Origin of the sequence: Methanimicrococcus blatticola, assembly GCF_004363215.1 — an archaeon.
Taxonomy (GTDB): Archaea; Halobacteriota; Methanosarcinia; order Methanosarcinales; family Methanosarcinaceae; genus Methanimicrococcus; species Methanimicrococcus blatticola.
Genome location: NZ_SNYS01000005.1, coordinates 230,687 through 288,357, shown reverse-complemented (window position 1 = coordinate 288,357; position 57,671 = coordinate 230,687). Strand labels below are relative to the sequence as shown.

The window sequence follows — 57,671 nt, the reverse complement described above, 5'->3', positions numbered from 1 at the left end:
TGAGACGACGGAATTGTCGCAATCATGGAACAAAAAGAAAGTTCATCGTTTGTAAAGCCGATGTCTTCGCGGCCGAAAAGAATTGCAAACTTCGTGTCGGGGTGAAATTCCTCCATTTTTTCGCGCAAAACGCCGGGTGTCAAAGCAGGCGTTCGAATATGGTCGCATCCTTTCTGCGCGCGCATTCCGGTCGTGCCGATGATGACATCACAACCCGCAACCGCTTCTTCAATGCTTTCACAGATTTTCGCATTCCGAAGCACGTCAATTGCGTGAGATGACATAGCGCGTGCTTCACCTTCTAGCGGGCAGGGGTTGACCAAATAAAGTTCTAAAAATCCGAAATTTTTCATGATTCGGCAAACAGATCCGACATTTCCCTGATAAAGCGGTTCCACTAAGACGATTCGAAGATTCGGGATGAATTTCTCAATACCGCCGATTTCTTCATTTTCTGTCATCATTTCGGTTCCTATCGTCGCTTCATCTTTTTTTGTTTCTATTTCTTTATTCAGTTCTGTCGGGCTGCCGGACATACAGCCAAAACAATGATGATGCTATTTTATTATTTTGTTTCAATCAAGTCAATCTTGTTTGGAGTATGAAATTTTCGTGTCCTTCTCGAAATTTCTTCATTATTGTTCATCAACAAAATATGAATCTGATTCGTCCTTTTCAATATATTCCGCCGAGTTTCGACGAACTTTTGAGTGATAATATTTAAATATAATCGGTACAAAGTGCCTATATCTTCTACCGACTTTGTCGATTCGGGTCATTTTCTTCTTTAAATGGGGGAGGGGTGACTTGGTAGAACATAACAATCGTCTGACTGTTTGTGTTTACGGAATTCTTTTTACCGGGCCGGCAGTTAAACTGAACGCTATCGTTCACTATCATTATTATTGTTTAGTTTGGTTGATGTCGATTCTTATTGTCATCATTAATCATTTTTGAATGGTTAAGGCGGCAACAAACCGGCATCAAAAAGTCATTTGCTTTCAAAAAATAAAATGGAGAATTAATAATGGATTATTTTTCAGGCATTTCCGGCGTTTCGATTACGTTCGTCGTTATGATGACCACTTCCATCCTTGCTATCCTCCTTCTTGTTCTCGGACTTTACTTTAACGTCCGCAAGTGGGGTCAGGGTTCCCTCGCGTGGGGTCTTGATCCGGAAGAGGGTAAACACGGATTTATCGGCAGTATCGTCGTTTTCTTAAAAGCGTATTGGAAACAACTCAGAGCGCATTCTGTTCACCACGGACAGAACATTTTAGTTACATTGGTTTTTGATGTTCTGCTTTTACGCAGAACCGCACGCGCAGACCCGCTCCGCTGGTTTATGCACATGTGTATTTTCATCGGCTGGATGGGCCTCTTTTCACTTTCCGGTTTGATGTTCTCAGTTGAACTTATTCACATGGTCGGCATTCACTTTATCGACCCTGAAATCTTCAGAGAATTCTTGCAGCTTCCGAACCAATTGCTCGGTTACCTGCTTTTCCTCGGTGTGATTATCGCAGTCGCACGCAGACTCTTTATCCCCAAAGTCAGAGAAAACACCAACTCTTACGACGCAATTTTGCTCGTCACATTGGTTGTCGTCATCGTGACCGGTTTTGTCGCTCACGCAGGCAGATACATTGCAATCGGCATCACTGACTTTACAGGATACGACTTCATTTTCTACGATTATCTCATTTGGACGCTCGGCGGTTTATCTCCGTTCTTGACCTATGTTCAGGAAATCGCATTAACCCACAGCGTTCTTGCACTCTTCGTCGGTTTCGCATTCATCCCGTACAGCAAGTACATCCACATGATTACGGCACCGCTTACAATGATCGTTAACAAAGGAGGCGAACATTAATGGCAAGAAGAGAACCGTCACTTAAGATGACACGTTTAACCGCTGTCCAGCTCATGGAACTTGACGGCTGTATGCGCTGCGGTGAGTGTGCCGAATGGTGTCCGACCTACGAAGGTTCCGGATTCAAACCTGGTCTTTCCCCGCGCGACAAAGTCTACCGCTGGAAGCGCTTCGTTGACAAATCCTACGGTCTTCGGGCAACCCTTTTCGGTCCCAAAGAAATTCCGGAAGAAGAATTTGTTGAATTCAAAGACGATGTTCACGGCTGTACAACCTGCGGTATTTGCGCAACGGTTTGTGAAGCCGGTATCAACACTGTCGAACTCTGGGAAGCCATGCGCGCAAACCTTGTGATGAGAGGCACAGGACCGTACGGCAAACAGGGCACAATGCCCAAAATCATCAGCGAAACTTTCAACTCTTACAATGAGCCGAAAGAAAACCGCTTGAGCTGGATTCCCGATGATGTTAAAATCGCTGACAAAGCAGACATTCTCTACTTCATGGGCTGTACAGCCGGTATGAAGCAGACAAATCTCGCCGTTTCAACAGCACGTGTTTTAAACAAACTCGGTGTTGAATTCTGTACACTCGGCGAAGAAGAAGCCTGCTGCGGTTCCGTTTTGATCAGAACCGGTCAGTACTTTAAAGAAGACAATCTCCCGAAGAGACTTGCACAGTCCAATGTTGAGAAAATTAAAGCAAAGGGCGCAAAAATCGTTCTTTACGCTTGCTCCGGCTGTTTCAGAGCCTCTCTCGTTGACTGGCCCAGACTTCTCGGCGAAGAAACTCCCTTTAAAGTGATGCACGTTTCCCAATTCCTTGCAGAAAAGATTGAAGCAGGCGAAGTTAAATGGGAGCAGAAGCCCTACGGTGAAGATAAGATTGTCACCTACCACGACCCGTGCCACCTCGGCCGCCACGTCGGTGTTTATGAAGAGCCCAGAAAAGTTCTTCAGAGCATGCCCGGCATGGAATATGCTGAAATGGACCGCAACAGATCTTATCAGAGATGCTGTGGTGCCGGCGGCGGTGTCAAAGCAGGTATGCCCGAACTCGCGCTTTCTATCGCGAAAGCACGTGTCGGCGATGCAATGGAAGTTCTCTACCCTGAAGGCGAACAAAAAACACAAACCAACGTTTTCGCTCAGGCCTGCCCGTTCTGTAAGAGAAACCTCTCTGACGGACGCGACGCCCTTTTGGCCGAAGAAAACCCGCGTGCTGACATTATCATTGAAGATATTGTTGAAATCAGTGCCCGCGCACTCGGTTTGAGTAACGTTAAAGATTAAATCTATTGAATTAATCTAATCTATTGATTCAATTTTGTGAAACGGTTTAAAAACCGTTTTACTCTTTCTTTTTTAGTAAATTGAATAGCTTTTGCTGTCGCATCCGGATTCATTTATTTTATGTTAACAAAAACTGCAAATGTTATAAACATATTATCTAAAAATGCATATTTTCTATTGTAATTATGTATTATCTCTTCTATACGAATTTATATTCAGACTAATATAAATATCTGTAAAATTATTATTTAATTGGATAATTCATTGGATAAAATTACTCCTCACATTTCTGCAGGCGGAGTCAGTGGGTCTCCAATATTTGTGATTAGAAGTGATGGAAAAGCTTACTTGGTAGGAATTCTTCATGGTGGAACTGGTGAATTCAATGAAGATGGTTTCACTCTTTTTACACCAAATGGAGCTGTAATGGATAAACTTGGGGTTACTCCACTTATGTTATAATATTATTCAAAAAGTTAAAATTTTGTGACTTTATTAGTCATAAAATTTAAACTTTTTTATTTATTGCAATTAAATCATATTCATTCTTATAATGCAAATTGGGGTGGTAAAATATGCAAAAAAAATTAAACTTATTTTTTATGATAATAATTATTACAACATCGTTTTTTGCAGGTTGCTTAACGAATGAACAAAATTCGGAAGAAGAACAAGAAAATCCATCCAGATTATATAGGTGGGTTCAAGTTGTAGGTCCGACAGCATCTATGAGATTTGGTCTCACGGAAGATACTGCAATAGAATATTGGACATATGAAGAAAAACCTAAAGGAATCGTATTTTGTGAAGATTTATACGCAGTTGTACCGGAATCAACAGACTATGTGACAACTGTCGGTTCGCATCAATGGGAATTTTATGGCCGAAAAAATGGGACGGTTGAAGTAGATTTTAAGCTTCTGAGTTTGTCGGATAATTCTATCAAAGAACAATTTGTTGCTCAATTGGATGTTGATGAAAATGATAACGATGTGAAAATAATTTCAGTTCATCAGTTGAAAGCTCCTGATACTCCTTTAGAAACAGAATTAACAATTAAAGAAAACAAAACTATTGATATTATGTTTCAAGAGTATTCCAATCCGAATAATAAATGGGTAGTAGAAGAAGGAGCGCCGCCATCGGGGTACACTCCTGAAGGAATACTGAAAATGGTAGGCGAAGAAATCAACTCTTCACAAAATAGTGATCTTAATATTCATAAATGGGAATTTGAAGGGGAAAAAACAGGTTATGTGAGATTAATTTATAAGGCGGAAGCATCTGATGGGACGAGAGCTGATGAAGTAATTTATGATCTATATGTAAACGAAGACATGACCGTTGAACTTGCTTGGGCCAGATATAATCTATACATATATGATGTAAATTTAAACTCTTGAAGACTATACAATAATCTCTGTTCGGTCATGTTTTATTTAATTGAACTGAAACAAATGACTTAACTTTGAATGTGTATGAACGAAGAATGCTTCATTTATTTTTTGAATTCGGGAGAATAGAATAAGAAAGAAGAATTATTTTTTCAATTCTTCTTTGACGGAATTTTTAACATCCTTTTTTGTATCATCAATTTTTTTGTCAACCGCGTTGTCAACCTTTCTTTCAGCTTTGTATTTTGCGCTGCTTACTTCACGGTCAACTTTCTGGTCAATTTTCTTTTCAAGTTTATCGAATAAGCCCATGTTTGATTCACCGAATGTCTAAACATTCTAAAGTTATTTGAGTCTTCTGTTGTTAGCGAATGGGGATATTTTTCTTAAAAAAGACGCAGAGGCGGTATATGGTCTGAAACAATTTGATGATGACTTCAGAAGAAGTTGAAAAAAGATAAAAATAATAACGAGGATAAAATGAAAATCAAAAATGAAGAAATTTAAAAAAAAGGAATAAAAAGACAATTATGAATTGTCTTTGTTATATTCCTGAATTGATTTGATTGTCATTTCTTTTTCTTTTGCCGCCATGATCGCTTTTCCTGAAATCTTGGCGCTTTGAAGCGTTGTGATGTACGGGACACCGTAATCAACGGCTGAGCGGCGGATTCTGGAGCCGTCACGGCGCGCTTTTGTTTTCTCGGTCGGCGTGTTGATGACCAAACTGACTTCATTCTTTCTGACGCGGTCAATGACGTTGGGCGTGCCTTCATGGACTTTTAAAACGATGTCCATTGAAATGCCGTTCTTTTCCATGAATTCGGCGGTTCCTTTGGTTCCAAGCATTTTCAAACCGGCCGCGGTCATTTCTTTGGCCACTTCAAGCATTTCTTCTTTGTCTTTGTCGCGAATGGACATAAAGACGGTTCCTTCAAGCGGTAAAGTATTGTCTGCCGCCATTTCTGCTTTGTAGAATGCCAAATCGTAGCTGTAGTCAATACCCATGACTTCACCCGTACTCTTCATTTCAGGGCTTAAAAGCGGGTCTGCGCCGGGCAACTTGTCAAAGGGAAGGATTACCTCTTTGACAGCCACATGTTTGATTTGCGGCTCTTTTTCGGCGATATAGCCCTGATCTTTCAAAGACTTGCCGATCATAACTTTTGCGGCGATTTTTGCCAGCGGAATGCCGATGGCTTTGGAGACGAACGGAACGGTTCGGCTGGAGCGCGGATTGGCTTCCAAAACGAACACTTTGCCGTTCTGCTCGGCCATTTGGATGTTAACCATACCTTTGACGTTCAAAGCAAGCGCAATCTTTCTGGTGTAGTCTCTGACGATTTCTAAGATCTCTTCGGACAAAGTCTGCGGGGGAATCACACAAGCAGAATCGCCTGAGTGAATGCCTGCTTCTTCAATGTGTTCCATAATTGCGCCGATGAAAACATCTTTTCCGTCACAAACGGCATCAACATCAATTTCGCGGGCGCCTTCCAAGAAGTCGTCAATTAAAATCGGGTGGTCATGGGTCACGCGTACTGCTTCTTTGATGTATTTTTCAAGTTCGTCGCGGTCATAAACAATTTCCATTGCGCGGCCGCCGAGAACATATGACGGGCGAACCAAAACCGGATATCCGATTTTTTCGGCGATTTCAAAGGCTTGGCTTTCGGAGGTTGCATATCCGGCTTCCGGCTGTAAAATGCCGAGATCACTCATTAAAACATTGAATCTTTCACGGTCTTCGGCCATATCCATATTTTCAGGCGTTGTTCCCAAAATTTTGGTGTTTAAGCCGCGTCTTTTAATTTCCTGTTCCAAAGGCATTGCAAGGTTGACGGATGTTTGACCGCCGAACTGAATCAACACGCCGGAAGGATTCTCTTTTTCAATAACGTTCATGACATCTTCTAAAGTGACCGGCTCAAAGAAGAGTTTGTCAGATGTGTCATAGTCTGTTGAAACCGTTTCAGGGTTGTTGTTGATGATATGCGTTTCAATGCCTTCTTCGCGGAGCGCTTTGACGGCGTGAACGGTACAGTAGTCGAATTCAATGCCCTGGCCGATACGAATCGGACCTGCGCCGAGAATTAAAATCTTGTCTTTGTCATTGACTTTAGACAAGTTTTCAACGCCGTATTCTGTGTAATAATACGGTGTAAATGATTCAAGTGCTTCGGCACAGGAATCAACCATGCGGTAAGAGGCATTCATGTTTTCTTTGAGACGCATGTCTGTGATTTCAGAACGGCTTTTGCCGGTGAGTTCGCTGATTCTTTCATCCGTGAAACCGAGCTTTTTAGCTTCAAACAATATTTCTTTTGTCAGCTTCTCTTCTTTTAATGTGTTTTCAAAGAGCACAAAGTTGCTGATTTTTTCAATGAAATACGGGTTAATTTTTGTCCAGTCTGATATCGTTTTGACAGAGTATCCTTTTTTCAGCGCGTAAATGATGACGAAAATGCGTTCATCGGTCGGAACTCTCAGAAGGTTTTCTATTTCTTCATCTGTCCAGGAATATTCGTCAATATGTTTGCCGACATCAAGGCCGCGAATCGCTTTTTGAAGTGTGTCTTCAACACAACCGCCGATGGCCATTACTTCTCCGGTGCTTTTCATTGCGGTTGTCAATGTGCGGTCTGCCGATGTAAATTTATCAAAAGGCCAGCGAGCAACTTTTGTGACAACATAGTTAACGGTCGGCTCCCAATTGTCGGATCCGACTTCAACACCTTTGACAATTTCATCAAGTGTTTTGCCGATCGCAATTTTTGCGGTTGCGCGGGCAATCGGAAATCCGGTTGCTTTAGATGCCAAAGCGGAAGATCTGGAAACACGCGGATTGACTTCAATAATTCTGTAATCGCTGTTTTCGGGGTTGTAAGCCAATTGAATGTTACAGCCGCCCTCAATATTGAGCGCTCTTAAAATTCGCATAGATGCTTCACGAAGCATTTTGACATCTTCTTTGGGCATCGTTAAAATCGGGGCGACAACCATTGATTCACCGGTGTGGATTCCCATCGGATCAATGTTTTCCATTGTACAGATGACAATGCAGGTATCGTTTTTATCGCGCATCACTTCAAATTCAATTTCTTCCCATCCGAGAACGCTTTCTTCAATTAAAAGCTGGTGAATACGGCTTTTCTTAAATCCCTTTTCGGCAATTTCATAGAGTTCTTCACGAGTGTGGGCGATGCCGCCGCCTGCGCCGCCAAGGGTGTATGCCGGTCGAACAATTAATGGAAGGCCGAATTCTTTAATTGTTTCTTCGACTTCTTCCATTGTTGTCACAGCTTTGCTGCGCGGGACGCGTTCGCCGATACTCATCATAAGTTCTTTGAAAAGTTCGCGGTCTTCGGTGTTTTTGATTGATTCAACTTGCGTTCCGAGAAGTTTCACGCCGTATTTTTCAAGAATTCCTTTTTCGGCGAGTTCGGTTGTCATATTCAAACCGGTCTGACCGCCAATGCCTGCAATAATACTGTCCGGTTTCTCTTTTGCGATGATTTTTTCCAATATTTCAGCATTAATCGGCTCAACATACACGACATCCGCTGTTTCGGGATCTGTCATGATTGTTGCCGGGTTTGAATTGACTAAAACGACTTCGAGTCCTTCTTCTTTCAGGGCGCGGCATGCCTGGGTTCCCGAGAAGTCGAATTCTGCTGCCTGGCCGATTACAATCGGGCCGGATCCAATTAATAATACTCTTTTTACGTCATTTCGTTTCGGCATTTGTGTCACCAATTTAGTTGATAAATATTAAACGGATTTTTGCTGCTGCATTTTTCTAGCACCTTAACTGCTGATGAATTTGAATGATATGTCATCTCTTCCAAAGTTAAACAACAGGTTGGGAATAAGCGGGTAAAAAATGAAAATAAATCGAAGAAAAAGAGAGTGCCAAAAAAAGAAACAAAAGCAGAAAATGAGAATAATGAAATAAAAGTCGATAATGTCAAAAACGTTTTATGAAAAACAGGTGTTTCCAACGCTTTTTTATGAATTAAAAAAAGCATTTTGTGTTTTTTCGATACTTTCCCCTCAAATGAATCAGGCATCGTCAAACACGGCGGTTTGATGGGATACCCGTAACCGATTTCCTTATCAGTATTTATCTTACGGGTCATAGCTCTTGTCAATCTCGTTTCTTTTGATTTTTTAAGACTTCACAGCAAAAATGTGTCAAAATAAGTCTCTAAAACTTGATTGAATATCGTTCCAATATATAACTTCTGTGATTGAAAATGTCATGATTGTCTGTGAAAATGAATCGTTTATTTCTAAAAGGAATACAGTCGGATTTTCAAAATTATGCCGGAATATTAAAAAAGATGAATTATTAAAGAAAAAAAGATTAAGATTATAATTCTTATTTTTCTGTCATCCGTTTCTTCTTCAGTTCGATTGATGATTTCTTATTCTTTCTTCTATAAAAATACATAGAGAACGAATCGACCGCAAAAGGTATATACGATATTGTTATTGTCAGTAATATCGGTTTTTCAGGCAGAAACTTTCTGCTGAAAACTTTTTTTAATTCAGTTTTTCGTTTTTTAAAAGAACTGAACCGGAATAGAAGTCAGAAAAGGATAATTCGCCACAAATCATCCTTTTCTCTTTTCACACATTTCTTCCAATTCAAAGATTTTTCGAGTCCGGTTGAGTTAATGAGTGTTAATAACCCAACGCTGACAAATCCTACTATGCTTCAATCAGATATATACTTATCGCAAAATCTAGCCAAAAATAGCAAAAATCTTTCAAATTGCTATCTTTTCAAACTTGTCTTTTTTGAAATATATTAAATCATATCATTTTGCAACAAAAATGCATCAAAATTTATTATTTCTCTTCTATCTCTCATTCTTGGGCTCATCTGGCTGTGTTTTTGTTTCTAGCATGGCTTGTCGGGTCAAATATAGCAAATGTCTTCAAAAATCTATTTTTTTGCTATATTTCGGCTAGTCTTTTGTTTTGATGCACTTCTTAATTGTCTCATCTGTCGTTGATTTTCTTTGCTGTCCTATGTGCTATCTCTTGCTATCTTCAATTTCAATCCATTTGATACACTTTTGGATTCCAAAAACTGATTTCATATTTTTGTATATTTCTAATCTCTCTTCGTTCTATTCTCAACTTCAAACGTTTATAGAACAATATAGAAAAATCTATTACAAACCGGTTCGAATTCTATCTGTTAAATATGCGTCTATCAAATGCTTCCATTTTTGTTGCATTTTGCATTATTTTGATATTCAGCTATATTTTGACGAAATTTCGGGTTTCATGCAAATAACAATTAAATATAAAGATGTAGTATTTTGATAGACTCAGATACAACGGATTTGTAATTATGACTGATACTCCCAATTCAAACGACAACGGTAAACTTGATGAATCAAATGCTACCGAAAAAAACGCCAAATCTGATGATAGCACGAAATCAGATGACAAAAAACAATTGAATGTCCGGATATCTACAGATCTCTATAATAAATTGGATTCTATCAACGAACCCAAAGGCGTCGTCGTTACAAAAGCTCTTGAAAAATATTTGGAAGAAGACAGCAATGATGTCGTTTCTCAAGAATATGTCTCTGCACTTTTAAAACAGCTGGAAATCAAGGACAGTCAAATCAATGCATTGAACCGTCAGCTGGAAACAAAAGACGAACAGATTATGGAACGCGATAACACGACAAAAATGCATATCGCACAAGTTCAAACACTTATCAATCAGGTTGAAAAAAAGACACTTGAGCTGGAAGATGCTACAAAGAAGAAATGGTACCAGTTTTGGTAAATTTTCTTCTGATTCTTATTAATTCATTTTCATTTTTCTATTTTTTTGATATATGTCCTATTGGTATTATTTTTTGCTATCATTTTTTGCTATCATTTTTTGTTGTCTGTTGATCTAATTCTTATTTCTTCTCGGCTCTCCTCTCTGTTTTGATTTGCCGGCATAGTTCTTTTTGAATAAATCTTATAAAAAATGAACGAAGTAAAATTAGAAAAAGACGAATTATAACTTAAATTTAAAAGACAAAATAAATTTAAAAAAGTAAAGATTTCAAAATGATTTTCATCATTTTGTTATCTTATCAATTTTCTCTTTTAACATTGCGCTGACTTCTTTGCCTTCAATCTTGCCGCGGTATTTTTCCATGACGATTCCCATGAGGGGACCGACTGCCGCCGGGCCTTTTTCGGCAACGAAGTCTTTCTTTTCAGCAACAATGCTGTCAATATATTCCTCGATTTCTTTTCTGTCAACCGCGCCGATGCCGAGCTGTTCGGCAACTTCGGCGATGCAGCATTTTGAATCCTTGCAGATAATTACCAAGATGTTGCGGGATGCATCCTTCGGGAGTGAGCCGTCTGCAATTAAATCAAACATTTCTTCAAACTTGGAATCGGTGATTGAATCAATATCTAAGCCTTCTCTTTTCAGCTCCGGTAAAACGCCGGTAAATGTTCTGGCAAGCAAAGTCGGTGTGACGGATTCGTTTCCTTTGTATTTATCAGCTAGTTTTTCAAAAAGCTGCATATGTTTGGAAAAAGCAACCATTTCCGAAAATTCTTTGTTAATGCCGTATTCTTTCCCGTAACGTTCAGCTTTGGAAATCAAAAGCTCGGGAACCGTTAAATCAATGTATTCCTGACGGTTGATTGTAAAGGTTGGCAAATCAGTTTCCGGATACATTCTGGCGGCTCCCGGGAGTGGTCTCATGTATGAATTATTGCCGTCCGGAAGCGCATAGCGCGTTTCTTGTGGAATTGTAATTAAAACCTGCTCCGCTCTGTCAAGAACCGATTCCATGGCTCTTTTAACAATTTCCGAGCGGCCCGAAATCATAATCACAGCATCGTCCTGATCTGCGCCAACTGCTTTTCTAAGGTTTTCAACTTCTTCGGCAGTGATGCCGTAATTCGGCAATTCGTCCGTGTGAAACAAACCGGAAACACCAACCGCTTTGGCTTTTTCGGATAGTTCTGTTCCGAGTCTTCTGCCGGGCTGGACTTCTCTGCCGATATAGCCGTCAAATCCTTTTAAGCGGATGGCCAAAATCTTTCTGTTTTTAGCGCTGTTGATGATGACTTTAGATTTTGTTTCTGCAAAAATATCTGTCACATCATAAAGCGTTGTATCAACGGATGCGCCTTTTGCGTTCAATTCATCTTTAATTTCGGCGAGTGCCAGCTGTCTGAAAATTTCACGCTTGATGATTTCGCCAATCATTGATAAAGCCTGAACGCCTTTCATTTCAACACGCGTCCCGTTTTTAATTGAAACATTCACATCCTGGCGGATTGTTCCGATGCCGCGTTTCACACCAAGTGTTGAACGGAGGGACATGCCGATGTAGGATGCCACTTCATACGCCTGCTCCGGCGTTCTGATATCCGGCTCGGTTGCAATTTCAATCAGCGGAATGCCGAGGCGGTCTAATGAAAACATAACGTATTCATCGGTTTCTTCCATCTTCGGCGCAGATTCTTCTTCCAGACATAAACTGGCAATGCGGCATTTTCCGGATTCCGTTTCAATCCAACCGTTGCCGGCAATGAAAGTTGTTCTCTGAAAACCGCCGGGGCCTGATCCGTCAGCAATAATTTTTCTCATCACATGCGCGCGGTCTACGGGAATTGTATGAAGCAGTTTTGACACTTCCAGTGTCGTTTTTAAAGCTTCGGGGCTGACCGGCGCCGGTCCTGCCTCATCAATGTCGCCGAGACAAGTTGTGTCAAAAACTTTGTATCTGTTTTGACGGTTGGCCTGTGTCTGTTCGACAACGGCGCGGTCCATCATACCCAAATTATTGGCTTTCGGGCGCAAGTATCTTCTGATTTCATGTGTCGATTCTTCAGGCTCCCTGTAAATATTCGGGCAGCGGCAGTGAAGTTTTGTCGGTGAATCCACCTGCTGGTGAATTTCTAAACCGACCATCAAGCCGAGTGCTTCATAATCGTAATCAGGAATCGTTTTAGCTTCATGACTCATTTTAAATATCCTTGCTTAGTTTTATTTGATATTAATTGAAAATTCGAAAAATAAAATTGAAAAACAATACTCATTGATTGATGAATCCAACGGGTTAATAAATTTTCCCATTGATTATGCTTAAAAAGTTATATTTTTTGATTTCGTTCGCAGTTCTTTTACTGTCTTTCTCTGCCTTCCGTTTTTTAGCCATTTTTTGTTTTTTAAAATTCAAATTTATACTGATTTTTTGTTAAAAACTCGAAATATGGAAAAAATAAATGTAAAAAATGTATCTTAAAAGAGAATAAAAAGAGAGTAAAAGATCGTAAGGGACGTTAAAACGGAATGAAAAAGAAAAATAGATTGAAAGCCGAATCAAGCTTCCAATTCTTTCATAAATCTTTCAAATGATTTTTCAATCATTGATTGCGATCCGTCGTATTCAATTACATTCAAATTGAACCTGCTTGCGAAATCATCCACAATCCCGTCAAATTCATTTTCATACGGCAATCCGGTTTTCACCTTTCCGACATTTTTATAATTGGAATACTCAAAAACCATTTTCAGCATTTCATCATCATTCGGATCGGGCGTAAGCGCACTGGCATATGCAATCTCTCTCCAGTGAGCGGCTTGCATTGGGGTCAGGAAGTAAGTTCCCTGGCGACCGTCGGTTCGAAGGATACTCAGATATTTTTTTCGGCTGCCGAGTGAAATACAAATGCAGTCGTCACCCATGTCGCCGTCTTCATCGCGCAGAATACGGACCGGACAATCCGGACGGCTGAGATCTCCTTCAATGGAGCCGAGAACGTTGCCGCAAAGACCGTAAAAAACCATGATGCCGTCAGTGATTTCTTGAAGAGGTTTGATTTTTTCATAAACAGTGTCTTTAATTTCAGAGGGGCGTGCTTCCATCGAAAATTCAATCAATCGCAGGAGGATTGTATTTTGTGAATCTGTCGGCTCTTTGAGTTTTTCTTCAATTCGGTTGTTTTGAATTTTTTCATAAATGACATTGTCTGAATTGAATTTTTTTTCAATCGTATCGGTAAATTCAGTTTCAATCAAAAACAAACGTACTTTTTTTTCTTGCTGCTCTTTTTTCATCAAATGCGTCAATTCATCTTCAAAAATCCGGCAGGAAACAATTGCAATGGTTGTCATGGTTTTCCTCTTGCTCGCTTTTATAAATCCCGATTGTCTTTTTTATACTTAAAAATAGATTCTATGCCAAGTCTTTTTCTATAACTTAAAAATGGTTTCTTCTCTATATGATACAATTGGATATTGAATTTACGAGGATATGGGAAATAATTACGCCCATATGAAATTCATTTTTTAAATTTTATTCTGACGGACGCTTAATTATCCCGACGGAACGCTTAATTATCTTTAATGAAATTTATTTATCAACTCTATTGAATTAATTATTGATTGATCGATTAATTGATCGATTCACTTCAAAAAATAAATAAAATTAAAAATGGAAAAACACATAACTTATAATGAAAACGTTAATCGGGTGGTCAAATGACATTTGAAGAAACAAAAGAAAAAGTCCGTCAATATGCTGAAAAATATGCTGCTAAAAAAGGTTACCGTCTGAATCCGAATCCGGAAGAATTGGATTTGGTTTATGAAGGTTTGGCAAAACGCCGTGAACAATACGGTGCCCAATATTGCCCGTGCCGCATCGTTCTTGGTGATAAAGAAGAAGACCGCAAAATCATTTGTCCCTGTATCTATCATGCTGACGAAATTGAACAGGACGGAATGTGTCATTGCGCTTTATTCTTTAAAGCCGAATGATTTTAATTAATTCTACAGGGTGAGTCTAATTCATTCTATTCAGAGTGCTTTACGCCTCTGTCTCTTCTTTTTTATTCGATGGCAGGCTTTAAATAATTCGCAGACCATTAATCATTCTTTTCAAATCATGAATCACGGGAGAATTAATTATGGATGATATTGCAAAACATTTGCTTGCGCTTCAAGACAAAATGGAAAAAATGACGGATGACGAACTCGTTAACTTTGTCAATGAAAACTATCCGGAAGCCGGCTGGTGCGGTAAACGCAAATTGGTTACGCGTAAAATCCTGACGTTTGAAAGAATGCGCGTTTGCGGCGACAAAGATTTGTCCATGTCTGATGAAGAATGGGCGGAGAAAATGAAGCAATCACAGGATTAATTTTTTTCTTTCGTTCAGATTCGTTTTTTCGTTGTTCGAAAGATTTATATTAAAAAAAAGGTTTTATGGAGTGCTTTCCTAAAAAGCGCTTTCTATTCTTCTTCCCGTTATTAAAAATGTAATGTGGCCGGGGTGGGGTAAAGGTTATCCTGAAGCCCTGTGGAGGCTTTGACCCGAGTTCGATTCTCGGTCCCGGCCCTCTAATTTTTTAATTCAATTTTTAACTCTTTTATTGATGATTTTATGCTCGTATGACAGAAACTTTGCTTTTTGCGGATTATGCCGTTATTTCTTTTTGTTCGCTTCTTGTTGTGTAAAGTGCCAATGCGAAACCGAAAATCAAAACAACAACGCCGCCGAGAACAACGCCGATTTCAGATGTAATCGGAGCAGCCCACTTAAAAATGCCGATACAAAGGCCTGCAAGGAAAAGAATTGCGCCGATTGCAATGAGTAATTCAAAAAGCAAAATCAAACTTTTATTTATTTCTGCCATTCATAACACCTCTTTATCAAAATATTATTAAAGCATTTAAATTTATTTTAATTTATATTTAAATTTATCCTTTTTCAACCGGGTTTTTAACTTTTATTTTCTTTTCCTGAAATGGCGGAATGTATGCATAATCTATACGGCATTATTTTTCAATTACATTTATATATTCTCATTTTTAAATATATATTTGCAGGTATAAAACCTGCGGAGGTTATCATTATGGAAAATAAAGAAATCGTAACATATGTCTCAGCGATTGTAGCTGTCATCGGAGCGATCGTTTTGATCCTCGGCGCCCTTGCTTACTTTGGTATTTGGGCACTTTCCTATGTTGTCGGCTACGAAGTCACGGCAATGATCGGCGGTCTTATCCTCTTGATCATCGGCGCCGTCGGCGTATGGTACGCAAAAGAAAAAATGTAATTCGTCTGTTCTTACTGAATTATATTCATAAAACAGATTGAATTAATGGCGGATGAAATACAAATTGTTTGTATTTTATCCGTTTTTAATTTCCTGTTCTCTTTTTATTGACACTGTTCGCTATTTAATTTATATTTTTGAAAAAAGTAAAAAGCCTCAAGCGGGATTTGAACCCGCGACCTCTTCCTTACCAAGGAAGTGCTATACCCCTAAGCCATTGAGGCGCTTGTGTTTATTTATATATAAAAATCGGTTTGCCTGTTCCGTAAAAAGATGGAAATAAGCAGACTCCAAAAAGGAATACCTCTCATATTAATCTTTTGGTATTTCTTTGGAGTCTTTTCTTCCCCTTTTTACATATAATCTTGAAAATTTATTCGCCGCCGACTTCCTTTTTCGCATTTTTGATGCGATCTTTGGAAGAATAGCCGGTTCCTTTGTCCAAAAAGGTTCTGAAGCGTTTGTTTGAGTCCAAAATAACAGCGTCGTCAGTGACAGTGCTGTCGGCAACCGTGTCGACACAGAGCTTTTTTGCGTTCATCCAGACATTGATTTCTTTTAAAACACCGTAAGACGTGGTTAATTTTCCGTCCGCTTCTTTAATTTCTGTTCCGAAACATTCGGTCAGCAAATCTCTCATTCTTTCAATGTCGGGCGTGTAGCCGCGCTTTAATTTATATTCCTGCATTATCTCACCTTTTTTATTCCAATACTGCTTCATACTTTTTGAATCTTTCTCATTTTTTAGATTTTCTGTAGGGGCTCTGAACCCCTGGGTAAAAGCTTCAAGCGGGATTTGATTCGTGGGTTCAAATCCCTTTGATTCGAATCTTTATTTATCCTTTTTACTTTGTATTGAATCCGAATCGTTATGATTTTAATAGGTGAAGAATGTATTAAGTGTCAAATCAAATCCAAACGGAAATAATTAAAGAAAAACTAAAAAAACAAAAAGGATTCGGGATATTTATGACAAAAGTCTTATCACTTCATGATTTAATCAACAGAAAACGCTTTGAATTGGCAGAAATGTCTGGTGAAAACGCCGAGCTGGAAGACCTTTATGATTTGGTTATTCCGATGGGCGTTCCGATGTCAATCATTATGGATATGGTTGAAATGTTTGAACTGGAAGCCGTTGACCGTCTGATTTCAATTACGGAACCTGAAATCGCGCAAACGCCGGTTATCGCCCTTCGCGGTCCGCTCGAAAACGTTTTGGAAGCCGAGAAATTCATGAAACAAGAAATGAAAATTTGGCTGGAAAGCTGATTTTTATTCGTTTTTAAAAAATACTGCAAAGGCGAATCAATCGCCTCTGCTTTTTATTCGTTTGTTTTTATTTATTTGTCTTTTTTATTTATTATTTGTCTTTTTTATTTATTATTTGTCTTTTTTATTTATTATTTGTCTTTTTGTTTGTCTTTTCATTTGTTTTTTTGTTTGTCCTTTCTATTATTACTCCTTCTTTCAAATTCGAAGAGTGAAGATTTTAATTAAATTCCTCTTCTTCTGAAACCGAAGAATACAGCGCCGACAACCAGAATCACAAAAGCAATTGCAATGAGGCTGGATGATGAAAATGTCGGGTTGGCAATGAAATCCTTTACAGAATTTGTAACCGATTCAAGCATTGTCATCTGATATCCGGTCACTTCCGGCGCGGTGTTTCCTGCCTGACCGCCGTCCGTTCCATATCCTTCGCCTGATTCGGGCTGATTCGATTCTGCAGGCTCACCTGCGTCACCCAAAGTTGCCGATCCGAAGCCGCTTCCGCCAGATCCTGTAGATTTCGGCGGCAAAACAGGTTCTTCACGATACGTGGCGCCGGTTACTTTATCCCAATAAAGCTGTTCTTTATCAGGATCAACGCCAAGCACAGACAATTGCCCTTTCATAAATTCATCAAACATGACATTGCCGCAAGTGTGGTGACAGCAGGAAACTCCCTGATCAATGACAGACTGCATATATTCATTCACAAGCGTTTTTTCCATCTCTGACAATTTTTCCATTTGGCGTTCATATTCCGCAGGATTCTGAGTCGGATCGGCCGTTAAGTAATCTTTGCGGATACTCTCAAGCATTCTGGCAGTAATTGATTGATACGCGTACGGATTTTCTTTGAAATATTCATCCAATCCGAGGTCAAATCTATCATTGACATAAATATCGTAAATCGCTTCCCAGTTCTTAAAACTGACAAGATCGCCGTCAGAAGTGACCGCCCATCCGAACAAATTGTCAACAAATTCGGCATACATTGTCGATCCCGAATATCCGGATTCCATCATTCCTTTAATCCACTCTTCATTAAGATAACGTGACTCCAGGTCGATGTTCAAATATTCTTTCATGCCGTAAATCTGACCGCTACTGAATCTTGCATTTCGGCCAACATTCTTTGTGTCAGCGACATACATTTCCGGCATTTTATTGTCGTCACGGAGATATTTAGAAGCCATATTCAAAGCGCCGAAATATTGGAAGAAGTCATCATTGTCCAACGTATCGTAAAGGTTTGACGAATCCGCATGAACAGAAGCATCCACATTTTTCAGCAAAGCTTTCAGCAATTCCTGAGCGCTGACACCCCACGAACTGTCATCGCCGTAAGCGTAACCCATATTTTTCAAATAAGTGTCCACAATTGACTGCGGATCATCCCATGAACCGCTGGCACTGATCTGATTGCCCGTTCCGATTTCATAGTTCCCGAGTTCATTTGCGAAACATCTGACATATGCCAAATCCTTCGTTGCCGGATTTTTCAAAAGCTTTTGCGTGTTCTTCCTGACATAATTCCATTCATCAGACTCATCCAAATCAGAAACAGCTTTAACACCGACATTAATCAGTTTCAGCTTGTCACCAAAAGCATCTCTCATGCCGGCTGTTGTGTAAAGGATGTCAATTCTCGGTCTCCTCTCTGTTTGCAGTTTGCCGTTTTTATCCGTGTATGTAAATTCCAACTCTTCCAAAGGAATCACTTTGACACTTTTCGGATCAACATTGCCGTTTGCATCCCAGACCGGCTCAACGCCGAGGAGATACAGCGCGCAAGCTTCCAAAGCACCTTCATCTCGAATAAATTCAACGCCGAAGCGGGAGAACGCAACCGTGTCCGGGAATTCTCCGTATTTTAGATAATAATCCGCAATCATTTGGTCCGCGAGAGATTTGCCGACTTCCCATGCTGATTTTGTCGGGAACTTTGTCGGGTCAATACCATAGAAGTTCTTTCCGGTCGGAATCGCGCTCGGATTTTGAATCGGATCATTTCCCGCATTCGGCGTAATATATCCGCCGGACATTGCTTTCAATATACTTTTCATTTCCGAGTCGCCGCAATCTCTCAAATTCTGAGCGTAGTCCAAACGGGCGTAGCCTGTCAAATACGAAACAACAGCTTTGTTTTGATGAGATTGTGTTTTAAATGTCGCTGATAACGCTTCGTTAATCAGTTCCGCATCAACTTTTCCGCCGTTTTCGGCTTTATGGTCAATGCAGTATGTTACCACTTCTGTAATTTTTCCTTCCAATTCTGTTTTTTCAGGGGCGGCAGGTGCATAGAAATAATATGCAAAGATAACTTCGTCAATTAATTCATCCCATGCGCCTGTTTCTTTCCATTTGTTAATGACATCCGCTGCATTATCCTTTCCTTCAAAATACATAACCGGGCCGAAAATGAATTGGACGACTGATTCATGCTTTGCGGCTTCCGCGTCCGGATAGGCAGCTTCCAGCAAATCAATCATTTCCGACGGGGTTGTTTTTGTTGACATGTCTGAAACAAGGCTGTGAATTTTGCCGTTGTCTTCATACGGGATGCCGACATACTTTTTCTCTTCATAATATGCTTTGTAAAGAGCGTCATCAAACTGAAGACCCCACATGGCGCGAAGCATTGCGGAAATCTGGTCTTCTGTCGGGCTTTTTCCGTAAACATGCATACCGTACGGCAAGGTTGATTCTTTTATTGTTTCAATATAGTCATACAAATCATCTTTTAAGAAAATCGAGAAATCGTCGTATGTCATCTCTTTCAGATACGTTTTAATATCTGCTTCCGTCACCTTTTCAGGATTGGCGGAATTAATCGCTTTTTTGTATTTTTCCGTGCCGATGACATCATGAATGCCCGCTTCAAACATCCTGTCAACAATTGCTGCCTGACGCTGTTTGTTTGTTCCGGCATCCTGCCCGATGAAATAAGCCTGAATCTCTTCTTCCAAATATTTTAAATCAGCATTTGAATCCAGATTCGAGCGAATCATCGGCGGTGTCATGTGGTCAATGATAAGCGCGTTTCCGCGGTATTCCGCTGTCAATCCTTCGCCGACATTCGCGACGATGTACGGATAAATATTCGGAATGTCCTGCAGCAGAAGCGGTGATAAATCGTCTTTTGCGCTCAATCCGTATGCTGCGCCCGGGAGCCATTCATGTGTTCCGTGCGTTCCGAAATTGATAATCGCGTCGGGCTTGAATTCATTGTTCAGCCACAAATAATATGCAATATATTGGTGTGTCGGCGGAATGTCGCCGCTGTGGTATGAAAATGCTTTGTCGGTTGCAAGCGCTCTGTCCGGCTGCGGCATCAGCCATACGTTTCCGAAACGAACGGCGGGCAGTACAAAGAAGCGTTTTCCGTATTCGTCTTCCCAAATCATGCCGCTTTGATCCGCATCCAGGGGGGTCGTATAATCCCAGGGTTCACCCCAAGAATCAATCACGTTCTTTCGGATGGATTCATTTTGAATGGTTTCATCAAACCATTCTTTATATTCTTCTACAGGGACTAATGTCGCGCCCCACCAGTCTTCATCAGCCGTGTCGCCTCTGCCTGCAACCATTTCATCTAAAACGCCGGGGGCATATGCGCCGACATTAATGCCTTGTTGGTAAACCAAATTTAAAAGAGTCGTGTCATTCAATTCTTCCTTCTCAATCGGCAAATCATTGAATGAAACTGTATATTTTTCTTTATCCATCTCTCTTAAAAGACCGCCGACATTGGTGTATGTCTCCGACGCGTCAATATCGGTTCCGGCAAAACTTTTCATCACGTTCAAATAATTCGCGCCGATGTCTGCTTTACCCGGCGGATAATTGTAGTACATGATGACGATTTTTTTGTTTTCATTTTCGATGGATTTTAAATAAGCCCACTTTATGGCGCGGTTTGCCAGCCAATCTTTCTGTTCATCAAACGTTTCGGGTCCGTCTTTGCCAAGATTTCCGAGAATAATGAAATCGCTCATGCCATCTCTGTTTGGCGAAACGGTTGAATAAATGAGCATATCTTTGGGAATGCCTTCGATTGAATCGCCGGTTGAAGCAATCACCGCTTTCAGAACGGTTACGTTTAATTCTTCCAACCATTCAATGCCCGCATCATAATCATTGTAACTCAACGCGAAATCTTTAATTGAAATCGCGGAATCAATCATCACTTTATCGTTTTTAGCGTAATATTTCATCATCGGGTTTATCGGATCGCCGTCTCCATCAATTGTTTCCTGAAATATGTCGTAACCTGCGATGACATTGATGCCTTTTCCTTCCAAATCATGAATTAAATCATCAATAATTTTGTAGCGCTGATCCGAAAAATAAGATTTATGGAACCAAATGCCGACTGTTAAATTCGATTCGCTGTATTGATACCTCGGTGTATCCCACGGACCGGGGGCTGTTTCGTATTCTTTAAGGTAATCATCTAAGTTTTCGTAATAGACATATTTTAAATCCGGGTGGTATATGCCGTATTTTGGTGTTCCTTCTTTCAAAACCCAATTTGTTGTCAGTGCAGATTCGGTGAATTCTATTGCACAGTAAATCAGAGATTGTTGATTGATTTCTCCTTTCGCATCCGATTCATCGTATCCGTCAAACCAAGATTCATTTCCGAATCCGGATCCTCCGAATGTGTATATTTTTTCAAGGTCCGGCTGTTTATCCGAATCAATTTCATTATACACTGCTTCAAAATTGCTCCAAGGCGTCATGTATACGACAATTAAATCCTGTTTTTTGAGATCGCCGGAATTTCCCATTTCTATGAGTTTCTCTTTTCCCGCATCATTCCAGAAATTGATAAATGTAAAATTCATAAATGAAGAGTATTGGTTCACCGATCCCCAATAAGAGTGAGCGTTAAAGCTGATGTACGTAATATCTATTTTTTCCCAATCGTTTGTTATGTCATCATGTTCACTTCTTAACGAGGCTAAATACATGAGAATATTTTCTGTGTAGACTTGTTTCAGCTTTTTTTCTTTTTCGGAATCAATTGACATGTAATCTTTCATGTCTTTATACATGTCAAAGAAAATTTTAATTTGATTTTCAGTGTATTTTTTTGAAACCGTCAATTCAGCTGTGTCTCTGAAATCAAAAAACTCGGGTGTCACTGTTCCGGAAGAACCGTCGTTTGCAAAAGCGATGAGCATGACACCTGCATCATGCGCTTCTTTGAACATATTTTCTGTTTCAGAATCCACTGTTCCAAAGAAAATCATATCGCAAATCACAATATCATATAACTTCAGTTGTTCTGCTGTTAATGAATCCATTGCAAAATAATCTAAAATTGTGATTGTAAAGTCGTCTTTATAATACATTTCCATCTCTTCGGCAATGGGCATGTTAAGCATACTCACATCGGCCCATCCGATATACAAAACATCAATCTTATCCGGATTATTTCCACCACCGGCGATTGTTGTCGGAATCATTGAAAAAAGTAATAGTGTTAAAACAAAAAGAATCTTTACTTTCCTTGTTGAAATCATTCATAAACTCCCCAATTTTATATTGTCTATTTAATAACTCAAACCCGATTGCCTTTTTAATTTCTTATTTCGGCATGAATATTTTCGAAACGAGTTGACTTTATTATTCAAGGTGTTCATTGAATATAAACTCAAATTTTTAGATAATAATTGTAATCTTTGTGGGTAATACATTCTCTCTATTTTGTTAATTGTTTTGGGGTGACGCCTGCGCGCGCGAGCCGCACAAATTTTGAAAAAATCGCAAAGTTCCCTTCGGGTTTTATGAATCTTAAATATCAATAAAAACAGAATCGAAAAAATAAAAAAAGGAGCTAATCGAAATGATTAACTCAATGTTTCATTACTTGCAGCCGCGTTTGAGTCGCCGATCGTTTCATTTCCTTCCGGAACATATATGACGCGCCCGTCTTCTAAACGATATGCTGTTCCGAGAACGTCGCCGATACCGCCGCCGATCTGCTCTTCCGCGTTGATTTCCATAATCTCGATGCCTTCTTCGGTTTTTTGAATAATTTGCATATTCTCTTGACCCGGATTTTTAACGATTGTAATGTCCTGATCTGTTAACAGTTCGGTCAATCCGGCTGACATGACAATTGCAACAAGTAAAGCAACGGAGAAAACCATCGCCACGTCAAAAACGTTTCCGACGCTGCTCATCGGATTCTCAACAGTATTCTGTGAAAATAGTGAACCGCGTCTCGTCTTTCTGGAGCGGCGGCTCATTTCTTTTCCTCCAATGCGTCAATGATGTAATCAATATCAATCATATCTTGCCAGTACCAGCGGTTGCGAATCGTGGTCAAGCAGAAACTGATGCCCGCAACAAACAAACCGATGACGGTCGTAGCAAAAGCAATCACAAGGTTTGTTGCCAATTCATCAATATTGCCGTCGGTCAAGCCGATTAAAGCAGGGCCGAGCGGAATCAATGTTCCCATCAAACCGAGCATCGGGCCGACCGTTGTAATAATTCTGGTCTTTTCCGTTCTTTTCATCATGCGGACTTCATAATCGTCCGCAATCTTTTCAACGTGCTTCAAGTCGCCTTCTTCTACCGAAACGGCGGCATCTTTCGCAAAAGCGGCAACCATTTGCGTTTGATTTCCGTCAAAACTTCTGAGAACGGATGCCGTTTCTTTGTATTTGGATTCTGCCGAAGCCGATGATTCCATAATGTTGCTGATTTTGTGCGTTTCCTTTTCCAAAATTCTTTGGTCTCTGTGTCGGCGTGTGTATTCCGTAATAAATTCGCCGGCCAAAATCAGTGATAAAATCACGAATAAAATCAATAAAAGCATGACCGGATACAAAAGCGAATTTGAAAAAATGTACGTAATGTATGATACGGTCGACCCGAAATCAGATAATAATGCAATCTCTGCCATATTTTCCCCTGTTCCTATTTTGTTTATATTTTAATCCTCATAACATCTTTTTGTTATTCTTTTCATTGTCCTTTGGCACTTTTTTCCCGGCTTCTGTCAGCGGCGACCGTTAAAGCGGCACCAAAAACAACCAGCAGACAAACACAGATTAAAACCGTGAGTTCGGCTGTTCCGAATACAATCGGAATCGTTGAACGTGCAGCGCTTGCGCCGATGTAAGCCGGAATCATAATGGCCGCAATCAAATAGAAAAGGCCGATAAAGACCATAATTGCGCCAAGCGTGTCAGGTGTTCCCGCGAAGTTGATATGCAGTTTTTGCGTCATTTTGCTCAAATTTTTCATGACAAAAGTTGTCAGCAAAATCGAAAGCACAAAAACAATACCGACCAATGCGCCGATAACGATGCCGTCCAATTCAACAACGGTTGAAAGCGCGACACATGAAACAAGAAGCGCGGCCATACAAACCGGACACGGTAAAACCATAATCAAAAAAGTTTTATTCGATACATCACAGCCGGCATGCCACTTTTTCATTGTGACAATGCCACCGCCCAATAAGAATAAAGCAAGCGTAATATGAATCGCGGAAGCTAACGGTGAACTCATAAAGGATGTGACATCAATCGCATCCATAAAATAACCCGCCACAAGCGCGATACCGAAGTATAAAAGACACAAGACAAACACAACTTTCCAGCCGGTTTTTGAAAAACCGCAGCCGATCCCCGTCTTCAACCCGAATATAAAAACACTTGACAAAATTCCTATCACAATAAGAGTTGCCATCGGTTCCATAACTCAATGATTAAGTTAAGCCCGTTATATTAACGTTCATATTCAGGTAATATTTGTTATCTAAAAAAGTTAGAATTATGATTTAATCCGACTATTCATCGAATTATTTCCGAATTCCCGTAATTTTATCCTTTTCAAAATCAAAAACGACAGCTGTATTTTTATCATCCGCAATGATGACTTTCTTCTCCGCCGTTATTTCACCGCAAATCGCTGTCGTCATGCCGCCGTCACGAAGCACAGTCATACATTCTTCCGCTTTCTCGGGGTTTGCCGTCAAAACAAATCCGGTTCCGGGATGCATCAGCATCCATCTCTCAACCGTAATTTCAGAATCTTCAGGCATCACCACGTCCGCCAACCGAATGCGCGCGCCGACGCTGCTCGTCTCACACAGCATGCCGAGCGTTCCGATGATTCCCGGGTTGCTGATGTCTTTTCCAGCGGTTGCCAGCTGTCGCTGCCCGACAATTTGAGGGGCTTCATACATTTTTCGAAGTGCTTCAGGTGTTTTTGAAGAAACGGATTCAAAACTGTACGGCGAATTCGGTCCGGTCCGCCCGTCCAAATCAATCGCGTAAATAACGACATCACCCGGTTTTGCTGAATCGCTTCGAATGATGTGTTCTTTTTTAGCGGTGCCGACAATCGCAACGGAAAGCGATTTCTCCCCTTCCGGATGCGTATGACCGCCGACAACAGGAACGCCGAACTTTTTAATGCCTTCCGCCATTCCTTTAAAAATCTCTTTAAACGTTTCAGGATCTGTTGATGAAACGACATCCACCATCGCAAGCGGTTTTCCGCCCATCGCAACGATGTCATTAATGTTGACAATCACAGACGTGAACCCTGCCCACCACGGGCTTTTTTCAATCAACCTGCCCCAAATGCCGTCAGCGGCAAGCAAAATAACGTCGCCGTTTCCAAGATCAATCACCGCCGCGTCGTCACCGAAATCAGCAATGCAGCCGCCGTAAGCATCGGCAACTTCTTTGAATATTTCAGAAACTGATGCAATCGGTCCTTTTCGGGAGGTGCCGTCAAAAGTGCGGATGGATTCGGCGAGTTTTTGTAAATCTCCGGAATATCGGTTTAAATTGGACACAGTTTGCTCCTTAATTCTTTTCATCGTTTTTTGAAATCGTGATCGGTTTGAATTCTTTTTTGCGGGGCTGCTTTTCAACAGACAAATCTTTTCCGATCAAACCGTAAGCGTCTGACCGGCACTGGCGGCAGTGTCTCATCTGTTTGACATACGGCGCGCAAGCGTCTTGGATTACTTTTCTTTCCTGATCTGTCGGCGGAACAATGTCGGCAAAAGCGGCCTGATTAATCAGCGGCATCACATTCATGATGTAAACGCCAAGTTCGTTCATCTTTTTCGCCAGATCGACAATATGCTTATCATTGATTCCCGGAATGAGAACGGTGTTAATTTTAACCGTCATGCCGGCTTCGACGGCTTTTTCAATTCCTTCTAATTGTTTTTGAATCAACAGTTCGGCGGCTTCTCTTCCTTCGTATTTTTTGCCGCCGTAATAAACCATGCTGATAATTTCTTTTTGAATCTCGGGATCAAATGCGTTCATCGTTACTGTCAGCGTTTCCACGTTTGATTCCAGCAACTCATCAAATCTGTCAGGCAGCAGCAATCCGTTTGTGCTGATACAGAGCGTGATTTCCGGAAACTTTTCACGAATCAGTCGGAATGTTTCAAAAGTTTCGTCATTGTCTAACGGATCTCCGGGACCGGCGATGCCGATGACGCTGATGTAGGGATTTTGTTCCAAAATGCGTGTCGTTCGCTCCAACGCTTCTTGGGGTGACAGCACTTCACTGGTGACGCCCGGGCGGCTTTCATTCACGCAGTCAAATTTTCGGTCACAGTAATTACATTGAATATTACAGGACGGCGCGACCGCTAAATGAAGTCTTCCGAATTTGTGCTGCGCTTCAGGCGAATAGCACGGATGTTCGGAAATTTTTCTCTTCATGTCGTCGCTCATACAATCTTTCAAAAAAGCCACCTCGTTTTTGTTCTTTGTTTTTATTTTTATGTTTTTTATTTTTTATGTTTTTTATTTTCGATGTTTTGTTTTTATTTTCTGTCTTGTGTTTATATTTTGTATTTATATTAACTGTTTGCCGAGCTCACGCGCTTTTTCCAAAATTGTTTCGTCTTTCAACAATTCATCCGTGTTATGAACGCTGACGGCGGTAACCGTTCCGACCGGAACGAAGCCGTAACCTTGGAATATATATTCAATTCTTTCAGGCGTTTTTGCGTAATGTTCAGGCATCGGCGCGCCTTGTGTTATGACAATTGCCAGTTTCTTGCCCGCCGGAATAAGTGAATTACGGTCAGCGTCTTTTAAAGCAAAACAGCGGTCAATGAATGTTTTGAGCTGTCCTGTCATTTCACCCATATAAATCGGTGTTCCGATGATGATGGCGTCTGCCGTCTTCATCTCGTCATACAAAATATGCATGTCATCTTTGCGGACGCAGCTTCCTGTTTTTCGGCAAGCTTCACAGCCGAAACACGCGCCGATGTTCATTTTCGCCAAATTGTAGATTTTTGTTTCGGCACCTTTGGCAGCCGACTCTTCCATCACTTCTTTCATCAAATAATTCGTGCTGCCGTTTTCACGCGCACTTCCCAGTATTCCGATAACTTTCATTTTCTCCCTCTCTTCTTTTTGACCTAACAAACCCTGCATTTTATAAAAAGTTCCCGAAATTAAGAAAGTTTATATTCTATTTTATAATTTATATTTCAAAACAAAATATTTTTAATTTTCAAAAACGAAAGGTGTAATTTTGGCAAAAGAATATCTCTTCAACCCTGATCTTCCGATTATTAAAGAAGGCTGGAAAGGAAATCCCATGAAAGGCCGTTCTTTTATAAACGAGAAACCCGCTCCGATTAAAATGGCGGATTTTTTGAAATCCCGGCTGAATAACCCGCATAAAGAGGCGCGCAAAAACGACACGTATCGTCTCGGATTCTGCCCGAACGATGATTTCATCAAATCAGAGGATGACATGATTGTTTGGCTCGGCCACGCTTCTTTTTTCATCCGCTTGGGCGGCGTAACTTTCCTGACAGATCCCTCTTATTTCGGTTTTCCGACACGCCCGCGTATGGTTCCGATTCCGTGTGAAATTGATGAATTCAAGTACGTCGATTACGTTTTGATTTCACATATGCATCACGACCACGCCGACACGCGCTCGCTTTATAAAATTTTCAAAGGCAATAAAAAAACGCAGGCACTGCTCCCTCTCAACGGCGGCAGCTATCTCAAATATTTCACGAAAAACTATCAGGAAGCCGGCTGGTATCAGCAGTATAAAACAATGCCCGGCGTTGAAGTTTATTTCCTTCCGAGTTTTCACTGGTCCCGGATGCATATCCTTGACAGCAACAACAAACTCTGGGGCAGTTTCATCATTCGCTGCAATGATAAAACGATTTATTTCGGCGGCGATACGGCGTGGGGATCTCATTTTGAAGCGGTTGCCGAGTTATTCCCGTCAATAGATTACGCTATTCTCCCGATCGGCGCTTATACGCCGCGCTCCGTTGCCGAATTCGCGCACATTTCACCCGATGAAGCCGCCGAAGCCGCAAAGGTGCTCGGCGTGAAACATCTGATTCCGATGCATTACGGCACTTATAAAATGGGGCAGGAGCCGCTTGGCGAGCCTTACCGCGCTATTTGCCGGCTGGACGACGACGGCGAAATCAATTGCTGTTTAAATTGTTTGGACGTCGGAGAAGAATTTCTTCTCTGATTCTCTGCCGATTTCTCTCTGATTTTTCTGATTTTTCCTTCCGTTTTTCTTCTGATTTTTCCTTCCGGTTTTCCTCGATTTTTCCTCTGATTCTCTCTGATTTTCCGACTGACAGTCTCTTATATCTTTTGATGTCTCTTGTTCTTATTTTTGCAAATTTCCGATAGCTTTATAATGTTGTCGGTAATCAATTTGAATCACTTATTAATTAAAAGGAAATTTTCAATGGCAACGGATGAAAAACAAGAGATTCAATACGTCTTTTCAGACATGGACAATACACTTTTTGATTTTGTTCATGCTAAAGTCGAGGCCTGCTCTGCCGTCGTTGACAGAATCGGGACAGGTGACTCTCTTGAAATGCTTTCTTATTTCCTTCGCGGCATCTACGGGTTTGAAAATCTGGAAAATATTGAAGATTACTTAAAAGAAAAATATATTTTCTCCGAGCCTCTTTTTGAAGAATGCTGCTGCATCTATGAAGATGTTAAAGTCGAAAATGTCGAGCTTTATGACGGTGTTCGCGAAACGATTGAAACTGTCAAAGACATGGGCCGCTCTTTTATTATTGTCACGGATGCCGATACTGAGAATGCTTTCCGCCGAATGAAGCGCGTGAAATTAGACGGATTGGTTGATGATGTCATCGCTTATGATATGTCCGGCAAGAAAAAACCCGATCTCGGCGCATTTGAATTCGCGTTGAACAGAACCGGCGCAAAAGCAAATGAATCTATGTACATCGGCGACAGTCTTCGCCGCGACATCGCTCCTGCCAAAAAAATGGGAATGACAACCGCGTACGCCGCATACGGTGACCGCAATGATCATGACCGCGATTTCTATTTTGAACCGGATTATAAATTGAATAATCTCGGTGAAATTATTGATATTATTCAAAAAGCTCCGTCCAAAAAAACATCCGTTTCCGCCGATAGTTGCAAAAAAGAAACGGCAACGTCAGAGAATTAATTTGCGTGCCGCAAAATCGCTATTTTACAATATTTATTTACAATATTTAAAATGAATACGCGGGTCCGGCGAGTAAGCTCCCTTCTGTTTTCTGTACTTTCAAAGAACATTCTTATCTTTGATTCATCAATAAAATTGAATTTTATGAAATGTACGGCGGCATTCGGCTGTGCGTCTTTTAACATCAGGCGCGCTTTCAAATCGAACGCGTACTCCCGATACAACTTGCACCTGCGGGGTTTTACCGTTGCATCCGTGCGCCGTGCGCCTCAGTTTTTCACATCATCGCAAACACGGCCCGGTATCGTTTCTGTGCCATAGCCTTGACTCTCGCCAAATGTTCTTCACAAACATCCGCAAATTTGAAAGAGGGTGGGGAGACTTTCCTCAGGAAATTGAATTCCCGCAGCCGCCCTGCCGCTCCCGCGTTGTTTGAAAAAGGACGGCGTGATATTTAAGAATTCTCTTCTTTCAATTAATAAATCAAAAATAATTGATACATCGGTTTTTCCGTAAATTTAAAAAACGGATGTATGGTTTGAAAATAATTAAAACCCAACGCAACCACCCGCTAATTTTCGATTTTGAATGGAGCGAAGCGGAATGAAAAATCGGAAATTTGCGGATTCGTACTCAGCCGATACAGCAAAAAATGGAAACAGCTTCTCCAATCAATTCAGGTTTGTTTGCATCTGCATTGCATTTGTTTTGCATTGGGTCTTTGCTTCGCTGCATCGGTTTGCGCTGCTGCGTTGGTTTGTGCTGCTGTGTTGGTTTGTGCTGTTGCGTTGGTTTGTGCTGCTGCGTTTGTTTGTGTTACTGCGTTTGTTTGTGCTGCTGCGTTTGTTTGTGCTGCTGCGTTTGTTTGTGCTGCTGCGTTTGTTTGTGCTGCTGCGTCGGTTTGTGCTGCTGCGTTTGTTTGTGCTGCTGCGTTTGTTTGTGCTGCTGCGTTGGTTTGTGCTGCTGCATCTGTTTGTGCTACTGCGTGCATCTGCTCTTTCTTATCACATCCGTTCGCTTACGCGAACGGGGGCACGGATGCCTGCCGTTTTCCGCTTTGCCTCTCGCTGCCGTCAACTACAGCCGCTGCCGTCAACTGCTCGCTGTTGCTGCCCCTGTCATCTCGCCACCGCACAAACCGGTGCCAATCAATGCCGTTTTTCAAAATGTTTTCAAAAACCACCCCACGCTTTTGTACAATTTTCCGATGCTTTCTTTTCCCTTTCCTTTTTTCCCGGTGTCTTCTTTTTTCTTCATTTTGTCAATGTAAACCTAACTTTTTTTGATAAAACAAAAACTAAAATGAATGCTGTGAGGTTTATATGTAAACCTTTGAGCCGAACGGCAGGTTTTATATAGGATTTCATGTTTTTGTGTATGTTCATAATTTATCATTACATAACCCGCGCAATTTTCGTGCACGTCTCTTGCGGGGTTTTTTCAAATCAATAACGAAATTTTAACGGGTTCGGCGGCTTTCGCATGCTGTATTTGTTTGTTATTCGAGCACCGTATTTGGGTGCCGATTTTTGATTTGATTTTTTTGACTTATATCTTTAAACCATATTCTATCTGAAAAACTAAGAGAGGGAGTACTCATGACAGATCCAGTCAGTTCATCTGAAATCGATAAGAGCTTCTTTAATGAGCTTACCCGGGAAAAAGGAATGGACAAAATCCTGCTTTGCTTCAACTGCAACGGATGTTCCACCGGCTGTCCCATGAAGGATATTGAAAGTAAATTCGATATTAAAAAATACATTCGCATGGCCGGACTCGGCATGAAAGACCGTATTTTAAACGACGAATATTTGTGGTACTGCACCACCTGTTACAAATGCCAGGAAAGATGCCCGGAAGGCGTTTTAAACGTCGATACACTTCTGCGCATGCGCACAATGGCGGTTCACGAAGGCATAATGCTTGAACCGCACCGCGAAGTCGCGCATTTCGTGATTGACACGGGACATGCGGTGCCGATTAATGATTCCAACAGAAAGAAGAGATTGGAACTCGGCCTGACAGAAGTGCCGCCGACCGTACACATGTATCCCGAAGCGTACGAACAAGTCCGCAAGCTCTTGAAAGCCTGCGAATTTGACACACTCACGCAAAAGGAATAAAAAAGAATAAACAGCACAATGCCCACGATTCATTGTGTCATGAAATTTATCAGGAGTTATCAAGAAATGTCTACAGAAACTGAAAAACAGGGCAAACCCCAAAGCCTTTCCTTATTCCTCGGCTGCGTTGCTCCGAACCGTTATCCCGGTATCGAGCTTGCCAGCCGCAAGGTCATGAAAGATTTAGGCGTTGACCTTCACGAACTTGAAGGCGCTTCCTGCTGTCCGGCACCCGGCGTTTTCAAGTCTTTTGACAAAACCACATGGTTGACAATGGCCAGCCGCAACGTTGTTCTTTCCGAACAGATGGGAATGGATCTGCTTACCATCTGCAACGGCTGCTACGGCTCACTCGGTGAAGCCAACTTAACATTAATGCACGACCCCGACTACAAAGCTAAAGTCAACGAAAAACTCGGCGAAGTCGGTTTGGAATACAAAGGAAACGCAAAAGTCCGCCACATCATCGAATTCCTCGAAAAAGATGTCGGACCCGATACAATCAAGGAAAAAGTGACCGTTCCGCTCGACGGCATTAAAGTTGCCGTTCACTACGGGTGCCACCTCATCCGCCCGTCCAAAGAAAAAGAAGGACTCGGCAGCGCTGAAAATCCGCGCTTTTTCGACGTGTTGGTTGACGCGACCGGCGCAAAAAGCGTTGATTACGAAGAAAAGATGATGTGCTGCGGCGCAGGCGGCGGTGCACGGTCCGCTTTCCTTGAAACCACATTGAAAATGACCGAAAAGAAATTGGCTATTTTGCAGAAAGACGAATTCGACTGCATTGTCGATGCCTGTCCGTTCTGCCACTTGCAGTTCGACTCCGGTCAGGTTCAGCTCAACAAAGAGGGTAAAGACTACCACATTCCGGTTCTGCACTACTCTCAGCTGCTCGGACTCGCATTCGGCTACACGCCCCAAGAGCTCGGCATTCAAATGAATATGACAACCAACTCTGCTTTTGAAGAGAAAGTATTGGCGCTTCAGCAGAAAGCAAAGGAGGCATAAATATGGCAAATGCAAATGCTGTCGGCGCAGTCGCTGTTATCGGCGGCGGTATTGCCGGCGTTCAATCTGCGCTTGACTTGGCCAACAGCGGCTACCGCGTTTATTTGATTGAATCCAAACCGTCTATCGGCGGTGTCATGGCACAGCTTGACAAAACATTCCCGACACTGGACTGTTCCGCTTGTATTCTTTCTCCGAAACTCGTGGAAGCCAGCCGTCACCCCGACATTAAATTAATGACTTATTCCGAAGTCACCGCTCTTTCCGGCGACGTCGGCAACTTCACGTTAACTGTTAAAAAGAAGACACGCTACATCGACGTTGACAACTGTGTCGGCTGCGGTGACTGTCTCGCCAAATGCCCGAAGAAAGTTGACGACGAATTCGAAGAAGGCCTCTCCAAAAGAAAAGCCATTTACTTCCAATTCCCGCAGGCGATTCCGAAAGTCGTCACCATTGATCCCGACAACTGTCTCATGATCAAGAACGGCAAATGCGGTAACTGTGCGAAAGTCTGCCAGCGCGGCGCGGTCAAATATGATTTAAAAGATGAATTTGAAGACATCGAAGTCGGTGCCGTCATCATGGCGACCGGATTTGAAGCCTTCAATCCGACCATCTTGGAAGCCTACCGCTTCGACCACCCCGACGTTGTCACAGCGCTTCAGTTTGAAAGATACACCAACGCATCCGGTCCGTTTGCCGGTCACATTCAGACCTCCAAAGGCGAACTCCCGAAGAAGATTGCGTTCATTCAGTGCGTCGGCTCCAGAAACCCGGAAATCAACAGAGCGTACTGCTCTTCCGTCTGCTGTACCTACGCCGTCAAACAATCCCGTTTGATTAAGGACCACCACCCCGAAGTTGATGTGGCGATCTTTAATATTGATCTCAGAACATTCGGCAAAGGCTACGAAGAATTCGCGCTCCGCGCACAGAGCGACGGCGTTCGTTTCATCAACTCCCGCCCGTCCGGCGTGGATGTCAAAAATGACGGCGCGCTTTCCCTCAGATATGAAGGCGCAGAAAGCGAAGTCATTCATGAAGAATTCGATTTGGTTGTCCTTTCCGTCGGGTTGGAAGCCCCGAAATCTTCTGTTGAGCTTGCCAAGATTCTCGGAATCGAGCTTGACAAATACGGCTTCGTTAAAACCGATTTGGAAGCACCGACTGAAACCAGCCGAATCGGCATCTTTACAGCAGGTGTCGCTCAGGGTCCGAAGGACATTCCGGAATCCGTCGCTCAAGCCAGCGGCGCAGCGTCCAAAGCAGGCGCGCTTTTAAATGAAGCCCGCAAAAGCCTGGAAACCGTTGTTGAAATTCCGCCTGAAAATCCGATTGGTGATGAACCGCGCATCGGCGTGATTGTCTGCCGCTGCGGAACAAATATCGGCGGCGTTGTCGATGTTCCGGCTGTTGTTGAATACGCGTCAACATTGCCCAATGTCGTCATCGCGACAGAAGAAATGTATTCCTGCGCTGATGACACGCAGAGCCGCATTTATGATATGATTCAGGACTACAAGCTCAACCGCTTTGTTGTGGCGGCTTGTACCCCGAGAACGCATGAGCCGCTTTTCCAGCAGACCTGCCAGGAAGCCGGCCTCAATCCGTGGCTTTTCGAATTTGCGAACATCCGCGAACACTGCTCTTGGATTCACCATGACGAACCCGAAAACGCAACGCACAAAGCTAAAGATTTGGTGCGCCAGGCAATCGGCAAAGTCAAGTACTACACCCCGCTTTACAGCCAGTCCCTGCCGCTTGTTCACAACGCGGTCGTTCTCGGCGGCGGCGTGTCCGGTTTGACGGCAGCCAACGAGCTTGCCGAAAACGGCTACGAAGTTGATTTGATTGAAAAAACCGGCGAACTCGGCGGCAATATCAGAAAGCTTGAAAGTTACAAAGAAAAGCTTGAAACAATCATTCAAAAAGCGCAGTCCAATGACAAAATTCACATCCATTACAATTCCGTGATGGAAAATGTCAGCGGATCCGTCGGCAACTTCAAAGGACAAATTATCACCGACGGCAAAGAGGCCAAGGAATTGGACTTCGGTATTATTATCATTGCCACCGGTGCTCATGAATTAAAACAGCCCGGACTTTTCGGCTACCAAGAAAATCCGATTGTCAAAACACAGCTTGAATTCAAGGAAGCCATTGACAAGAACGAAAGCGGCTTTAAGAATGTCGTTTTCATTCAGTGTGCCGGCAGCCGAAACGATGAACGCCCGTACTGTTCCAGAATCTGCTGTACCAACACGGTCAGAAACGCGATTCAATACAAAGAACAGAATCCGGACGCGGAAATTTATGTCCTTTATCGCGACATCCGCACTTACGGCATGTACGAAGAACAATATACAAAGGCCCGTGAACTCGGCGTCCATTTCATGATGTATGACAAGGACGAACCGCCGGTCGTTTCCGGAAACACGGTCGCCGTTCACGACCGCACCATCAATTTGCACTTCAACTTAGACGCCGACTGCGTTGTTATCAGCGCGGCAACGGTGGCCGAAGAAGGCAACCGCGATGTCGGTCCGATGATGAAAGTGCCGCTTACAAAAGACGGCTTCTTCATGGAAGTTCACCCGAAACTCAGACCGGTTGACTTCGGAACGGACGGTGTTTTCGTCTGCGGTCTCGCGCAGTTCCCGAAACTGTTTGAGGAGTCTGTGTCTCAGGCTCAGGCAGCAGCTTCCCGTGCCTGCACGATTCTTTCCAGAGACGCGCTTTTGTCTCCGGCCGAACTCTCTTCTGTTGACGAGTCTGTTTGTGTCGGCTGCGGCGCCTGTAAAGATGTCTGCCCGTACCACGCGATTACGCTGGAAGAAAAAGTCGTCACACAGAAAGGTCTGTCCTTTAAGGCCGTCCGCTCTGTGATTAATCCAGCAGCCTGCAAAGGATGCGGCTGCTGTGCTATGTCCTGTCCGACGGGAGCAATCGACCAGTCTCACTTTGACAACGTTCAATTGCTTTCCCAGGTCAAGAGTGTATTCTATTTCGAAGAGGAGGTGAACTGATGTCCGAGGTTAAAACAACCGCCGCAAGCAGCTGTGCCTCTTCCGGCGAATTCGTTCCCAAAATTGTAATGTTCTGCTGCAACTGGTGTTCTTACGCCGGTGCCGACGGAGCGGGTGTTTCCCGTTTCCAGCAGCCGTCAAATGTCCGTGTCGTTCGTGTGATGTGCTCCAGCCGTGTGGATCCGGTGCATATTTACACCGCGTTCTTAGAAGGCGCTGACGCCGTTTTGATTACAGGCTGCCACATCGGTGACTGTCACTACGTCAACGGCAACGACAAAACGCTTGTCAAATACAAATTTATCAAGTCAATGCTCAATGAAATGGGCATGGAAGACGACCGCCTGATGTTGCGCTGGATTTCAGCGTCTGAAGGTCAGCAGTTCGCTGAATTTGTAACCGAAATGGTTGAGAAGGTGAAGGCCTTGGGCCCGAGTCCGCTCAGAAAGGATGGGGTGGTCTAAATGTCCGCACCCGAAAACCCGGCACCGGCAGGCGCACCGCCCGCAGGAAAGCCGCCTGAAAAGAAACCGCCGGCACCGTCTACCGTCGGCGATGTTTTGAAAGGGTCCGACATTCAAGTCGGCGGCAAATACATTGGCTGGTCGGTTCGCGACGAAGTCAGAAAAGAAGGCGGATCCGGCGGTTTGGTGACATCAATCCTTGCCGGCGCGCTTGAAAAAGGACTTGTCGAACATGTTGTTGTTCTCAAGAAATCAAGTCAGTATGAAGCCGTTCCGGTTTTAACATCCGACGTTGAAGATGTTTACGCATCGGCCGGTTCCATGCACATGCTGATTTCCAACCCGACCAAATATCTGCGCCAGTTCCAAAATGACGCGACAATCGCGCTCGCCGTCAAACCGTGTGACATGCGCGGTATTCGCGAACAGCAGAAACGTAATATGATTGACCTTGACAAAATCTTCACAATCGGTCTCAACTGCGGCGGCACAATGATGCCGTACAAAATCAGAAAAGTGACTGAGGAAGTTTACGGCGTGAATCCCGATGATGTCCGCGCCGAAGAAATCGAGAAAGGTAAATTGATTTTGGAAACTACCGACGGGGAACACCACGCACAGTCTATTGACGAATTGGAAGAAGAAGACAACGGCCGCCGCGAAAACTGCCGCTACTGTGTTGTCAAAATCGCGACCAACGCGGATTTGGCTTGCGGTAACTGGGGTGTTATGCCCGATTATGCCGGCAAAGGCACATTCGTTGAAGTCATGACCGAAAAAGGGGCTGAATTCCTCAGAAATGCAATTGACGGCGGATACGCCGAGTTGAAAGTTGCCAGTGAACCTGCAGCAGAAGCCCGCGGCAAAGTCAACAGCATCATGCTGAAAATGTCTGCCAAGACCAAAGAAGAAGTCTTTGTGCCGATGCAGAGCCAAACCATGACGGATCTCAAGAAAGAGCTTGAAAATTGTATCGGCTGCGGCGCGTGCAGAACGGTTTGTCCGCCCTGCGCTTGCGGCACGGAAGCAAAATGTACCGCTTTCAACGACCCGGTTGACAATTACGACATTTCATTGTTCCACATGATTCGTTTCCTGCACTTGATGGACTCTTGTGTCGGCTGCGGTCAGTGCTCTGACGTCTGCCCGGCAGATATTCCGCTTGCGCGGCTTTACAGAAAGTTCGCAAACCCGATGCAGGACGAACTGAATTATGTGACAGGAATGGACGACAGAACGCCGCCTTTCTTTGAAATCAAATTAGAGGAGGTGCAGTAATGTCTGACATCATTGATCCCAAATTTAAAGAAAATGTTTATTCCACTGTCTGTCACGGTTGCGGTTTCGGCTGCGGCGTTTTCATGAGAGAACTTGAAACGCAAGCGGTTGAAACAGGCACATCCTGCGGCGCGCCGATTTTAAACATCGACTACCGCAAAGCGTCTCCCGTCAATCAGGGAAAACTCTGCCGCTTCGGCGTGAATTTAGCCGGCAATTATTGTCCGGCGGTTTCAAGCGTGAAAGGCAAATCGGTTTCCACTGACGAAGCGATTGCGAAGACGGTTGACGCGTTAAAAGGCGCGAAAGCATCCGAAATCGCGCTTCTTTCTGTCGGCGGAACGACCAACGAAGAACATTTGGCGTTTATGAAAATCGGCGAGAAGCTCGGGGTTCCTGTCAGCACGGGAATGACCGGTCTTTTCAAAGACATTGGTAAGCTCCATGCCTATACCGGCCGCGGCACCACTTACGAAGATGTGGAAACCGCCAAGAAAATCTATCTCTTTGTCGACCCGTACGTCTCTTACCCGCTTTTGGTGAGACGCTTGGTTCACGCCAAAGAAAAAGGCGCTGAGATTGTCGCTTTCGGTCTGAAAGAATTGCCGATTGCAACGCAGAATGTGACGGTTGAGCCCGATACAAGTCTTTACGACGTGAAGGAATTCGCGCCCGACGCGGATACCGTCATCATTTCCGACTTGACGCCTTACACTTACGCCAAGCGTTTGGCAGAACTTGTTGAAATCGCAGGCGGCAAATCCAAGTTCCTCTTTATGCGCCCGTTCATGAACGCAACCGGCGCGGGATACTTGTCCAAGCACACAAAGCAGCAGTCTTTTGATGACATCGTTTCCAAAATGGAATCCGGTGAATTGAAAGTTCTGATTTGTTTGGATTCTGATTTAATCGACATCTGTCTCAATGACAACATGAAAGAAACGTTCAAGAATTTGGAAAACGCGATTGTTATTTCATCAAGAGACACGACCGCTTGCAGTGTGGCCGATGTTGTAATTGCAACCGAGCCGATCTACAAGAAGAAAGGTTCTGTGATGAATGCCGAAGGACGTTTGATTCCGATTACGGCAGCAGCCGGTGACACGCCGCTGACGGGCTTTTATGCATTGTCTGCAATTTTGGAAGCGCTTGGCGGATCTGCACTTGACTTTACCGGCGTTCACGCTGAAGCGGTTCAAATGCTCGGCGCAAATGAAGATGAATACAAGATTACGGTTCCCGAGAAGAAGCCTCAGCCTGAAATTAAGAAAATTTCAGACAAATTGCCGGATTTAAAAGCCGTTTTCAGTGACTTTGCCGAGCCCAAGTCTTTCGTGTCGTCCTCTTCCAAAGCGGACGGGGAAAGCGGTGCCGGCGCAGTTAAGCATCTTTACCTGACCAATCCGTTTCTTTGGAACGGGGTTTTGGACAACGACAATTATATTGAACTCAGCCGGTGCCAGGTGAAATCATCTGCGCTTTTGAAAGGATTTACGGCAGATGTTTCATGCGCCTGCGGTGAAATCACGAAAGCAACACGCTTTAAGGTTTCGCCGATGGCTGACGGATATGTTTTGTCAATGAGAAAACAGCCGTTTGCAAAGGCGCCGATTACGGATGTTGTTGTTCTGCGCTCTCCGACAAAACCGAATGAGCCTGAAATTGTAAAAGAATGTAATGTTCCTCAATAATTTGAGGACATTCATTTTTAATTTTAATTTCCCCACTCAGCAGAATCGGGCAACGGTTTTATTAATTTTGTAATGCTGTCTGCCGATATGTTTTAATAGACCGTTTTTTGATATCTATTTATAATAGCATTGCATTTTGATATTATCAAGAAAAATTGTTTTAAATCGGATTGATTGAATGGCTCAAAATACAAAGAAATGTACGGCACCCCAAGCTTTTACATCTAATGAAGATGTGTTTGATTCACTTGATACGGTACAGTATTCTGAATTAAAGCAATTACTGGAAAGACGAAGCCAAACATCTTTTATCTTTTTGCATGACGTATTAAATTCAGCCGGCGGTTTACGCGGTTTCTTAGAATTAGTTGTTGAGGCGGATGATCCCGTCAAACAAAAGAAATACGCTGAAAACGCGCTTGTTTTATGTGATTCTTTGATTGAAGAGTTGGAATATCACCGTGAGTTTTTAAGGGCCGACAGCAATCAATTTGCGCCGGTTTTGGAAAAAACAAAAACAAAAGATATTTTAGAACTGACTGCGCTGAAATTAAAAACGCATGATGTTTCAAAAGGAAGAAATATTGAAATCGTTGACAGTCCTTCCGAAACACTCGTGACGGACAAAGTTCTGTTATCGCGCATTTTGGTCAATATGACAAAAAATGCGGTTGAAGCAACCGAAAAAGGCGGTTCTGTTCAAATCGGTTCATCCAAACATGATGATACGATTCGTTTTTGGGTTCATAACACCGCTGTTATTCCCGAAGAGGCTCAAGCTCAATTATTTTTAACCCCGTTCTCGACAAAAGGAAACAATCGCGGGATCGGTTTATTCAGTGTTCGCCTTCTCGGTGAAAAAGCATTAGGCGGTCGCGTTCATTTTGAAAGCACGTCTGAGAAAGGCACTTATTTCTGCGTTGATTTGCCGGTAAATATTTAATGAAATATTTCTGCTTTAAAATTAATCGTTCTTTAAAAATTCTGTTTCTGGATTATGTTTTTTAAAAACGGTCAAATCTTTTTCTTTTTTATTTGATTGTATATCCATATTTCCCATATACTATTGGGACTAATTATATATTTTTAAACAGTATAATTTAATTTAGAAATTCAATTTGTAAATCTCAATTTAATCATTCAATTTGTAATAAACGACCGCCTCCGTTTTTGAGGCGTTTCATAAAAACGGAAAAACAGAAAATAAATTCAAAATCAATTAAACTCAATTAAAATCAATTCAAAATAAAAAATAAGAAAATTTAAGAAAGACAACGAAAACAGGATAGAATTCGAATAAAAGGTGATTTTCCCATGGAATTTGTGAACACAATCATGGAAAACTATACTTTCCACGGGCGTGTGAAACGCGCGCCGTATATTGCAACAACTGTCGGATTTTGGATTCTGGCAGTCATCGGATTGGCAATGGCCTCCTTTATTCCCGAATACCTTACAACCGCTTCCGCTGCGGCGGGAACAATTGTATTGATTGCCGGATTTGCCTTTGCCGTCTTCGCCGCGATGTATGTCATCTTCTTCGCTTTCCAAACATACCGAAGATTGCATGACATCGGTTTGACAGGGTGGATTTGGCCGCTTGCCTTTTTGGTGGTTCCGGCAGGCGGCATCCTTCTTCCGGTCGGCATTTTGTTTGAAATCTTTTTGTTCTTCCCCGCAACGGCAACGGATGAAAAGAGAACATACAAAGAAAAACCGGACCGGAATGTACCGACCCCGGTCTGATTAAAAGCAGGAAAATAAAAATCCGGAAAATAAAGGTCGGAAACAAGGAAAAAAGCAAAAACAAGAAAAGAAAACAAAAACAAGAAAACAAAAACGAAAAAAGAAAACAAAAATGAGAAAAGAAAACAAAAAAAGTAAGAAACAGAAAAAAGGAAAGTAAATATAAAAATCAAAAGCAGTTTAAGAAAAAGCAGTTTAAGAAAAAGCAGTTTAAGAATTTCTTTCTTAAACTGTCTTTTTTATTAATTTCTTAAATGCTGCCTTTTATTGCTTTTTTTACTTTTATTTTTTATTACTTTTATTATGTTGTAATTTTTTGTTGTAAATTATGTTGTATAATCAGCATTGATTTTGACATAATCATACGTTAAATCGCAGCCCCATGCGGTTGCTGTTTCTTTTCCGCCGGTTCCGAGATCCATTTTGATGAAAATTGTTTCGGCGGCCATGATTGATTTTAATTTATCAAGCGTCGCGTCATCATTTTTCGTAATTTTGCCGTTGCTGACGAGTGAAACGCTGTTGCATCCGTCAGACATTTCCAGCGTGATTTTCGATTGATCGAAATCCGCGCCTGAATAGCCGGCTGCTGCGACAATACGGCCCCAGTTCGGGTCGTTGCCGAAGATGGCTGTCTTAACAAGCGGAGAGCGGACAATCGCCTTAGACGCGGCAATCGCGTCATCTTCGGTGTATGCGCCGGCGACAGTGCATTCAATCAGTTTGGTTGCGCCTTCGCCGTCTTTGGCAATCTTTTTCGCAAGCTCTTTTAAGACGGTTTCCAATGCGTTTTGGAATTCCTCATAAAGACTTGTGTTTTCAAAGGACTGAATCACAACGCCGGATTTCCCGGTTGCGGTCAGCAGGCACATGTCGTTTGTGCTGGTGTCACCGTCAACGACAATCATATTGAATGTTTTTTGAACGGCTTCTTTTAACGCGGAATGCAGAATGTCAGAGCGAACTTCGGCATCGGTGTAAACAAAAGACAACATTGTTCCCATGTTCGGCTCAATCATGCCGGAACCTTTTGCGATGCCGCCGACTCTGAAATTTCCGGCGGATGTTTGCGCTTCAACAGCGAAGCCTTTGGGCACCAAATCCGTTGTCATAATCGCTTTCATCGCTTCGTCGTTGGCTTTTTCGGTTGCGGCCAAATTCGGCAAAACGGTACAGATTTGCTCTTTTATTTTGTCAATGTGAAGCTTGCGCCCGATTACGCCGGTGGAAGCGACACCGATATATTTCGGATCAACGCCGAGTTTTTCCGCGATGGATTTTGCCATGGCGTTTGCATCTTTTAATCCTTCTTCACCGGTAAACGCATTGGCATTGCCGCTGTTTGCAATCACGGCTTCTAAAAAGCCGCCGTTTGTTTCCAAATTTTCTTTGGTGACAATCACCGGTGCGGCAACGACTTTATTTTTTGTATAAACGCCGGCGGCATTTCCTTTGGCAGTGATAATTGCGAGACCGTATTTGCCTTCTTTGACGCCGAATGCTTTAACGCCGTCAACAGCGCAGACGCCGCCTTTGATTTCCTGAATCATTCTTCTTCCTCTTCTTCATTTTTTGTATTAAATCAGTCCCGGGAACCAAAGTCCTTCGGTTTCTTTCAATCCGCAAATCAAATTCATGTTTTGAATGGCCTGTCCGGACGCGCCTTTGACAAGATTGTCAATTGCGGAAAGGACAATCACGCGGTTGTTGCGCGCGTCTGCCTCAATGCCGATGTGGCAGAAATTCGAACCGCGAACGTTTGCAAGCGACGGCACGGTTTCGGCAAATTGGACAAACGGTTTGCCTTCGTAATATTCTTCATACATCTTCTTGACATCGGCCGTCGTCATTTTCTCGGTTGTTTCAATATGCGCGGTTGTCAGGATGCCGCGGGAAACCGGAATGACATGCGGCGTGAATGACACATTTTCAAATCCCGGTTGGAGACGGGAAACTTCCTGAACCATTTCCGCCAAGTGGCGGTGAGCTGATAATTTGTACGGGATAATGTTTTCTGCCAGATTCGGGTAATGAGAGGTTGCTGTCGGCGTATTTCCTGCGCCCGTTACGCCTGTTTTGGAATCGAATAAGACTGATTTTAAAAGTCCTGCGGCGGCAAGAGGCGCGGCGGCAAGCGTTGCACCTGTCGGGAAGCAGCCTGGATTTGAAATCAAACGGTCTTTTAATTCTTTATTCACTTCCGGATGAACTTCGGGAATCGCGTAAACTGCCTCCATCGGTGCTTTGTGTTTCATACCGTAAACCTGCTCAAAAACATCTGTTTTGAGACGGTAATCTGCGCTCAAATCGATGACTTTGCATTTGCTGTCTTTTAAGATTTCAGGCACCGCATCCATTGCCGTCCCGTGGGGGACCGCCATGAAAACGATATCACATTCCTTTTTTATTTTGTCATAATCAGGTTCTTCAAATTCCAAATCACAAAGACCTTTGAGATTTTCATGAACGGACGAAACCTTTTTCCCGACAGCAGAGCGCGCTGTCGCGATGACCGCTTCCGCTGACGGATGGCCCGATAAGAGCCGCAGCAATTCTTCTCCCGTGTAACCGGAAGCACCGACAATACCGACTTTAATCATATTTTTCACATTTACCCGTATCGGCAAAACAAAAATATCTTTGCCGTTTTCAATTTTTAATCTGAGTTAAGAAATTTGAATATATAAATCTTTTATAGAAATTTATAATCTTGTTTCATTTTTTGTTTGCGATTTAAGGTTTACAATAATTATGACGATTCGACGCTTTTTTATGACGCTGATTTTCAGTTCATTCTTTTGCCTGGCATCATTTCTTTTGTTTTTGATTTTACACATTTGAATTATTTGATGTGTTTGTTATGTAAAAACAATAATTTCGTTATAATTTGTTTTACAAAAATGAAAAACGATATTAAATCACAATCAGTAAGCTTCATATACATTCCAAAATAAATCCAATTTACTTTATTTTATCTTTAAAACTTATGTTTATTGTATTATTAGGAGTATATTGGTAATGTCTGTCATGAAAAAACTCTTTGACCTTTTGAGCGGCACCACGATGACGATTCTCGGCGGCGTTTTCCTGATTCCCAGTTTATATCTTCTTTTGACGGGAACGGAATTTTTGATTGATCCGGCTTGGGTCACGGTCATCATTTGCGGTTTCCCGCTGATATATCTGGCAATAACACGCCTGATTTGGCAGCGTTGGATTTCATCGGCTTTGCTGATCTGTATTGCAATGGTTGCTTCCGTTTACATCGGTGAAGTTTTTGCAGCCGGCGAAGTCGCTTTTATCATGGCGATCGGCGCGATTTTAGAAGAAAAAACGGTTGAGCGTTCCAAGAAGGGAATTAAAAAATTAATCCATTTAGCACCGACGCAAGGGCGCAAATTGGTGACAAAAAACGGTGTTGCCGTTGAAGAAATGATTTCCGCCGAAGAAATTAAAAAAGGAGATGTTCTTCGCGTTCTTCCCGGTGAAACAATTCCGGTTGACGGTGAAATCATATTCGGAAACACTTCCGTCGATCAGTCCATTATTACCGGAGAATCGCTCCCCGTTGACAAAAACACAGGCGACAGCGTTTTCTGCGGCACAATCAACCGTTTCGGTGCCATTGACATTCGCGCGACAGAAGTCGGCGAAGATTCTTCCTTACAGAAACTTATTCGTTTGGTTCAGGAAGCGGAAAACAATCAGGCCCCGATGCAGCGCATTGTTGACAAGTGGGCTACCTGGCTGGTTCCGATCGCGCTCGGTATCGCGGTTGCCGCCTACCTTTGGACCGACGAGCTCGTCCGTGCGGTGACTGTTCTCGTTGTTTTCTGCCCCTGCGCACTCGTTCTGGCAACGCCGACTTCTATTATTGCCGCCATCGGTCAAGCGACAAAACACGGTGTCATCATCAAATCCGGCGAAGCGCTTGAAAACATGGGAAAAGTTGACAGCATCGCATTTGACAAAACCGGAACGCTGACAAACGGCGATTTAGCGGTCAGCGATATTGTTTCTTTTGATACTTCTTTCTCTGAAACGGATCTTTTGATAATGACGGCTGCCGCCGAATCACTCTCCGAACATCCGCTCGGCAAAGCCGTGACGGCTCACGCTCAAAATTCAAATCATATCCTCCCCGACGTTTCTGATTTTTCAATGGTTCCCGGCAAAGGAATCCGGTCGGCAGTTGAGGGAAAAACCGTTCTCTGCGGAAACGCGGGATTCATGGAAGAAAACGGCATTTCAATTGATTCTGCCGTTCACGCTGAATTGGATATTCTCCGTTCGGAAGGCAAGGCTTCTGTTTTGGTTGCGGCTGACGGCAGGATTGTCGGCGTTGTCGCGCTTTCTGATACGCTGCGCGAAGCGGCCAAAGAAATGGTGAACGAATTAAAAGAAATGAATACAAATGTCGTTTTGCTGACCGGAGATCACAAACAGACAGCTGATTATTTCGCATCAAAAGTCGGCATTTCAGAAGTTCATGCCGAATTGCTGCCGGCCGATAAAGTTTCAGAAATTCAGAAAATGAAAGATGCCGGCCATATCGTTTGTATGATCGGCGACGGCGTGAATGACGCGCCGGCTTTGAAAACAGCAGTTGTCGGCGTTTCAATGGGCAGTATGGGAAGCGACATCGCAATTGAAGCGTCAGATATTGCGTTGATGGGAGATGATATTGAAAAAATCCCGTATTTGAAACGCTTGTCAAATGCCACGATACGGACAATCAAGTTCAACATCACGCTTTCAATGATCATTAACGCGGTTGCGATTTATTTGTCGGTTGCGGGCTATTTGACACCGGTGACGGGTGCGCTTGTTCATAATGTCGGTTCCGTTCTGGTTGTTTTAAATGCGGCACTTCTGTATGACCGTAATTTCGAGAAAAAGAAAGGTAAAGTTAAAACCGAAGCGATGCCGGCCGGAAATTCTAAAACCGTTTCAACGACACTGCCGACGAAATGCGGGTGTTTTTCTAATCAGTCGAAAGACTAATTCCTCCATTTTTTATTTTTTTTAATTTTTTAAATTTTTTTATTTATTATTTTTTTAATTTAATTTTAAAATTTGTGCGGCTCACGCGCGACGGCGTTGTTAAAAAAATCAGTATCTTTTTATATTCTCCTGCCGATTTTTATTTCTGATTTTAAACAGGAGAGTTCATAAATGGTTCAGATTTATTTGGCAGGCGCACTTTTTTCTCAAGCCGAGCGTGATTTTAATAAAAAACTTCAGCAAATGATGCTTGAATCCGGTTTTTCTGTTTTTTTGCCGCAGGAAGATGCGGAAGACAACAAAGACCAGCGTATTGAACGAAATCAATCCGCCATTTTCTTAAGCTGTTTGGGCGGGCTTCAAAAAAGCGACATGGTTGTCACGGTTTTAGACGGAACTGACGTTGATTCCGGAACCGCGTGGGAGCTCGGCTACGCTTACGCGACCAAAAAACCGATTGTCGGCATTCGAACCGATTTCAGAATTCAAACGCCGGATGAAAAAGTCAATTTGATGATTCAAGAAACGTTAGATGATTTCGTTGAAAACGTTGATGATTTGAAAAAAGTGCTTGTAAAATACAAAAAATGAAACCATAAAAACGAAAACATAAAAAATGAAAATGTAAAATGAAAATGTAAAATGAAAATGTAAAATGAAAATGTAAAATGAAAACGTAAAATGAAAACGTAAAATGAAAAAATAAAACGAAGAAATCGAACTAAAAAACAAATGAAAGAAAAATGAAGGATCAGAGGCCTTCTTCATAAATTTTCATTAATTCAACCAAGCAGGCCGCTGCTGCTTCAACGCCGCCTTTCGTTTGAGACATGGTAATAAGCGGCAATTCGGGAATTTCCGTTAAGTAATCTTTGGATGTGATTTGTGTGTTGATGCCTGCGGGGAAGCCGAGAATCAGGTAAGGGAGACTGCCGCGCTCTGCCATCCGACCGACACTGAGTAAGGCCGCGTCATCTTTTCCGATAATGACAATGGATTTTTTAACATCGTCTTTTAAAACCATGAAGCCGGCCATTGATTTTGAAACATTGTATTTTTTTGAAAATTCTTCCGCTTTCGGATGATCGGCAACGCAAATAATTTCGGGAATTTTAAGAACAACTTTTTTAACGGGTTTATCAGAGTCGAATCCGCCGCGCGGTTTTTCAATCAATAATTTTTCATTTTCTTCCTGAATTTTAGAAAGAATCGCGGCGCGCATCAGCGGCGTGTCAACATAAATGACAGAATCATTTCTAAAAGCCTTTAAAGCGGCGGCAACAGGATGCGTTTTGAAAACAAGAAGACGCTTATAATCAATATCGCCGGAAACTTCCGTACAAGCCTTCCGAACTCTGTTTTCATTCACTTCATCATGAAGCTCTTTAAACTCCTCCGGCTTTTTTTCCTTTTTCGGCATCGGCATCGGAACGTGCTGAAGCCGATCATAAATTTCACTGATACTAATTTCGATATCTTTTTGATCTTCACCGAGCATTTTTGACACCTGAATGCGTTTGAATATACGGGTAATAGTTGTCCATTCATTAAAACTATTTGGTTTTTTAAGAACAGAAGATAAACAGAATAAACGAATGAGGCGACATTTTAAAAAATTAAAAATATGAATTTATCGAAATATAAATGCGACAAATAAAAATGAAAATTAAAAAAGAGAATATGTTATTAATAGAATCCGAGAAAAAATAAGGGACGGATATATTAAAAAGGGTGGGCGGAACTATAAATGAGAAATGAAAACAAAAATAGATAAAAAATAGGATGAAAAATAGTAGAAATATAGATATAAAAATTAAAAAATAAGATGGGGCGAATTATTCGCTGACTTCCGAGCCGTCGCTTCTGACAACCAAAACTTGTTGTTTGGCGTTGCGAATGACTTTTTCGGAAACGCTTCCAAGAATTAATCTCTCGATTGCTTTTTTACCGGTTGCGCCGACAACAATCAAATCGGCGTTGATTTGATTGGCGTATTGAACAATTTCCTGCGCGGCCGCGCCGGACAAGCTGACGGTTTCAAACTCTACGTTTGCCGCGCCTGCTTTTTCACGAACATATTCAAAGGCTGCTTCGGATTCGAGTTTGATGTTTTCGGCAACCATTTCCCATTCAACGCTGGTCGGCGTAATGTTGGATACATCTGAAACATAAATCGCGTAAAGTTTAGCACCGGTCAGCCCTGCCAAGCCGACAGCCGTATTAATCGCTTTCTTTGCATATTCTGTTCCGTCTGTTCCGACAACGATTGTGTGATAGAGATTTTCTGTCATTAACCCGACACCTTGAAATTTTACAATAAACCGATTTTTAATGATTTATAAAATCAGATTCAAAATAAAATTTTCTGATTTCATAAATAAATGAACAATAGAAACTAACAATGATAAATAGAGATGATTTAATATAAAATCTCTTCACCCAACCGCACCTATAAAAACGCTAAAAGGGAATAAATATTGTTGAATATATTTACTAATAAAAAATAATTCTAAATATAAATCTTTGTGAAATAATAGTAGATGAATCGTAATCGTTATAATATATAATGACAGTAAACATACGATTATTTTATTTTGATTGAATTTTAGGTTTAGTTTAATCAAAAAAAATATTATGGTTTTAAATTTATGATGCTTCATACTGTGTCATAATTTTTAAAAAGTCGTTCTATAATTACTAAATTATTGGAGCATAGAATAATGGTTACAACAAACAACTTATTAAAGAAGATTGCAGGGATTGCTTTAGTCCTTTGTCTGTTATTTTCACTCACGCCCGCAGGGGCAGCCACAGGCGGTTACATCGAGGTCGGAACGATCCCGGTCCCCGACTTTACGGGAACGCCGTTGAAAGGAACAGCACCTTTGGTCGTCCAATTTACGGATGAATCAGCAGGCGCAAAAACAAACATGAAATACCTTTGGGATTTCGGAGATGGCAGTACATCAACTGAAAAAAATCCGAAACACACTTACACAAAGGAAGGCTACTTCACCGTTACTTTAACAGTAACAAATGATTACGGCGCCAAAAACATGTCCAAAAAAGATTATGTTTATGTCGGTTCCGGACCCATCGCTAATTTTACAGCTGATAAAACATCCAGCACATCCTCTATGAATGTTAAATTCACAGATCAATCAACCGGTTCCCCGACTTCATGGTCATGGGATTTCGGTGACGGAACAACATCTTCAGAAAAGAGTCCGTCTCACACATACAGCAAACTCGGCTCCTACAATGTGTCATTGACCGTTTCAAATTCATTCGGTAAAGACACGATGACAAAATCATCATACATCAATATTAACGCTGCCCCGTATGTTTTCTTTACAGCAAACACATCCGGCACTCGCCAGATTGCATTTACAAGCTTTGCAAATGTAACTGAACCGGCAACATACAGCTGGAACTTCGGTGACGGAACAACTTCTTCTGAAAAGAACCCGACACACACATTCAAATCTTCCGGCAGATACACTGTTTCATTAACGGTTGGCGACAAATACAGCAATTATACTTACACCATTAAGGATTTAAGTGTCCCTGACCCGATTAAAGCAGATTTCACCGCATCAAACAACATCGGCGGATCTCCTTTGAAAGTTCAGTTCACAGATAATTCATCCGGTAACAACTTATCCTATCACTGGAATTTCGGTGACGGAACAACATCTAACGAAAAGAACCCGTCCCATACCTACAATAATTCAGGAACATACAATGTTGCATTAACCGTTATCGGTGGCTGCGGCGTTGATTCCGTTATTAAGAACGGTGTCGTCAGTGTTGGAAAAACACCTGTCGCAGAATTCAGCGGAACTCCGAAATCCGGAACCGAACCGTTGACCGTTCAGTTCACAGACAACTCTAAAGGAGAAAACCTCAAATACAGCTGGGACTTTGGAGACGGAAAAACATCCGCTGAAAAGAACCCAAGCCACGTTTACGAGAAGAGCGGCACCTACACCGTTAAATTAACCGTGTCCAACTCTTACGGCAACAACACCGCAACGAAAGACAAATACATCTCAGTCGGATCTGTGCCGCGCGCAAACTTTAAGGCAGACGTCCTTTCAGGAATTGCACCGCACCCGGTTCAGTTTACTGACCTTTCCACCGGTGAGCCGACATCCTGGTCATGGGACTTCGGAGACGGCGGAACATCCACCGAAAAGAACCCGAAACACACCTACCAGAAATCCGGTTACTACAACGTTACTTTGACTGTTAAGAACTCTTACGGCGAATCCTCACTCTACAGAATGGGTGACGGACAGGAAGTTTGGGCAGAAGACGCAAACAAGACGGAAGAAGTTCCGCCGGCAGAACCTGAAACAAACGAAACAGGAAATGTAACACCCGAGCCTGAGCCTGAAAAGACGAAGACCGCAATTCCGGGCTTCAGCTTACTCATGGCAATCGCAGCTATTTTCTGTTTGGCCGGAGTCGGCGCATTCTATAACAGAAGAAAATAAGCGAAAATTAATTTGAAAAGAAGAATTTCTTCTTTTCATTTCTTTTTTATTTTTATTGATTTTAAAAACGGAATGGGGCGTACATAAATGAGCCCGCTCTTCTTAAGAATTCATATTTTAAAATTAGATTATCGTGTTTTAGAATTAAATCGGTTTTAGAATTAAAGCAGTTTTAGAATTGAACCTGTTTTAGAATTGAACCTGTTTTAGAATTGAACCTGTTTTAGAATTGAACCTGTTTTAGAATAAATCAGTTTTAGAATTAACAATTCACGAAAATTAAATTCATTAGGTTAAACAATTCACGGCAAATATTAATTCATCATGGATTAAATTTACAACAAATAAAATTCAGAATGGAATTAAATAATTCCTAAAATATCATCGGCGCGCGCTCTTCTGACAAATCCCGCCAACGGATCTTTGACATGTTTTAAATTCAAGGATTTGGCGTTTAAAACCATCATGTCCGCCTTTTTGCCGACTTCGATGGATCCTGTAAACCGGCAGCCTAATGCATCGGCGCCGTTGGATGTTGCCATTTTAAAAAGCGTCGCATCGGAAATGCCGTAGATTTTTGAAAGGAAATGTAATTCTTCAAACATATCCGGCGCGTTGAGCATGACATTGTCGGTTCCGACACAAACTGAAATTCCGGCATCAAGCATGCTTAAAATTGACGGCAAGCCGACACCCGTCACCAAATTGGACCGAACGCAAACCGCAATCGGAATTTCACGATCGGCAGCAATTTTTATCTCAGATTCTTCGGCATGTGTCATGTGAATGAGCAAATCGGGATCTAAAGAGAGTGCCGGTTCAATATCGCTGCGATCTTTTTCGCCTGCATGAATAGCTAATCGTCTGCGTTTGGATTGCGTTTTTGCCGCAATTTTTGCCAGAATGTATTCATCCAAATCATTTGTGCCGCTGACACCGATGCCGTCGGCAACATCTAATAAATCTCTGAGCTCATCCAAAAACAGATGAGAGGCTGAGAAGTCGGAGCCGGAAGCTGCGGAGTCAAAACCGGAAAAAGTCGGGCGCCCGAAAATAATCGGATGAATGCCGCGTCCCGCGTTTTTTGATGCTTCGATTAATGCCGCTACGCCGGAAAGACCGCCTTCGCGGAAATCCGCGAAAACGGAAATGCCGTTTTGATACATATCCCAAATCGCTGATTCCATTGAGTCGATGGCTGCTTCTTGGCTGAGATCGGATAAAAATCGGTGTTTGAGCCCGTTCGGCGGGCGAACAAGCGAATCCAAATCGCGTTTGTAAGCATACGGTGTGATGTCGGGCCCGAGCGGCGGATCTTTTAAAAGCGTGTCCCCTATATGCGTATGGGCGTTGATAAAGCGCGGCACAATCCAGTTTCGGGATTTCATTTGAGAGCCGGAAAGCTCTTCGATTTCTTTGATGATGCCGTCTTCGATGTAAATGTTGCCGTAAATTAAATCAGGCTCGGTTCCTGCGAAAATCAATCCCGAGACAACGCGGTCATAGCTGCCGCCATAATCGCCGTAACCGTCTTCAAGCGTTGATTTAGAGAAATTTCCGGCTGTTTCACTCCGTCTTTCTTTTTCCGTCTGATCGATTATTTCGAGAAGACGAACAAAATCAGAATCATCAAAGCCGGACATAGGTCACCTGATTAAAATTTAAAAACGGACAATAATTAATTTTATGAACAAAATCAAACGGCAAACAAATTATTTATCCTTTGCCCGTCTTTTTTGTCTGTCGCATTGTATAGGTCCCGGCATGAGAATCCGGAGAACTCGGTCTGTGATTGTTCGGACAACCCCAATGCGGTACAATAATCCGTGCGAAAATGCCCTTTGCGAGGGAAAACGAAGAAGATTGAGGATTACCGGAAAAGATGATTCTTGGTTGTTAGTAAAGGGCGACAGCACATTATTTTGAAAAACGAAAAAAAGATAAGAGTACCAATAAGAATATTGGATAATAATACGGGCGATGCCGCCGCGCGCAATCGAGCCGATTTTTAATATTTGCCAAATCCGGCAACGTTTATTGTAATAATCAAAGAAAAGTTCGGATACGACCGTAATTTTCGATTTTTGCGAGCAAAGCGAACAAAAATTGAAAAATGCGGATTAATTCCCCGCCGTGACAGAAACCATTTTTGCCGGCTGAATTCATCCGATTTATACAATTTTTGTTTTTGTTAATTAACCACATGGGAAGAATCTCCAACTCCTTCTTTCACTCACTCCGTTCGTGAATCGCGTCGTTGGAGGCGGTTGCTTTGACTTTTGAATTATTGAATGAAACCCGAACATCCCTTTTTAAAATTAAAGAAAATCGAACGCCGGTTAAAACCTTAAAATTAAATCTGTTTTTATTTTGGGTTAAACGGGCGCTCGGGTTTTCATTTTTTAAGAAACGATGTTCGGATTTTCAATTCATTTATCAAAAAACGATAAATTCTAATAAATTTCAATAGGGGAATACGGTTTGCTTAAAAAGTTTCGTTTTTTGAAAAAATCAAATGCTTTAAGGATTTCTAAGAAATTTCTGCCTTCAGGTGAGAATTTGACAAAAATAAAGAAAACAAAACCGACAAAAGCAACAAAAAATGGAATGAATAATCCGATTCGATTTTTAATTATTTTATTGCTGCTCACGGTCATTGCCGGAGGAACTATAAACATTGCACTTTCCGAGCCGGATCCTGCAACAAAAACAGACATTGTTATCAGCGATTCAATTGCGCCGATGAAATTGGAAATTGATTCAAAAACCAATAACGCGATTGAGACAAAAACGGTCATTTTAACAAATACGGGAGACACGGCAACCGAATACATTTGTTATATTGAACAAAACGGCGGGAAAAAGGACCTCGGCTCGGGTTTTGAATTATCAGATTCAAAAATAACACTCCTCCCGGGAGATTCTAAAAAATTGAAAATCGTAATTCCGGCTCAAGCCGTTAAATCAAATTCAGCGGATGCGGAATACAAATTAAAAATCATCCGCAATCCCGATACGCAAACGCCTGTCGGTTATATTATTCCGATACAATTGACGGGTTCGGATTCAACCGGCAAAACTTCCGGCGGAAAAAGCGGGGCCGGGGCCGGCTTGACAATGTCAGACCCGGAAAATAAAAAGAATGAAACGAAGAATGAAACGAAGAATGAAATGAAGAATGAAACAAAAAATGGAAGTGAAAATAAAAACGGCAAAAACGAGAACAATTCAAACGGCATTGATGACGAAAACAAATATGGAAATGATTTCATGAAAAAAGGCGGCATTATACTTCTGTTGGCATTTTTAACGATGCTTGCAGCCGTTGTTGGAATAATGATTCAAAAAAAGAGAAAACAAGGAAAGGAGTAATCCTTTCACTTATTCTTTTTCGTTTTATCTTTCATTTTCGCCAGGAACTTCTTGGCGTCACCTTTGGCATCCGCAACCATGTCGTTTTGACGCCTGAATTGTGACATATCCGGCCTGGGCGGCGGCGCTCCGGGGGATTCTTTTTCACGTTTATCATATTCTTCGTGCAGCCGTTTCAACTCTTTGATTTCAGTGACACGGCGGTAAATGACTTCCGCCAGGAAAATGACCAGTGCGAGAAGCAATAAGTAAACATTGAAACTGACAGCTTCGCGGGTTTGATAAGTTGTTTTATCGCCGTTGTTTTTGATATAAAGTGCCTTGGCCTGCTCAACGGTGTAAATATTGCCGCCGGTGGATTCAATCAATTTGCGGAAATCCTGATAAACACCGATATTGCGGTATTCAAGCGGATAATTCACCGTCACCGGATAACCGGAAATATTGTATGTGCCGGTTTGATTAAAAGTCAATTCCGTCACATAAACGCCTTCCGACTCCATTGTCAAAAGCAACTTCTGATCATTCAGCATCAGAACGGGAATGCCCGCATCATACATATTAACGCGCAGCGTCACCGGCTGACCGACATAAGTATCCGGACAGTCAATCACAAGACCGCTCTCCTTATTCGGATCGCCCATAACCCAATTCGTCGTCGCCGAAATCACCTTTGAGCCGGGTGCCGCATAGAGCTCGGAAGCCCAATAATTGCCGTTGCCGACACCGTTATCAGTCGTCAGCGCAGCAACACGCCCGAGACCGTAACGCCAAACCGTCAAAACAGGAGAACCGTCGCTTGCAATAATCAATTTGTCAGAACCTGCTTTCGGCGTAACGCCGTTGTAGCCGCTGATATTTGTTCCGCTGATGTTTAATCCCTGAACAATGAAATGTTTCGGATTCGAAATATAAAGACTGGCTTCCGTCACATTTTCATTGGGATTTTCGACTTCGCCGAACATCTGTGTGAAATTCGGATAAATCGGAAGACCCTGATTGGATTCCACATAAACGCCGTCTCCTTTATAATTTCTCATTAAAGACTTGGCATAAATGTTGCCGCGGGAATCATTGAATTGATTCGGGCGTTTGGAACCGCCGGTGTAAATGTTCATGAAAAGCATTGATGCGCCGTATTTATCAGCCTGATTGACAGAACGCAGCAACTCATTGTAAGTTCGCTGGTTCAGCAAATTACCGTCTGAAATGATGATGACAAGCGGCTGACCGGATCTGTTTTCCATGACCGGAATCGCGCGGTCAAAAGTATGAACAAGATCCGTTTGACCGTCGCCGGTTTTCAAATCTTCGATTTCTTTTTTAAGAGCTTCTGATTCACGCGGATTGCCGACGAAATAGAATTCACCGGTATCATTACGGGATTGGTCACCGATTGTGAAATAAGTAATATTCGCCTCTTTGAAATAATCGCTCTCAATGATATTTACGGCAGATTTTTTGATATTTGACAAAAGCGTTTCATTGTTGGCCCCCCAAGTACTGGCACTGTCGGAAACGTCAATGAAAAGATAGACATCCTGAATCCCTTCCCAATCAGACGGAACGGAAACGACCGGAAGCAATTTTTCAAATGAAGAATCCAAGTATGAATGCCCGACCGGATAATCGAAAGACGTTTTACCGCCGACAACCATCAAGCCGCCGCCCTCTGAAACATATTCTTTCAAATAAGCGACTTCTTCTTCAGTCATGTTTCCGATATACATATCGTCTATTATGACAGTCTTTGAAGAAGCCAACGCATCCGGCAATCTGTCGCCGAACTCTGAAAGCGTTTTAACAACTGTGACGTTGTAAAGCGAGCCTGCCACTTGCGTTAAAGAAGCATTCGATTCGGACGTGACAACAATCACATCCGGTTTTTCAATTGCGTAAATGGATTTCTTAAAAACATTATTGATCGGATCGGTGTCCGCGGAAGACGTTAATGTCGCTTCAAGCGTGTGCGTTCCAAGATACATGAAACGGGTTTGGAAATAAGTTGTCTTTTCCTGTTCGCCGTCTGTCATCGTAAATGTTTCATTCAGAATCGTGTTGTTGTTCTGTTTGACAACATAATTGTAAGTGACATCACCGGTACCGGCTTGACGAACCGTGATTCCGAATTCCTGGACATTGCTGTAAATAACAGACTTGTCGCCGGAAATTTCAATGCTTAAATCATTGCGCTCCAACGCCGGTATAACAGCGGACACGGTTGTGTTTGTCTGAACGGCAACATCAATGCCTTCTTCAAGTGTTTTTCCATAGTTGCTGTTCCCATCTGATACCAAAATAATCTGATTTTTGCCGTCAGCGTACTGAGCCACTTTTTCACCGAGCGCGGTCGAATTTCCGCCAAGCGTATCATACTTGAGTTGGAATTTGTCCGAGAAATAATCATAAAGCTCTTGACCGGCACCTTTTCCAAAATAATTCATACTCGGCGTGTTGTCAACAACAAGCACCATATCCGGATTGACATCCGTTCGCGTTACGGTCATAAACGAAACCGGATTCGCAAGCGCAATAATTAAAATTATCGCAATAACCGTGCGTGAGCCGACAAGAAGCTTCTGCTTATTCCCGAGTGCCTTTTTGAAGAAATAAATACCAATCAAAACGGCGGGAATGATTAAAAGCAGCAGCATCGGCATTTCAAAATACATTTAAATATCCCCCCGTTTTCTGAGCAAATAAAGTTCCAATATCATAAGCAGTGCCGCCAATATTGCGAAAATATAGAATATGTTCGTCTTGATTTCATATTGTGTCGGCAATTCACCGCCTTCGTTGGCATTTTCAAGCCCCGTCATCCGTTCGGTCACCGTATTGGATTCTTTATCATTATACATATTGACAGCGATTTTCTTTGAACCGATTGTATAAACGCCGACCGTATCAAACAAAACGCGGTTTGTTGTCGTTTTGCCGTTGGGGGTCAGAATCTCAGTGTCTGCCGAGAGCGTCATGATGGTTCCGGCTTTCACATTGTATTCGGAAATGTCACCGATGCCGGCAAAGTAATCGGCAATGCGGATCCAAAAGACAGGGAATGCCGGGAAACTTGCGAAGTTGTTCCACGCGTCTTCTCCGGAGTGATCGTTCAAACCGAAGTAGAAAACCGTTCCGTTATTGTACGGACCGTAAGCGATAATCGGAACGCCTTCCATTGTCATGACCGGATAAGCCGTCGCCGACAAGTCACGGGTTTCCGCATTCAGATACGTTCTCATGTAAACGCTGTTCAAATCCAAGTCGCTTGTGAAATCACTGCCGACCGCATAAATTTGTGTGCCGTCAATGCTGGAAACGGTTGAATTAATGCGAGCCGGAAGCATTTTTGATAAATTGACAGTTTGATTGGCGGCTTCCAAATATTTGCCGGCAACAAAAACCAAATTGCCGCCGTTTGAAACATAAGTATGCAGCGTATCCACTTCTTCGCTTGTCAGCACATGGTCGCCCATATTCACGACAACAAAGCTGTAACTCATCGAAAGCGATTCCGGAACTTCTTCAATACTTGTTACTGTCAGTTCCGGAATCAATGAAAGCGCGACCTCAGACGGCAAAGTTCCGCCGGCATCTGAGATGTAAAGAACATCAGCAGATTGCGTTCCGGGAATTGAAATATAAGCATAATTATCAGATTCAATCGCGTCAGAGGTGATTAATTTAATTTCGGTTGTTCCGCTGCGGACATTTTTGAAAACGAATGTTTCAACGCTGTCACCCTGAACAGAAACGGTCAGCGGGGAATAAACCAATTTTGAACCGTTGGGGAGGGTGGTTGTCACATTGGCGTAAACGGATTTAACGCCCGTATCGTAATTGCGGACCATGAAATAATAGTTGTAAGTTCCGTTGGATTTCTCCAAATAACCGTTAATAATTGCCAAATTGTTGCTCGTGGGCGTTCCGTACGGAACAAAAGTCACGTCTAAACCGCTGCCGAGAAGGTTCTTTGCCTCCATCGGATTCAAGCCGTCCCAAGCGGTAAAGTCGGACAAAA

The 57,671-nt window shown here is 42.4% G+C and carries 47 protein-coding genes, 2 tRNA genes and 1 other RNA gene (2 of these 50 running past the window's edge); 25 read left to right on the top strand and 25 right to left on the bottom strand.

What is annotated here, in order from left to right:
* On the bottom strand, positions 1 to 536 hold the 5' portion of the coding sequence (locus C7391_RS01365) for an RNA methyltransferase (RefSeq protein ID WP_223610941.1). Its footprint begins 403 nt before the window's first position; 536 of the gene's 939 nt are visible here — the first part of the coding sequence; the start codon lies at positions 534 to 536; its stop codon lies beyond the left edge, outside the window.
* A gap of 491 nt (positions 537 to 1,027) precedes the next feature.
* Here C7391_RS01365 and C7391_RS01360 point away from each other — a divergent pair, with 491 nt between their 5' ends.
* From C7391_RS01360 to C7391_RS01345, 4 genes are all read left to right on the top strand, one after another.
* Positions 1,028 to 1,873, top strand: a complete 846-nt coding sequence (locus tag C7391_RS01360; RefSeq protein ID WP_133516742.1) for a respiratory nitrate reductase subunit gamma — start codon at positions 1,028 to 1,030, stop codon at positions 1,871 to 1,873.
* Entirely contained in the window at positions 1,873 to 3,165 is a 1,293-nt protein-coding gene (locus C7391_RS01355) for a (Fe-S)-binding protein (RefSeq protein WP_133516741.1), read from the top strand. The genes C7391_RS01360 and C7391_RS01355 overlap by 1 nt, the downstream gene beginning before the upstream one ends.
* Positions 3,166 to 3,429: 264 nt before the next feature.
* On the top strand, positions 3,430 to 3,627 hold the full coding sequence (locus tag C7391_RS01350) for a hypothetical protein (RefSeq protein ID WP_133516740.1): 198 nt from the start codon (positions 3,430 to 3,432) through the stop codon (positions 3,625 to 3,627).
* 113 nt (positions 3,628 to 3,740) lie between these two features.
* Positions 3,741 to 4,568, top strand: coding sequence for a hypothetical protein (locus C7391_RS01345; protein WP_133516739.1), 828 nt, complete (start codon positions 3,741 to 3,743; stop codon positions 4,566 to 4,568).
* Between the two features lie 135 nt (positions 4,569 to 4,703).
* Here the strand turns inward: C7391_RS01345 and C7391_RS08200 are convergent, their stop codons facing one another.
* The 3 genes from C7391_RS08200 to C7391_RS01335 all read right to left on the bottom strand — a co-directional run bounded on the left by C7391_RS08200 (position 4,704) and on the right by C7391_RS01335 (position 8,710).
* Positions 4,704 to 4,871, bottom strand: a complete 168-nt coding sequence (locus C7391_RS08200) for a hypothetical protein (RefSeq protein WP_166627349.1) — start codon at positions 4,869 to 4,871, stop codon at positions 4,704 to 4,706.
* Positions 4,872 to 5,087: 216 nt separating this feature from the next.
* Positions 5,088 to 8,303 (bottom strand): carbamoyl-phosphate synthase large subunit, encoded by a 3,216-nt coding sequence (gene carB, locus C7391_RS01340; protein ID WP_133516738.1) that lies wholly within the window; start codon positions 8,301 to 8,303, stop codon positions 5,088 to 5,090.
* A gap of 5 nt (positions 8,304 to 8,308) precedes the next feature.
* On the bottom strand, positions 8,309 to 8,710 hold the full coding sequence (locus C7391_RS01335; RefSeq protein WP_133516737.1) for a hypothetical protein: 402 nt from the start codon (positions 8,708 to 8,710) through the stop codon (positions 8,309 to 8,311).
* Positions 8,711 to 9,924: 1,214 nt separating this feature from the next.
* On the opposite strand from C7391_RS01335, the gene C7391_RS01330 reads away from it, so the two are divergent.
* A complete protein-coding gene (locus C7391_RS01330) occupies positions 9,925 to 10,374 on the top strand; it encodes a hypothetical protein (RefSeq protein WP_133516736.1) in 450 nt (149 codons plus the stop codon).
* A gap of 285 nt (positions 10,375 to 10,659) precedes the next feature.
* Here the strand turns inward: C7391_RS01330 and gatE are convergent, their stop codons facing one another.
* Positions 10,660 to 12,576 (bottom strand): Glu-tRNA(Gln) amidotransferase subunit GatE, encoded by a 1,917-nt coding sequence (gene gatE, locus C7391_RS01325; RefSeq protein WP_223610940.1) that lies wholly within the window; start codon positions 12,574 to 12,576, stop codon positions 10,660 to 10,662.
* A 357-nt stretch (positions 12,577 to 12,933) separates the two neighbouring features.
* Positions 12,934 to 13,728: a DUF1638 domain-containing protein gene (locus C7391_RS01320; RefSeq protein WP_133516735.1), complete on the bottom strand. Its 795-nt coding sequence runs from the start codon at positions 13,726 to 13,728 to the stop codon at positions 12,934 to 12,936.
* Positions 13,729 to 14,094: 366 nt separating this feature from the next.
* On the opposite strand from C7391_RS01320, the gene C7391_RS01315 reads away from it, so the two are divergent.
* The 3 genes from C7391_RS01315 to C7391_RS01305 all read left to right on the top strand — a co-directional run bounded on the left by C7391_RS01315 (position 14,095) and on the right by C7391_RS01305 (position 14,954).
* A complete protein-coding gene (locus tag C7391_RS01315; protein WP_133516734.1) occupies positions 14,095 to 14,373 on the top strand; it encodes a ferredoxin-thioredoxin reductase catalytic domain-containing protein in 279 nt (92 codons plus the stop codon).
* 149 nt (positions 14,374 to 14,522) lie between these two features.
* Entirely contained in the window at positions 14,523 to 14,756 is a 234-nt protein-coding gene (locus C7391_RS01310) for a hypothetical protein (RefSeq protein WP_133516733.1), read from the top strand.
* Between the two features lie 126 nt (positions 14,757 to 14,882).
* Positions 14,883 to 14,954: transfer RNA gene (locus C7391_RS01305), tRNA-His, on the top strand.
* A 79-nt stretch (positions 14,955 to 15,033) separates the two neighbouring features.
* On the opposite strand, the gene C7391_RS01300 is transcribed toward C7391_RS01305, so the two are convergent.
* On the bottom strand, positions 15,034 to 15,252 hold the full coding sequence (locus C7391_RS01300) for a hypothetical protein (protein ID WP_133516732.1): 219 nt from the start codon (positions 15,250 to 15,252) through the stop codon (positions 15,034 to 15,036).
* Between the two features lie 219 nt (positions 15,253 to 15,471).
* Between C7391_RS01300 and C7391_RS01295 the strand changes: the two genes are divergently transcribed.
* Positions 15,472 to 15,675, top strand: a complete 204-nt coding sequence (locus tag C7391_RS01295) for a hypothetical protein (protein WP_133516731.1) — start codon at positions 15,472 to 15,474, stop codon at positions 15,673 to 15,675.
* A 152-nt stretch (positions 15,676 to 15,827) separates the two neighbouring features.
* On the opposite strand, the gene C7391_RS01290 is transcribed toward C7391_RS01295, so the two are convergent.
* Positions 15,828 to 15,899: transfer RNA gene (locus C7391_RS01290), tRNA-Thr, on the bottom strand.
* A gap of 149 nt (positions 15,900 to 16,048) precedes the next feature.
* Complete coding sequence (locus C7391_RS01285) at positions 16,049 to 16,363, bottom strand: DUF5611 family protein (RefSeq protein ID WP_133516730.1); 315 nt, start codon at positions 16,361 to 16,363, stop codon at positions 16,049 to 16,051.
* A 281-nt stretch (positions 16,364 to 16,644) separates the two neighbouring features.
* Between C7391_RS01285 and C7391_RS01280 the strand changes: the two genes are divergently transcribed.
* Positions 16,645 to 16,947 (top strand): hypothetical protein, encoded by a 303-nt coding sequence (locus tag C7391_RS01280; RefSeq protein ID WP_133516729.1) that lies wholly within the window; start codon positions 16,645 to 16,647, stop codon positions 16,945 to 16,947.
* 224 nt (positions 16,948 to 17,171) lie between these two features.
* On the opposite strand, the gene C7391_RS01275 is transcribed toward C7391_RS01280, so the two are convergent.
* The 7 genes from C7391_RS01275 to C7391_RS01245 form a co-directional block, all read right to left on the bottom strand.
* Positions 17,172 to 22,475 (bottom strand): cobaltochelatase subunit CobN, encoded by a 5,304-nt coding sequence (locus C7391_RS01275; protein WP_133516728.1) that lies wholly within the window; start codon positions 22,473 to 22,475, stop codon positions 17,172 to 17,174.
* Between the two features lie 327 nt (positions 22,476 to 22,802).
* Positions 22,803 to 23,204: a DUF2149 domain-containing protein gene (locus C7391_RS01270; RefSeq protein WP_133516727.1), complete on the bottom strand. Its 402-nt coding sequence runs from the start codon at positions 23,202 to 23,204 to the stop codon at positions 22,803 to 22,805.
* The gene (locus C7391_RS01265; protein ID WP_133516726.1) at positions 23,201 to 23,866 is read right to left on the bottom strand and encodes a MotA/TolQ/ExbB proton channel family protein; all 666 of its coding nucleotides are present in this window, start codon (positions 23,864 to 23,866) and stop codon (positions 23,201 to 23,203) included. The genes C7391_RS01270 and C7391_RS01265 overlap by 4 nt, the downstream gene beginning before the upstream one ends.
* Positions 23,867 to 23,928: 62 nt before the next feature.
* The gene (locus C7391_RS01260; protein ID WP_223610939.1) at positions 23,929 to 24,657 is read right to left on the bottom strand and encodes a DUF2162 domain-containing protein; all 729 of its coding nucleotides are present in this window, start codon (positions 24,655 to 24,657) and stop codon (positions 23,929 to 23,931) included.
* Between the two features lie 112 nt (positions 24,658 to 24,769).
* Positions 24,770 to 25,774 carry a methanogenesis marker 2 protein gene (locus C7391_RS01255; protein ID WP_223610938.1) on the bottom strand — a complete coding sequence of 335 codons (1,005 nt, stop codon included), beginning with the start codon at positions 25,772 to 25,774 and terminating at the stop codon, positions 24,770 to 24,772.
* Between the two features lie 10 nt (positions 25,775 to 25,784).
* Positions 25,785 to 26,675: a nitrogenase cofactor biosynthesis protein NifB gene (gene nifB / locus C7391_RS01250; protein ID WP_133516892.1), complete on the bottom strand. Its 891-nt coding sequence runs from the start codon at positions 26,673 to 26,675 to the stop codon at positions 25,785 to 25,787.
* Positions 26,676 to 26,798: 123 nt separating this feature from the next.
* Positions 26,799 to 27,350, bottom strand: a complete 552-nt coding sequence (locus tag C7391_RS01245) for a flavodoxin family protein (protein WP_166627347.1) — start codon at positions 27,348 to 27,350, stop codon at positions 26,799 to 26,801.
* 139 nt (positions 27,351 to 27,489) lie between these two features.
* Here C7391_RS01245 and C7391_RS01240 point away from each other — a divergent pair, with 139 nt between their 5' ends.
* Both C7391_RS01240 and C7391_RS01235 read left to right on the top strand, forming a co-directional pair.
* Complete coding sequence (locus C7391_RS01240; protein ID WP_133516722.1) at positions 27,490 to 28,467, top strand: MBL fold metallo-hydrolase; 978 nt, start codon at positions 27,490 to 27,492, stop codon at positions 28,465 to 28,467.
* A 225-nt stretch (positions 28,468 to 28,692) separates the two neighbouring features.
* Positions 28,693 to 29,439: an HAD family hydrolase gene (locus tag C7391_RS01235; protein ID WP_166627346.1), complete on the top strand. Its 747-nt coding sequence runs from the start codon at positions 28,693 to 28,695 to the stop codon at positions 29,437 to 29,439.
* A gap of 61 nt (positions 29,440 to 29,500) precedes the next feature.
* Here C7391_RS01235 and rnpB read toward each other — a convergent pair.
* Together rnpB and C7391_RS08195 are read right to left on the bottom strand one after the other, a co-directional pair.
* An RNA gene (gene rnpB, locus C7391_RS01230) (RNase P RNA component) lies at positions 29,501 to 29,864 on the bottom strand.
* Positions 29,865 to 30,115: 251 nt separating this feature from the next.
* The gene (locus tag C7391_RS08195; protein ID WP_166627328.1) at positions 30,116 to 30,430 is read right to left on the bottom strand and encodes a hypothetical protein; all 315 of its coding nucleotides are present in this window, start codon (positions 30,428 to 30,430) and stop codon (positions 30,116 to 30,118) included.
* Here C7391_RS08195 and C7391_RS08190 point away from each other — a divergent pair.
* The 9 genes from C7391_RS08190 (at position 30,425) to C7391_RS01185 (ending at position 40,778) form a co-directional block, all read left to right on the top strand.
* On the top strand, positions 30,425 to 30,709 hold the full coding sequence (locus tag C7391_RS08190; protein ID WP_166627327.1) for a hypothetical protein: 285 nt from the start codon (positions 30,425 to 30,427) through the stop codon (positions 30,707 to 30,709). The two genes, C7391_RS08195 and C7391_RS08190, sit on opposite strands and share 6 nt — an antisense overlap.
* Before the next feature lie 328 nt (positions 30,710 to 31,037).
* Positions 31,038 to 31,562: a CoB--CoM heterodisulfide reductase subunit C gene (hdrC, locus tag C7391_RS01220; protein ID WP_133516719.1), complete on the top strand. Its 525-nt coding sequence runs from the start codon at positions 31,038 to 31,040 to the stop codon at positions 31,560 to 31,562.
* Between the two features lie 66 nt (positions 31,563 to 31,628).
* On the top strand, positions 31,629 to 32,570 hold the full coding sequence (gene hdrB, locus C7391_RS01215) for a CoB--CoM heterodisulfide reductase subunit B (RefSeq protein WP_133516718.1): 942 nt from the start codon (positions 31,629 to 31,631) through the stop codon (positions 32,568 to 32,570).
* A gap of 2 nt (positions 32,571 to 32,572) precedes the next feature.
* The gene (locus tag C7391_RS01210; RefSeq protein ID WP_133516717.1) at positions 32,573 to 35,599 is read left to right on the top strand and encodes an FAD-dependent oxidoreductase; all 3,027 of its coding nucleotides are present in this window, start codon (positions 32,573 to 32,575) and stop codon (positions 35,597 to 35,599) included.
* Complete coding sequence (locus C7391_RS01205) at positions 35,599 to 36,063, top strand: hydrogenase iron-sulfur subunit (RefSeq protein WP_133516716.1); 465 nt, start codon at positions 35,599 to 35,601, stop codon at positions 36,061 to 36,063. The genes C7391_RS01210 and C7391_RS01205 overlap by 1 nt, the downstream gene beginning before the upstream one ends.
* A complete protein-coding gene (locus tag C7391_RS01200) occupies positions 36,064 to 37,341 on the top strand; it encodes a Coenzyme F420 hydrogenase/dehydrogenase, beta subunit C-terminal domain (protein ID WP_133516715.1) in 1,278 nt (425 codons plus the stop codon). It abuts the gene before it with no gap.
* Positions 37,341 to 39,032 carry a hypothetical protein gene (locus C7391_RS01195; RefSeq protein ID WP_133516714.1) on the top strand — a complete coding sequence of 564 codons (1,692 nt, stop codon included), beginning with the start codon at positions 37,341 to 37,343 and terminating at the stop codon, positions 39,030 to 39,032. The genes C7391_RS01200 and C7391_RS01195 overlap by 1 nt, the downstream gene beginning before the upstream one ends.
* A gap of 178 nt (positions 39,033 to 39,210) precedes the next feature.
* The gene (locus tag C7391_RS01190; RefSeq protein WP_133516713.1) at positions 39,211 to 39,975 is read left to right on the top strand and encodes a sensor histidine kinase; all 765 of its coding nucleotides are present in this window, start codon (positions 39,211 to 39,213) and stop codon (positions 39,973 to 39,975) included.
* Between the two features lie 371 nt (positions 39,976 to 40,346).
* A complete protein-coding gene (locus C7391_RS01185) occupies positions 40,347 to 40,778 on the top strand; it encodes a DUF805 domain-containing protein (RefSeq protein WP_133516712.1) in 432 nt (143 codons plus the stop codon).
* A 326-nt stretch (positions 40,779 to 41,104) separates the two neighbouring features.
* On the opposite strand, the gene argJ is transcribed toward C7391_RS01185, so the two are convergent.
* A complete protein-coding gene (argJ, locus tag C7391_RS01180; protein ID WP_133516891.1) occupies positions 41,105 to 42,325 on the bottom strand; it encodes a bifunctional ornithine acetyltransferase/N-acetylglutamate synthase in 1,221 nt (406 codons plus the stop codon).
* Between the two features lie 30 nt (positions 42,326 to 42,355).
* Positions 42,356 to 43,378 (bottom strand): N-acetyl-gamma-glutamyl-phosphate reductase, encoded by a 1,023-nt coding sequence (gene argC, locus C7391_RS01175; RefSeq protein WP_133516711.1) that lies wholly within the window; start codon positions 43,376 to 43,378, stop codon positions 42,356 to 42,358.
* A 418-nt stretch (positions 43,379 to 43,796) separates the two neighbouring features.
* On the opposite strand from argC, the gene C7391_RS01170 reads away from it, so the two are divergent.
* Positions 43,797 to 45,782 (top strand): heavy metal translocating P-type ATPase, encoded by a 1,986-nt coding sequence (locus C7391_RS01170; protein WP_208107034.1) that lies wholly within the window; start codon positions 43,797 to 43,799, stop codon positions 45,780 to 45,782.
* A 171-nt stretch (positions 45,783 to 45,953) separates the two neighbouring features.
* Positions 45,954 to 46,373 carry a nucleoside 2-deoxyribosyltransferase gene (locus C7391_RS01165; protein ID WP_133516710.1) on the top strand — a complete coding sequence of 140 codons (420 nt, stop codon included), beginning with the start codon at positions 45,954 to 45,956 and terminating at the stop codon, positions 46,371 to 46,373.
* A 160-nt stretch (positions 46,374 to 46,533) separates the two neighbouring features.
* Here C7391_RS01165 and C7391_RS01160 read toward each other — a convergent pair whose 3' ends face one another.
* Both C7391_RS01160 and C7391_RS01155 read right to left on the bottom strand, forming a co-directional pair.
* A complete protein-coding gene (locus C7391_RS01160) occupies positions 46,534 to 47,280 on the bottom strand; it encodes a precorrin-8X methylmutase (protein WP_133516709.1) in 747 nt (248 codons plus the stop codon).
* Positions 47,281 to 47,617: 337 nt separating this feature from the next.
* A complete protein-coding gene (locus tag C7391_RS01155) occupies positions 47,618 to 48,073 on the bottom strand; it encodes a universal stress protein (RefSeq protein WP_133516708.1) in 456 nt (151 codons plus the stop codon).
* Between the two features lie 429 nt (positions 48,074 to 48,502).
* Between C7391_RS01155 and C7391_RS08550 the strand changes: the two genes are divergently transcribed.
* On the top strand, positions 48,503 to 50,281 hold the full coding sequence (locus C7391_RS08550) for a PKD domain-containing protein (protein ID WP_133516707.1): 1,779 nt from the start codon (positions 48,503 to 48,505) through the stop codon (positions 50,279 to 50,281).
* 362 nt (positions 50,282 to 50,643) lie between these two features.
* Here C7391_RS08550 and C7391_RS01145 read toward each other — a convergent pair whose 3' ends face one another.
* On the bottom strand, positions 50,644 to 51,924 hold the full coding sequence (locus C7391_RS01145) for an amidohydrolase family protein (RefSeq protein WP_133516706.1): 1,281 nt from the start codon (positions 51,922 to 51,924) through the stop codon (positions 50,644 to 50,646).
* A gap of 916 nt (positions 51,925 to 52,840) precedes the next feature.
* Here C7391_RS01145 and C7391_RS01140 point away from each other — a divergent pair.
* The gene (locus C7391_RS01140; RefSeq protein ID WP_133516705.1) at positions 52,841 to 53,653 is read left to right on the top strand and encodes a hypothetical protein; all 813 of its coding nucleotides are present in this window, start codon (positions 52,841 to 52,843) and stop codon (positions 53,651 to 53,653) included.
* A gap of 5 nt (positions 53,654 to 53,658) precedes the next feature.
* Here C7391_RS01140 and C7391_RS01135 read toward each other — a convergent pair whose 3' ends face one another.
* Complete coding sequence (locus tag C7391_RS01135) at positions 53,659 to 56,325, bottom strand: hypothetical protein (protein ID WP_133516704.1); 2,667 nt, start codon at positions 56,323 to 56,325, stop codon at positions 53,659 to 53,661.
* On the bottom strand, positions 56,326 to 57,671 hold the 3' portion of the coding sequence (locus C7391_RS01130) for a BatA domain-containing protein (RefSeq protein ID WP_133516703.1). 565 nt of this gene lie beyond the right edge of the window; 1,346 of the gene's 1,911 nt are visible here — the last part of the coding sequence; the start codon falls outside the window, past its right edge — the gene reads right to left on this strand; the stop codon is at positions 56,326 to 56,328.

Bases quoted from the DNA above. Each gene is read 5' to 3' on its own strand.
- C7391_RS08200 (WP_166627349.1), bottom strand. From the start codon at position 4,871: ATGGGCTTATTCGATAAACTTGAAAAGAAAATTGACCAGAAAGTTGAC.
- C7391_RS01135 (WP_133516704.1), bottom strand. From the start codon at position 56,325: ATGTATTTTGAAATGCCGATGCTGCTGCTTTTAATCATTCCCGCCGTT.
- C7391_RS01300 (WP_133516732.1), bottom strand. From the start codon at position 15,252: ATGGCAGAAATAAATAAAAGTTTGATTTTGCTTTTTGAATTACTCATT.
- C7391_RS01155 (WP_133516708.1), bottom strand. From the start codon at position 48,073: ATGACAGAAAATCTCTATCACACAATCGTTGTCGGAACAGACGGAACA.
- C7391_RS01235 (WP_166627346.1), top strand. From the start codon at position 28,693: ATGGCAACGGATGAAAAACAAGAGATTCAATACGTCTTTTCAGACATG.
- C7391_RS08550 (WP_133516707.1), top strand. From the start codon at position 48,503: ATGGTTACAACAAACAACTTATTAAAGAAGATTGCAGGGATTGCTTTA.
- C7391_RS01360 (WP_133516742.1), top strand. From the start codon at position 1,028: ATGGATTATTTTTCAGGCATTTCCGGCGTTTCGATTACGTTCGTCGTT.
- C7391_RS01265 (WP_133516726.1), bottom strand. From the start codon at position 23,866: ATGGCAGAGATTGCATTATTATCTGATTTCGGGTCGACCGTATCATAC.
- C7391_RS01210 (WP_133516717.1), top strand. From the start codon at position 32,573: ATGGCAAATGCAAATGCTGTCGGCGCAGTCGCTGTTATCGGCGGCGGT.
- carB (WP_133516738.1), bottom strand. From the start codon at position 8,303: ATGCCGAAACGAAATGACGTAAAAAGAGTATTATTAATTGGATCCGGC.
- C7391_RS01185 (WP_133516712.1), top strand. From the start codon at position 40,347: ATGGAATTTGTGAACACAATCATGGAAAACTATACTTTCCACGGGCGT.
- C7391_RS01145 (WP_133516706.1), bottom strand. From the start codon at position 51,924: ATGTCCGGCTTTGATGATTCTGATTTTGTTCGTCTTCTCGAAATAATC.
- argC (WP_133516711.1), bottom strand. From the start codon at position 43,378: ATGATTAAAGTCGGTATTGTCGGTGCTTCCGGTTACACGGGAGAAGAA.
- C7391_RS01165 (WP_133516710.1), top strand. From the start codon at position 45,954: ATGGTTCAGATTTATTTGGCAGGCGCACTTTTTTCTCAAGCCGAGCGT.
- C7391_RS01315 (WP_133516734.1), top strand. From the start codon at position 14,095: ATGACATTTGAAGAAACAAAAGAAAAAGTCCGTCAATATGCTGAAAAA.
- C7391_RS01160 (WP_133516709.1), bottom strand. From the start codon at position 47,280: ATGCTCGGTGAAGATCAAAAAGATATCGAAATTAGTATCAGTGAAATT.
- C7391_RS01270 (WP_133516727.1), bottom strand. From the start codon at position 23,204: ATGAGCCGCCGCTCCAGAAAGACGAGACGCGGTTCACTATTTTCACAG.
- nifB (WP_133516892.1), bottom strand. From the start codon at position 26,675: ATGAGCGACGACATGAAGAGAAAAATTTCCGAACATCCGTGCTATTCG.
- C7391_RS01260 (WP_223610939.1), bottom strand. From the start codon at position 24,657: ATGGCAACTCTTATTGTGATAGGAATTTTGTCAAGTGTTTTTATATTC.
- C7391_RS01285 (WP_133516730.1), bottom strand. From the start codon at position 16,363: ATGCAGGAATATAAATTAAAGCGCGGCTACACGCCCGACATTGAAAGA.
- C7391_RS01330 (WP_133516736.1), top strand. From the start codon at position 9,925: ATGACTGATACTCCCAATTCAAACGACAACGGTAAACTTGATGAATCA.
- C7391_RS01205 (WP_133516716.1), top strand. From the start codon at position 35,599: ATGTCCGAGGTTAAAACAACCGCCGCAAGCAGCTGTGCCTCTTCCGGC.
- C7391_RS01280 (WP_133516729.1), top strand. From the start codon at position 16,645: ATGACAAAAGTCTTATCACTTCATGATTTAATCAACAGAAAACGCTTT.
- C7391_RS01320 (WP_133516735.1), bottom strand. From the start codon at position 13,728: ATGACAACCATTGCAATTGTTTCCTGCCGGATTTTTGAAGATGAATTG.
- C7391_RS01195 (WP_133516714.1), top strand. From the start codon at position 37,341: ATGTCTGACATCATTGATCCCAAATTTAAAGAAAATGTTTATTCCACT.
- C7391_RS01200 (WP_133516715.1), top strand. From the start codon at position 36,064: ATGTCCGCACCCGAAAACCCGGCACCGGCAGGCGCACCGCCCGCAGGA.
- C7391_RS01190 (WP_133516713.1), top strand. From the start codon at position 39,211: ATGGCTCAAAATACAAAGAAATGTACGGCACCCCAAGCTTTTACATCT.
- hdrC (WP_133516719.1), top strand. From the start codon at position 31,038: ATGACAGATCCAGTCAGTTCATCTGAAATCGATAAGAGCTTCTTTAAT.
- C7391_RS01295 (WP_133516731.1), top strand. From the start codon at position 15,472: ATGGAAAATAAAGAAATCGTAACATATGTCTCAGCGATTGTAGCTGTC.
- C7391_RS01170 (WP_208107034.1), top strand. From the start codon at position 43,797: ATGTCTGTCATGAAAAAACTCTTTGACCTTTTGAGCGGCACCACGATG.
- C7391_RS08195 (WP_166627328.1), bottom strand. From the start codon at position 30,430: ATGCACGCAGTAGCACAAACAGATGCAGCAGCACAAACCAACGCAGCA.
- C7391_RS01345 (WP_133516739.1), top strand. From the start codon at position 3,741: ATGCAAAAAAAATTAAACTTATTTTTTATGATAATAATTATTACAACA.
- C7391_RS01245 (WP_166627347.1), bottom strand. From the start codon at position 27,350: ATGAAAGTTATCGGAATACTGGGAAGTGCGCGTGAAAACGGCAGCACG.
- hdrB (WP_133516718.1), top strand. From the start codon at position 31,629: ATGTCTACAGAAACTGAAAAACAGGGCAAACCCCAAAGCCTTTCCTTA.
- C7391_RS01275 (WP_133516728.1), bottom strand. From the start codon at position 22,475: ATGATTTCAACAAGGAAAGTAAAGATTCTTTTTGTTTTAACACTATTA.
- C7391_RS01310 (WP_133516733.1), top strand. From the start codon at position 14,523: ATGGATGATATTGCAAAACATTTGCTTGCGCTTCAAGACAAAATGGAA.
- gatE (WP_223610940.1), bottom strand. From the start codon at position 12,576: ATGAGTCATGAAGCTAAAACGATTCCTGATTACGATTATGAAGCACTC.
- C7391_RS01355 (WP_133516741.1), top strand. From the start codon at position 1,873: ATGGCAAGAAGAGAACCGTCACTTAAGATGACACGTTTAACCGCTGTC.